Annotated in this window: 48 protein-coding genes (2 of these 48 only partly in view); 36 read left to right on the top strand and 12 right to left on the bottom strand. The window is 57.7% G+C overall.

Annotated elements, in window-relative coordinates; translation table 11 throughout:
• From CAG11_RS14015 to CAG11_RS14000, 4 genes are all read right to left on the bottom strand, one after another.
• Positions 1 to 169, bottom strand: partial view of a YheU family protein gene (locus CAG11_RS14015; RefSeq protein WP_022640145.1) — the 5' portion only. The gene continues 59 nt to the left of window position 1, outside the view; the window shows 169 of its 228 coding nt (coding positions 1-169); it begins with the start codon at positions 167 to 169; its stop codon lies beyond the left edge, outside the window.
• Positions 170 to 254: 85 nt separating this feature from the next.
• Positions 255 to 1,439 (bottom strand): osmoprotectant NAGGN system M42 family peptidase, encoded by a 1,185-nt coding sequence (locus CAG11_RS14010; protein WP_022640144.1) that lies wholly within the window; start codon positions 1,437 to 1,439, stop codon positions 255 to 257.
• A gap of 81 nt (positions 1,440 to 1,520) precedes the next feature.
• Positions 1,521 to 3,266: an N-acetylglutaminylglutamine synthetase gene (gene ngg / locus CAG11_RS14005; RefSeq protein WP_085596802.1), complete on the bottom strand. Its 1,746-nt coding sequence runs from the start codon at positions 3,264 to 3,266 to the stop codon at positions 1,521 to 1,523.
• A gap of 3 nt (positions 3,267 to 3,269) precedes the next feature.
• A complete protein-coding gene (locus CAG11_RS14000; RefSeq protein WP_085596801.1) occupies positions 3,270 to 5,042 on the bottom strand; it encodes an N-acetylglutaminylglutamine amidotransferase in 1,773 nt (590 codons plus the stop codon).
• Positions 5,043 to 5,527: 485 nt separating this feature from the next.
• Between CAG11_RS14000 and CAG11_RS13995 the strand changes: the two genes are divergently transcribed.
• Complete coding sequence (locus CAG11_RS13995) at positions 5,528 to 6,625, top strand: acyltransferase (RefSeq protein WP_085596800.1); 1,098 nt, start codon at positions 5,528 to 5,530, stop codon at positions 6,623 to 6,625.
• Between the two features lie 44 nt (positions 6,626 to 6,669).
• Here the strand turns inward: CAG11_RS13995 and mnmC are convergent, their stop codons facing one another.
• Positions 6,670 to 8,646: a bifunctional tRNA (5-methylaminomethyl-2-thiouridine)(34)-methyltransferase MnmD/FAD-dependent 5-carboxymethylaminomethyl-2-thiouridine(34) oxidoreductase MnmC gene (gene mnmC / locus CAG11_RS13990; RefSeq protein WP_085596799.1), complete on the bottom strand. Its 1,977-nt coding sequence runs from the start codon at positions 8,644 to 8,646 to the stop codon at positions 6,670 to 6,672.
• 147 nt (positions 8,647 to 8,793) lie between these two features.
• Between mnmC and pap the strand changes: the two genes are divergently transcribed.
• The 3 genes from pap to CAG11_RS13975 all read left to right on the top strand — a co-directional run bounded on the left by pap (position 8,794) and on the right by CAG11_RS13975 (position 12,707).
• The gene (gene pap, locus CAG11_RS13985; RefSeq protein WP_085596798.1) at positions 8,794 to 10,308 is read left to right on the top strand and encodes a polyphosphate:AMP phosphotransferase; all 1,515 of its coding nucleotides are present in this window, start codon (positions 8,794 to 8,796) and stop codon (positions 10,306 to 10,308) included.
• Between the two features lie 99 nt (positions 10,309 to 10,407).
• Entirely contained in the window at positions 10,408 to 11,592 is a 1,185-nt protein-coding gene (locus CAG11_RS13980) for a thiolase family protein (protein ID WP_085596797.1), read from the top strand.
• Positions 11,593 to 11,747: 155 nt separating this feature from the next.
• Positions 11,748 to 12,707 (top strand): DMT family transporter, encoded by a 960-nt coding sequence (locus tag CAG11_RS13975; RefSeq protein ID WP_053133230.1) that lies wholly within the window; start codon positions 11,748 to 11,750, stop codon positions 12,705 to 12,707.
• Between the two features lie 43 nt (positions 12,708 to 12,750).
• Here CAG11_RS13975 and CAG11_RS13970 read toward each other — a convergent pair whose 3' ends face one another.
• Entirely contained in the window at positions 12,751 to 14,145 is a 1,395-nt protein-coding gene (locus CAG11_RS13970; protein WP_085596796.1) for a class II fumarate hydratase, read from the bottom strand.
• A 182-nt stretch (positions 14,146 to 14,327) separates the two neighbouring features.
• On the opposite strand from CAG11_RS13970, the gene CAG11_RS13965 reads away from it, so the two are divergent.
• From CAG11_RS13965 to CAG11_RS13935, 7 genes are all read left to right on the top strand, one after another.
• A complete protein-coding gene (locus CAG11_RS13965) occupies positions 14,328 to 14,843 on the top strand; it encodes a DUF2059 domain-containing protein (RefSeq protein WP_085596795.1) in 516 nt (171 codons plus the stop codon).
• Between the two features lie 12 nt (positions 14,844 to 14,855).
• Complete coding sequence (locus CAG11_RS13960) at positions 14,856 to 15,152, top strand: BolA family transcriptional regulator (protein WP_085596794.1); 297 nt, start codon at positions 14,856 to 14,858, stop codon at positions 15,150 to 15,152.
• 183 nt (positions 15,153 to 15,335) lie between these two features.
• On the top strand, positions 15,336 to 16,277 hold the full coding sequence (locus CAG11_RS13955; protein ID WP_053133227.1) for a rhodanese-related sulfurtransferase: 942 nt from the start codon (positions 15,336 to 15,338) through the stop codon (positions 16,275 to 16,277).
• Positions 16,278 to 16,313: 36 nt separating this feature from the next.
• A complete protein-coding gene (locus tag CAG11_RS13950; protein ID WP_172681653.1) occupies positions 16,314 to 16,916 on the top strand; it encodes a DsbA family protein in 603 nt (200 codons plus the stop codon).
• A complete protein-coding gene (locus tag CAG11_RS13945; protein WP_085596793.1) occupies positions 16,909 to 18,735 on the top strand; it encodes an ABC transporter ATP-binding protein in 1,827 nt (608 codons plus the stop codon). Before CAG11_RS13950 ends, CAG11_RS13945 begins: the two co-directional genes overlap by 8 nt.
• A 201-nt stretch (positions 18,736 to 18,936) precedes the next feature.
• A complete protein-coding gene (locus tag CAG11_RS13940) occupies positions 18,937 to 21,396 on the top strand; it encodes an EAL domain-containing protein (RefSeq protein WP_085596792.1) in 2,460 nt (819 codons plus the stop codon).
• Positions 21,397 to 21,473: 77 nt separating this feature from the next.
• The gene (locus CAG11_RS13935) at positions 21,474 to 22,226 is read left to right on the top strand and encodes a TenA family transcriptional regulator (protein WP_152898903.1); all 753 of its coding nucleotides are present in this window, start codon (positions 21,474 to 21,476) and stop codon (positions 22,224 to 22,226) included.
• A 60-nt stretch (positions 22,227 to 22,286) separates the two neighbouring features.
• Here the strand turns inward: CAG11_RS13935 and CAG11_RS13930 are convergent, their stop codons facing one another.
• The 5 genes from CAG11_RS13930 to CAG11_RS13910 all read right to left on the bottom strand — a co-directional run bounded on the left by CAG11_RS13930 (position 22,287) and on the right by CAG11_RS13910 (position 27,145).
• Complete coding sequence (locus CAG11_RS13930) at positions 22,287 to 23,213, bottom strand: GGDEF domain-containing protein (RefSeq protein WP_085596791.1); 927 nt, start codon at positions 23,211 to 23,213, stop codon at positions 22,287 to 22,289.
• Between the two features lie 369 nt (positions 23,214 to 23,582).
• On the bottom strand, positions 23,583 to 24,323 hold the full coding sequence (locus CAG11_RS13925) for a YciK family oxidoreductase (RefSeq protein ID WP_022640128.1): 741 nt from the start codon (positions 24,321 to 24,323) through the stop codon (positions 23,583 to 23,585).
• A 56-nt stretch (positions 24,324 to 24,379) separates the two neighbouring features.
• Positions 24,380 to 25,051 (bottom strand): N-acetylmuramic acid 6-phosphate phosphatase MupP, encoded by a 672-nt coding sequence (mupP, locus tag CAG11_RS13920; RefSeq protein WP_053133216.1) that lies wholly within the window; start codon positions 25,049 to 25,051, stop codon positions 24,380 to 24,382.
• A gap of 3 nt (positions 25,052 to 25,054) precedes the next feature.
• A complete protein-coding gene (gene ubiG / locus CAG11_RS13915; protein WP_022640126.1) occupies positions 25,055 to 25,753 on the bottom strand; it encodes a bifunctional 2-polyprenyl-6-hydroxyphenol methylase/3-demethylubiquinol 3-O-methyltransferase UbiG in 699 nt (232 codons plus the stop codon).
• Positions 25,754 to 25,813: 60 nt separating this feature from the next.
• Entirely contained in the window at positions 25,814 to 27,145 is a 1,332-nt protein-coding gene (locus CAG11_RS13910; protein ID WP_085596790.1) for a TRZ/ATZ family hydrolase, read from the bottom strand.
• A gap of 110 nt (positions 27,146 to 27,255) precedes the next feature.
• Here CAG11_RS13910 and mtnA point away from each other — a divergent pair, with 110 nt between their 5' ends.
• The 24 genes from mtnA to CAG11_RS13800 all read left to right on the top strand — a co-directional run bounded on the left by mtnA (position 27,256) and on the right by CAG11_RS13800 (position 56,448).
• A complete protein-coding gene (gene mtnA, locus CAG11_RS13905; RefSeq protein WP_085596789.1) occupies positions 27,256 to 28,332 on the top strand; it encodes an S-methyl-5-thioribose-1-phosphate isomerase in 1,077 nt (358 codons plus the stop codon).
• Positions 28,333 to 28,683: 351 nt separating this feature from the next.
• Positions 28,684 to 31,443: a DNA gyrase subunit A gene (gene gyrA / locus CAG11_RS13900; protein ID WP_085596788.1), complete on the top strand. Its 2,760-nt coding sequence runs from the start codon at positions 28,684 to 28,686 to the stop codon at positions 31,441 to 31,443.
• A gap of 73 nt (positions 31,444 to 31,516) precedes the next feature.
• Positions 31,517 to 32,602, top strand: a complete 1,086-nt coding sequence (serC, locus tag CAG11_RS13895; protein WP_085596886.1) for a 3-phosphoserine/phosphohydroxythreonine transaminase — start codon at positions 31,517 to 31,519, stop codon at positions 32,600 to 32,602.
• Positions 32,602 to 33,696, top strand: coding sequence for a prephenate dehydratase (gene pheA, locus CAG11_RS13890; RefSeq protein WP_022640122.1), 1,095 nt, complete (start codon positions 32,602 to 32,604; stop codon positions 33,694 to 33,696). Before serC ends, pheA begins: the two co-directional genes overlap by 1 nt.
• 11 nt (positions 33,697 to 33,707) lie before the next feature.
• On the top strand, positions 33,708 to 34,820 hold the full coding sequence (gene hisC / locus CAG11_RS13885) for a histidinol-phosphate transaminase (protein WP_085596787.1): 1,113 nt from the start codon (positions 33,708 to 33,710) through the stop codon (positions 34,818 to 34,820).
• Between the two features lie 28 nt (positions 34,821 to 34,848).
• On the top strand, positions 34,849 to 37,056 hold the full coding sequence (locus CAG11_RS13880; RefSeq protein ID WP_085596786.1) for a bifunctional prephenate dehydrogenase/3-phosphoshikimate 1-carboxyvinyltransferase: 2,208 nt from the start codon (positions 34,849 to 34,851) through the stop codon (positions 37,054 to 37,056).
• Positions 37,056 to 37,742, top strand: a complete 687-nt coding sequence (cmk, locus tag CAG11_RS13875) for a (d)CMP kinase (protein WP_085596785.1) — start codon at positions 37,056 to 37,058, stop codon at positions 37,740 to 37,742. Before CAG11_RS13880 ends, cmk begins: the two co-directional genes overlap by 1 nt.
• A gap of 121 nt (positions 37,743 to 37,863) precedes the next feature.
• On the top strand, positions 37,864 to 39,558 hold the full coding sequence (rpsA, locus tag CAG11_RS13870) for a 30S ribosomal protein S1 (RefSeq protein ID WP_058435296.1): 1,695 nt from the start codon (positions 37,864 to 37,866) through the stop codon (positions 39,556 to 39,558).
• Positions 39,559 to 39,741: 183 nt separating this feature from the next.
• Complete coding sequence (locus CAG11_RS34055) at positions 39,742 to 40,023, top strand: hypothetical protein (RefSeq protein WP_085596784.1); 282 nt, start codon at positions 39,742 to 39,744, stop codon at positions 40,021 to 40,023.
• Positions 40,024 to 40,147: 124 nt separating this feature from the next.
• The gene (gene ihfB, locus CAG11_RS13860) at positions 40,148 to 40,432 is read left to right on the top strand and encodes an integration host factor subunit beta (RefSeq protein ID WP_085596783.1); all 285 of its coding nucleotides are present in this window, start codon (positions 40,148 to 40,150) and stop codon (positions 40,430 to 40,432) included.
• A 349-nt stretch (positions 40,433 to 40,781) separates the two neighbouring features.
• Complete coding sequence (locus CAG11_RS13855) at positions 40,782 to 41,609, top strand: GNAT family N-acetyltransferase (protein ID WP_085596782.1); 828 nt, start codon at positions 40,782 to 40,784, stop codon at positions 41,607 to 41,609.
• A gap of 4 nt (positions 41,610 to 41,613) precedes the next feature.
• The gene (locus CAG11_RS13850; protein ID WP_207245070.1) at positions 41,614 to 42,717 is read left to right on the top strand and encodes a DegT/DnrJ/EryC1/StrS aminotransferase family protein; all 1,104 of its coding nucleotides are present in this window, start codon (positions 41,614 to 41,616) and stop codon (positions 42,715 to 42,717) included.
• Positions 42,718 to 42,723: 6 nt separating this feature from the next.
• A complete protein-coding gene (locus CAG11_RS13845) occupies positions 42,724 to 43,851 on the top strand; it encodes an aminotransferase class V-fold PLP-dependent enzyme (RefSeq protein ID WP_085596781.1) in 1,128 nt (375 codons plus the stop codon).
• A complete protein-coding gene (locus CAG11_RS33175; RefSeq protein WP_143494563.1) occupies positions 43,848 to 45,209 on the top strand; it encodes a lipopolysaccharide biosynthesis protein in 1,362 nt (453 codons plus the stop codon). Before CAG11_RS13845 ends, CAG11_RS33175 begins: the two co-directional genes overlap by 4 nt.
• A 4-nt stretch (positions 45,210 to 45,213) precedes the next feature.
• Positions 45,214 to 46,224: a polysaccharide biosynthesis protein gene (locus tag CAG11_RS13840; RefSeq protein ID WP_085596780.1), complete on the top strand. Its 1,011-nt coding sequence runs from the start codon at positions 45,214 to 45,216 to the stop codon at positions 46,222 to 46,224.
• A gap of 4 nt (positions 46,225 to 46,228) precedes the next feature.
• A complete protein-coding gene (locus CAG11_RS13835) occupies positions 46,229 to 47,413 on the top strand; it encodes a glycosyltransferase family 2 protein (RefSeq protein WP_085596779.1) in 1,185 nt (394 codons plus the stop codon).
• A 75-nt stretch (positions 47,414 to 47,488) separates the two neighbouring features.
• Complete coding sequence (locus CAG11_RS13830) at positions 47,489 to 48,280, top strand: glycosyltransferase family 2 protein (RefSeq protein WP_085596778.1); 792 nt, start codon at positions 47,489 to 47,491, stop codon at positions 48,278 to 48,280.
• Positions 48,277 to 49,188: a glycosyltransferase gene (locus tag CAG11_RS13825; protein WP_085596777.1), complete on the top strand. Its 912-nt coding sequence runs from the start codon at positions 48,277 to 48,279 to the stop codon at positions 49,186 to 49,188. The genes CAG11_RS13830 and CAG11_RS13825 overlap by 4 nt, the downstream gene beginning before the upstream one ends.
• A gap of 208 nt (positions 49,189 to 49,396) precedes the next feature.
• Positions 49,397 to 50,713, top strand: a complete 1,317-nt coding sequence (locus CAG11_RS33170; protein WP_143494558.1) for a hypothetical protein — start codon at positions 49,397 to 49,399, stop codon at positions 50,711 to 50,713.
• Between the two features lie 135 nt (positions 50,714 to 50,848).
• On the top strand, positions 50,849 to 51,811 hold the full coding sequence (locus CAG11_RS13820; protein ID WP_085596776.1) for an SDR family oxidoreductase: 963 nt from the start codon (positions 50,849 to 50,851) through the stop codon (positions 51,809 to 51,811).
• A 102-nt stretch (positions 51,812 to 51,913) separates the two neighbouring features.
• The gene (locus CAG11_RS13815; RefSeq protein WP_085596775.1) at positions 51,914 to 52,933 is read left to right on the top strand and encodes a glycosyltransferase family 4 protein; all 1,020 of its coding nucleotides are present in this window, start codon (positions 51,914 to 51,916) and stop codon (positions 52,931 to 52,933) included.
• Between the two features lie 90 nt (positions 52,934 to 53,023).
• Complete coding sequence (locus tag CAG11_RS13810; protein WP_085596774.1) at positions 53,024 to 55,018, top strand: nucleoside-diphosphate sugar epimerase/dehydratase; 1,995 nt, start codon at positions 53,024 to 53,026, stop codon at positions 55,016 to 55,018.
• A 109-nt stretch (positions 55,019 to 55,127) separates the two neighbouring features.
• Positions 55,128 to 55,457, top strand: a complete 330-nt coding sequence (locus CAG11_RS13805) for a ComEA family DNA-binding protein (protein WP_085596773.1) — start codon at positions 55,128 to 55,130, stop codon at positions 55,455 to 55,457.
• Positions 55,458 to 55,653: 196 nt separating this feature from the next.
• Positions 55,654 to 56,448: an SDR family oxidoreductase gene (locus tag CAG11_RS13800; protein WP_085596772.1), complete on the top strand. Its 795-nt coding sequence runs from the start codon at positions 55,654 to 55,656 to the stop codon at positions 56,446 to 56,448.
• Positions 56,449 to 56,470: 22 nt separating this feature from the next.
• Here CAG11_RS13800 and CAG11_RS13795 read toward each other — a convergent pair whose 3' ends face one another.
• Positions 56,471 to 57,028 (bottom strand): TetR/AcrR family transcriptional regulator, encoded by a 558-nt coding sequence (locus tag CAG11_RS13795; RefSeq protein ID WP_085596771.1) that lies wholly within the window; start codon positions 57,026 to 57,028, stop codon positions 56,471 to 56,473.
• Between the two features lie 188 nt (positions 57,029 to 57,216).
• On the opposite strand from CAG11_RS13795, the gene CAG11_RS13790 reads away from it, so the two are divergent.
• A protein-coding gene (locus tag CAG11_RS13790; RefSeq protein ID WP_085596770.1) for a GntR family transcriptional regulator crosses the window boundary here: on the top strand, positions 57,217 to 57,230 show its 5' portion. 640 nt of this gene lie beyond the right edge of the window; 14 of the gene's 654 nt are visible here — the first part of the coding sequence; it begins with the start codon at positions 57,217 to 57,219; the stop codon falls past the right edge of the window.

Genomic DNA, 57,230 nt, shown 5'->3' with positions numbered 1-57,230 from the left:
CGGGGTCGAAGACGATCACCGCCTGACCCTTGCCCAGGGCTTGGCGGACCCGCAGGACCCGGGTTTCCAGCGGGGTTTCATCACCGTTGTCGGTGCCCTCGCGGGTGACGAAGTCTTCGATCAAGCGGGTCAGGGTGTCGACTTCAAGGCGGTCGTGGGGAATCAGCATGGGGGCCTCCGGCAAACAATCCCGGATGCTACTGCGCCAGGCCGGCACCCGCCAACCACGATCTGCACGAACCTGCCCGTCATGTTCAGGAGCGATTGCCCACCAGGCTGTCCACCGAAGGCACCCGGGTCTCGCTTTCCATCTGCGCATCATGCTCGAGCTGATGGCTGAAGCGGTCCAGGGAACCCTGGGCCGGTAGGGCGTCGCTGGCGAATACCGGTGGGCTGAGGATGTAGGCGCTCAGCAGCCGGGCCAGTGCGGCCAGGCTGTCGATATGGGTCCGTTCGTAGCCATGGGTGGCGTCGCAACCGAAGGCCAGCAGCGCGGTACGGATATCGTGGCCGGCGGTGACCGCCGAATGGGCATCGCTGAAGTAGTAGCGAAACAGGTCGCGCCGTACCGGCAACTCATGCTCCCCGGCCAGGCGCAGCAGGTGCCGGGACAGATGGTAGTCGTAGGGCCCGGCGGAGTCCTGCATGGCCACGCTGACCGCGTGCTCGCTGGAGTGCTGGCCCGGAGCGACCGGGGCGATGTCGATGCCGACAAACTCACTGACGTCCCAGGGCAGGGCTGCGGCGGCGCCGCTACCGGTTTCCTCGGTGATGGTGAACAGCGGGTGGCAGTCGATCGACAAGGGTTCGCCGCTGTCGACGATGGCCTTGAGGGCGGCCAGCAGGGCCGCGACCCCGGCCTTGTCATCCAGGTGCCGGGCGCTGATATGGCCGCTTTCGGTGAACTCCGGCAGGGGGTCGAATGCGACGAAATCCCCCACGCCGATGCCCAGTGATTCGCAGTCGGCACGGGTGGTGCAATAGGCGTCCAGGCGCAGCTCGATGTGGTCCCAACTGATGGGCAACTCGTCCACCGCGGTGTTGAAGGCATGCCCGGAGGCCATCAACGGCAGCACGCTGCCGCGCAGCACGCCGTTGTCGGTGAACAGGCTGACCCGGCTGCCCTCGGCGAAGCGGCTGGACCAGCAGCCCACCGGCGCCAGGGTCAGGCGGCCGTTGTCCTTCACCGCGCGGACGCTGGCGCCGATGGTGTCCAGGTGTGCCGAGACGGCCCGGTCGGGGCTGTTCTTCTGGCCCTTGAGGGTGGCGCGGATAGTGCCGCGCCGGGTCAGTTCGAAGGGAATGCCCAATTCTTCCAGGCGCTCGGCGACATAGCGCACGATGGTGTCGGTGAAACCGGTGGGGCTGGGAATGGCGAGCATTTCCAGGAGGACCTTCTGCAGGTAGGCGAGGTCCGGTTCGGCGATCTTGCGGGTCATGGAAACTCCTGATGAAAAAACGCCCAGCGATGGCTTCGTCCAAGACCTGCGGCATTCACTGGCGCCGCAGGCCCCAGGGGCTCAGGGGGTTGGTTGACTGAGGGGGAACAGCAGGTCGACAAAACGCTCGGCCGTCGGTTGCGGTTCGTGGTTGGCCAGCCCGGCACGCTCGTTGGCTTCGATGAACACGTATTCGGGCTGGTCCGCCGCCGGCACCAGCAGGTCCAGGCCGACCACCGGGATATCCAGGGCCCGGGCCGCGCGCACCGCGGCATCGGCCAGCTGCGGATGGAGGATGTCGGTGACGTCTTCCAGGGTGCCGCCGGTGTGCAGGTTGGCGGTACGCCGCACGCATAGCAGCTCGCCGGGCTCCAGCACGCTGTTGTAGTCGTAGCCGGCGGCATGCAGGGTGCGCTGGGTCTCGTGGTCCAGGGGGATGCGACTCTCGCCACCGGTGGCCGCTTGGCGCCGGCGGCTGCGGGCTTCGATCAACGCACCGATGGAGTGCTGACCATCGCCGATGATTTGTGCAGGGCGGCGGATGGCCGCGGCCACCACTTCGAAACCGATCACCAGGATGCGCAGGTCCAGGCCCTCGTGGAAGCTTTCCAGCAGGACCCGACTGTCGAACTTGCGAGCCTGGTCGATGGCCTGCTGCACCTCCTCGATACTGCGCAGGTCCACCGCTACCCCCTGGCCCTGCTCGCCGTCCAGGGGCTTGACCACCACCCGTCGATGCTCGTCGAGGAACTCCAGGTTGTCGTCGGCGTTACCCGCCAGGCGCTGGGCCGGCAGGTTCAGCCCGGCGCCCTTGAGCACCTTGTGGGTCAGGCTCTTGTCCTGGCACAGGCTCATGCTGATGGCGCTGGTCAGGTCGCTCAGGGATTCCCGGCAGCGTACCCGGCGCCCGCCGTGGCTGAGGGTGAACAGGCCGGCTGTGGCGTCGTCGACCTGGACGTCGATACCCCGGCGATGGGCTTCCTCGACGATGATCCGGGCATAGGGATTGAACTGCGCCTGGGGGCCGGGGCCAAGGAACAACGGCTGGTTGATGCCGTTCTTGCGCTTGATGGCGAAGGTCGAGAGGGTGCGAAAGCCCAGCTTGGCGTAGAGGTTCTTGGCCTGGCGGTTGTCGTGCAGCACGGACAAGTCGAGGTGGCTCAGGCCACGGCTCATGAAGTGTTCGATCAGGTGGCGCACCAACACCTCGCCAACGCCCGGTCGGCTGCAGTCCGGGTCCACGGCCAGGCACCACAGGCTGCTGCCGTGTTCCGGGTCCTGGTAGGCCTTGTAATGGTCCAGGCCCATGACGCTGCCGATCAGCGCGCCGCTGTCCTCGTCCTCGGCCAGCCAGTAGACCGGCCCGCCCTGGTGGCGTGGGGTCAGCAGCTCTGGATCGATGGGCAGCATGCCCCGGGCCAGGTACAGCTGGTTGATGGCCTGCCAGTCGGCGGCGCTTTGCGCACGCCGGATACGAAAGCCACGGAATACCCGGGTGGCCTGGCGGTAGTCGCTGAACCACAGGCGCAGCGTGTCGGAGGGGTCGAGGAACAGTTGCGCCGGCTCCAGCCCCAGCACCTGCTGGGGCGCGGCTACATACAGCGCGATGTCCCGCTCGCCGGGACGCTCGTTGAGCAGTTCCTCGGCCAGCCGGGCGGCGTCGGGGAAGGTATGGCCGATCAGCAGGCGGCCCCAACCGCAGTGCACGGCAACCGGGTCGTTGCCTGGCTCGCTGCCGTCTTCGGCAAAACGCGCCTGCAAGCGTTCGTAGGAGGGGGCCTGGCCCCGCAGAAGGCGTTGGCTGTAGGCCGTAGCATGGGCTTTCATCGGTCAGATTCCTTGTTCACTGAGCCACAGGTTCAACGCCGCCAGTTGCCACAGCTTGGAGCCGCGCAACGGCGTCAGCTGGCCCTGGGGATCGGTCAGCAGGCGGTCGAGCATCGTCGGATTGAACAGGCCGCGGTCCTGGCTCGGGTCCAGCAGCAGTTCGCGGACCCAATCCAGGGTCTTGCCCTCCAGGTGCTTGAGCCCCGGTACCGGGAAGTAGCCTTTCTTGCGATCGATGACCTCGCTGGGAATCACCAGCCGCGCGGCCTCCTTGAGTACCTGCTTGCCTCCATCGGGCAGCTTGAAGCGCGCGGGGACCCGGGCCGAGAGTTCCACCAGGCGGTAGTCGAGGAATGGCGTGCGGGCCTCCAGGCCCCAGGCCATGGTCATGTTGTCCACGCGCTTGACCGGGTCGTCCACCAGCATCACCGTGCTGTCCAGGCGCAGGGCCTTGTCCACGGCGGCCTCGGCCCCGGGCCGGGCAAAATGCTCGCGGACGAAATCACCGGCGGCATCGTTGGCCGTCAGCCACTGCGGTTGCACGGTGGCGGCATAGTCGTCGTAGCTGCGGTCGAAGAAGGCCGCGCGATAGGCGCCATAGGGATCATCGGCGCCGTCCACCTGCGGATACCAGTGGTAGCCGGCGAACAACTCGTCGGCCCCCTGGCCGCTCTGCACCACCTTGCAGTGCTTGGCCACTTCCCGGGACAGCAAATAGAAGGCGATGCAGTCGTGGCTGACCATCGGCTCGCTCATGGCGCGAAACGCAGCGGGCAACTGCTCGATGATCTCGTGCTCGGCGATGCGCAGTTGGTGATGGCGGGTGCCGTAGTGCCGGGCGATCAGGTCGGAATACTGGAACTCGTCGCCCCGTTCGCCGCCGGCATCCTGGAAACCGATGGAGAAGGTCGACAACTCGTCCACCCCGACTTCACGCAGCAGCCCCACCAGCAGACTCGAGTCGACGCCGCCAGACAGCAGCACGCCGACGTCCACCGCTGCACGTTGGCGGATGGCTACCGCTTCACGGGTGCTGTCCAGCACCCGGTCGCGCCAATCTTCCAGGGTCAACCGGGTTTCATCGGCGGCCGGGCCGTAGGCCAGGGTCCACCAGGTCTGCTGCTCGCTGCGGCCATCGGCCTCGATGCGCATCCAGGTAGCTGGCGGCAGTTTCTCGATGCCCGCCAGCAACGTCCTGGGGGCCGGGACCACGGCATGGAAGTTCAGGTAGTGGTTGAGGGCGACCGGATCGAGCAGCGGATCGATGTCGCCGCCCTTGAGCAGTGCCGGCAGGGTCGAGGCGAAACGCAGGCGCTGGCCGGTGCGCGACAGGTACAGGGGCTTGACCCCCAGGCGATCGCGGGCCAGGAACAGGCGCTTGCTGTCGCGCTCCCAGATGGCGAAGGCGAACATGCCGTTGAGCTTGGGCAGCAGCTCGGCGCCCCAGGCGTGGTAGCCCTTGAGCAGCACTTCGGTATCGCCCCCGGAATGAAAGGCATAACCCTTGGCTTCCAGTTCGGCGCGCAGCTCGGGGTAGTTGTAGATCGCGCCGTTGAAGGCCAGGGACAGGCCCAGCTGGTTGTCGACCATGGGCTGCGCCGAGCCGTCCGACAGGTCCATGATCTTCAGGCGCCGATGGCCCAGGGCGATCGGTCCCTGGCTGTGGAAGCCCCAGGCGTCGGGGCCGCGGGGGGCGAGGTGGTGGGTGATGCGTTCAACTGCCGCAAGGTCGGCAGGTTGGTGATCGAAACGTAGTTCTCCAGCTAATCCGCACATAAGTCCTTACCGGTTTTTTCCGTTGGGGAAGAGTCAATCCGTCGCCGCCAAAATGACGGCTACCAGGAAACTGACCTGTGCATAACTCGGGAGTTTTAGATCGATGGGTTATAATCAGCGGCTTCTGCTCAACCCCAGGGAAAAATCACTGGTGATGGCATGATCAAGCAACTGATGAGATTCGGTTTTCGGTCAAGCAACGCATTAGTCGGGGTTGGACGAGTTGTTCTGAGACGAGTCTCGGTTACGATTCTGGCCTGGGCGGAATGTGTTCATAGTCAGGCTAGTGCCGCTATTTATGACTCATGCTGAGTGCAGAGTTAAGCAGCACCTACGAGCGTGATCAGCCAGTTGGGACCAGGACCGGCACGTTCGCGAGAATGTTCAACCTATCGGTGACCTATGGCCCTGGAGTTTCATCAGTCGGGGTAGCTTGTGTCGAATCGATGATAAAGCAGCTATTTGTTAACTGAATTGGTGAATGAATGAGTTCAAAAGTTGGAATCAAACATATTCCGGCGCTAGATGGTGTGCGTGGGGTGGCTATCCTTCTCGTTATGTTTTTTCATTTGAAGATCCCAGGTTTTTCGCTCGGTTGGTCTGGGGTCCCTCTTTTTTTTGTGCTGTCTGGCTTTCTGATTACGAGGATCTTGATCAATAGTCGTGATGTAAGCCTTTTAGAGTACTTGCGTGTGTTCTATCTTAAGCGCACATTGCGAATATTTCCTTTGTTCTATGCTTATATTTTCATTAACTTTATCTTTCTGTTAGTACTTAGTCGTCCAACTGAAGGGTATGCGTGGTACCTGGTGTATTTACAGAATTATCAAATTGGCAGACAACTTTTTGAAGCAGGTAATATTCCGGGAATGGTGGCTCATACATGGTCGCTTGCCGTGGAAGAGCAGTTTTACCTGATATGGCCATTTGTAATTTATTTTGTCGGACGTAGGAGCCTTGCCTGGCTCTGTGCTCTTTTGATCGTGGTTGCACCCATTTCCAGGTATTTGATCGTTGCCATGTTCGACAATGTATACATGGCAAACGTAACACTGCTCAGTTGCCTGGACATGATGGCCTACGGTGCGCTCATCGCCTTTTTCAACATCGGTCATTTTGGTGCGCGAATCGTGTATTCTCTTTTTGTCGTCGGCTGTGCCCTGTTGATGTATTCCATAAGTAAACTAGGGCTCGAAGCCTTCTGGAATCCACAGGACTGGGTGCGTTGCGCACCATACATGTTTACCGCACTTGCTTTTGTTTTCGGGCTACCGGTTTGGCTTCTCGCCAATGGCAAGGGAAAGTTGCTTGCCAAGCTCATGGAGTTTCGGGTTTTTGCGTTTACCGGGAAAATCAGCTACGGCTTGTACGTCTGGCACTTTGTCTTGTTCATTGTCATGGAGAAGGCAGCGTTGAAGTATCCCGGCATCCTATCCTATCCGGTCATGGTGCTATGCTCGTTGATACTGGCTTACATTGTTTCAATAGCCTCTTATTACCTGTTTGAAGTTCATTTTCTACGGCTTAAAGACAAATTTTCTCAACCAGCAACAGTGTCCAGCTTGCCCGATGCGGCCCGCTAGTTCCGCAAGTGGAGCCGCTGGCGGCAGCGGCCCCGCGGATTGGCTCAGGCCTTGCCGCGAATCAGCCGGCGCAGGGCGAAGCGGTTCGGATGGCAGGCCTCGGCCACGCTCCTGGGCAGTGGCAGGGGTTCGTCTTCCAGCCAAGCGGCCAGCAGTTCCCCGGATAACGGTGCGGTGATCAAGCCGCGCGAGCCATGGCCGCTATTGATGTACAAGCCTTCGAGCCAGGGGCAGGGCAGGTCCGGTACTTGGCGGGCGTCCTTGCCCAGGGCGGCATAGGTGCATGCGAAGGCAGCGCGGTCCGCCAGCGGGCCGACGATGGGCAGGTAGTCCGGGCTGGTGCAGCGAAAGGCCGCACGGCCTTGCAGCTCTTCCAGCGGCAGGTGCTCGGCGTCCAGGCGTTGCAGCAGATCGTTGGAGATCTCCCGCAGCATCTCCAGGTTGCCCGCATGCTCGGCGGTGGTCGGGGCCAGGTCCTGGTTGTGGAAGTCGAAGCTGGCGCCCAGGGTGTGTTCCCCCAGCCGGGGTGGGGCGACATAGCCTTCGGCGCAGACCACCGTGGCCAGGGCCTGGCTGCGTGCCGTTTGCGGCAGGCGGGTGATCTGCCCACGGATGCGCTTGAGGGGCAACTCGGCGCTGGCGGGAAACTGCTTGATCTCGGCCGCGCCGGCGAGGATCACCACGGCGGCGCTGGCCAGTAGCTGCTCGCCGTCCCAAGCCTGCCATTGTTGGTCGACCCGGCGCAGTTCCAGCACCTGCCGATGGGCCAGGACCTGGATACCTGCATGCGCGGCTTGCCATTGGCACAGCGCCGGCGGATGGACCCAGCCTCCTTCGGGGAAGAACAATCCGCCGTATTCCAGGCCAATGCCGGCCCGGGCCTGGGCTTGCTCGCGGTCCAGGATGTGCAGCAAGTCGTGGGCAAAGGCCGCGGCCAGTTGCGCCTGGCGTTCGGCTTCCTTGGCGTTGAACGCCAGTTGCAGGACGCCGCAGCCGTCCCAGTCCAGGCCTCGTTGCAGGTGTTCGAGCTGGCGGCGGGTGTAGCCGAAGCCGCTGAGGATCATCTGCGACAACGCCGTGCCGTGGGCCGACAACTTGAGGTAGAGCACGCCCTGGGGATTGCCCGAGGCTTCCTGGGCCAGTTGCCCATGGCGTTCGAGCAGTCGTACCTGCCAGCCACGGGCAGCCAGGCTGGCGGCACTGGAGCAGCCAGCCAGGCCGCCGCCGATCACCAGGGCGCTCTTGTCTTGTCGTGGTGGGCGGGCGAACCAGGGCTTGGCTGCGGCCGGAGCGGGAGTTCCTTCGGGCCAGCCGAGGAACTCGCCGCGCAGCACTTCCCATTTGCGGCCGATGCCCGGGGTGCGCTTCATCTTGAAGCCCGCGGCGTTCAACAGGCGCCGCACCCAGCCGGTGCTGGTGAAGGTGCTGATGCTTGCGCCCGGTGCAGCCAGGCGGGCCAGTTCGGCGAACAGCTCGGCGGTCCACATCTCGGGGTTCTTCGCCGGGGCAAAACCGTCGAGGAACCAGGCGTCCACCTGGGCGTCCAGTTGCGGCAGTTGCTCCAGGGCATCGCCGATCAACAGGGTCAGGATGACCCGGCCCTGGTCCAGGACCAGGCGCTGGAAACCACCGTGGATCGCCTGGTACTGCACCAAGAGCGGCTGCGCCAGGTCGGCCAGCTCCGGCCACAGGCCCAGGGCCCGTTGCAGGTCGGCGTGGTTCAGGGGGTACTTTTCGACGCTGACGAAATGCAGGCGCGCGCCGGCCGGCGCTTGTTGCCGGAACAGTTGCCAGGCGCAGAGGAAGTTCAGCCCGGTGCCGAAGCCGGTCTCGCCGATGACGAAGCGCTGGCCGGCGGCCAGGGCGGCGAAGCGTTCCCCCAGGCGGTTCTGTTCGATGAAGACGTGGCGGGTTTCATCCAGTCCCGAGTCGCTGGAGAAATACACATCGTCGAAGACCCGCGAGCGCGGGCGTCCTTGGTCGTCCCAGTCGAGCTGGGCGTAGGGCAGTTCTGCTGTCATGTTCGGCTCATGTGGCGCAAGGCGGCCATTCTAGCCGATCACTGGGTCGGCGCTTGATCCATGGCAAGCCGTTGGCGCTTCTGGATTTGTTTTCCCTGGCCGAGGTCCATCCGCTAGTCTTGGAAAATTCTTGGAAGGGAGCCACCCATGTTCGAATCCGCTGAAATCGGTCACGCCATCGACAAGGAAACCTACGACGCCGAAGTGCCGGCCCTGCGTGAAGCCTTGCTCGAGGCGCAGTTCGAGTTGCGTCAGAAGGCCGGATTCCCGGTGATCGTGCTGATCAATGGCGTGGAAGGGGCGGGCAAGGGCGAGACGGTCAAGCTGCTCAACGAATGGATGGACCCGCGCCTGATCGAGGTGCGCACCTTCGACCAGCAGACCGACGAGGAGCTGTCGCGGCCACCGGCCTGGCGCTATTGGCGCATGCTCCCGGCCAAGGGGCGCATGGGGGTGTTTTTCGGCAACTGGTACAGCCAGATGCTCCAGGGGCGGGTGCATGGGCAGATCAAGGACCCGCGCCTGGACCAGGCGATCAATGCTGCCGAGCGCCTGGAGAAGATGCTTTGCGATGAGGGCGCGCTGATCTTCAAGTTCTGGTTCCACCTGTCCAAGAAGCAGATGAAGGCCCGGCTCAAGGCCCTGCAGGACGATCCGCTGCACAGCTGGCGCATCAGCCCGCTGGACTGGCAGCAATCGGAGACCTACGACAAGTTCGTCAAGTACGGCGAGCGAGTGTTGCGCCGCACCAGCCGCGACTACGCGCCCTGGCATGTGATCGAAGGCGTGGACCCGCATTACCGCAGCCTTACCGTGGGCCGAATCCTGCTCGAGGGCTTGCAGAGCGCCCTGGCTCGCAAGCCGCTCAAGCCGGCCCAGGTCAACGCCGCGCCGTTGCCGCCGGCGGTGGACCAGCTGAGCCTGCTGGACAGCCTGGACATGACCCAGCACCTGGACAAGGACGACTACGAGGAGCAACTGATCACCGAGCAGGCGCGCCTGGCCGGCCTGTTGCGTGACAAGCGCATGCGCAAGCACGCCCTGGTGGCGGTGTTCGAGGGCAACGATGCGGCGGGCAAGGGCGGCGCCATCCGCCGGGTGGCGGCGGCGCTGGACCCACGCCAATACAGCATCGTGCCGATCGCCGCGCCGTCCGAAGACGAGCGCGCGCAGCCCTACCTCTGGCGTTTCTGGCGGCAGATCCCGGCCCGGGGCAAGTTCACCATCTTCGACCGTTCCTGGTACGGCCGGGTGCTGGTGGAGCGGGTCGAGGGCTTCTGTAGCCCGGCCGACTGGCTGCGGGCCTACAGCGAGATCAACGACTTCGAGGAGCAGTTGGCCGATGCCCGGGTGATCGTGGTGAAGTTCTGGCTGGCCATCGACAAGGACACCCAGCTGGAGCGTTTCCAGGAGCGCGAAGAGATCCCCTTCAAACGCTTCAAGATCACCGAGGACGACTGGCGCAACCGCGACAAGTGGGACGACTACCGTACTGCGGTGGGCGACATGGTCGACCGTACCAGTACCGAAGTGGCGCCCTGGACCCTGGTGGAGGCCAACGACAAGCGCTGGGCCCGGGTCAAGGTCCTGCGCACCATCAACCGGACCCTGGAAGAGGCGTTCGAGCGCAGCGACCGGCACGACAAGAAACACAAGAAGTAGGCCGATGGCCACGCATACGGCCAATGAATGATCGTCGCGGCCGGTTGGCCGCGGATCTATGCTCGACGCTCTTGAGCTGGCAACAACAAGGAGAGCGTCATGCGTGAAGTGGTGATAGTCGACAGCGTGCGGACTGGCCTGGCCAAGTCCTTTCGCGGCAAGTTCAACCAGACCCGTCCGGACGACATGGCCGCCCATTGTGTCAATGCGCTGCTGGCGCGCACTGGCATCGACCCGGCCAGCGTCGAGGATTGCATCGTCGGCGCCGGCTCCAACGAAGGGGCCCAGGGTTACAACATCGGGCGCAACGTCGCCGTGCTTTCGGCCCTGGGCACCGGCACCGCGGGCATGACCCTCAACCGTTTCTGCTCTTCGGGGTTGCAGGCGATCGCCATTGCCGCCAACCAGATCGCCTCCGGCTGCAGCGACATCATCGTCGCCGGCGGGGTGGAGTCCATCAGCCTGACCATGAAGAGCGTCAATACCGACAACCTGATCAACCCGTTGCTCAAGGAACAGGTGCCGGGCATCTATTTCCCCATGGGCCAGACCGCCGAGGTGGTGGCCCGGCGCTACAAGGTCAGTCGCGAGAGCCAGGACCTTTACGCCCTGCAGAGCCAGCAGCGCACCGCCCAGGCCCAGGCCGCCGGCCTGTTCGACGACGAGATCGTGCCGATGGCGGTCAAGTACAGGGTCGAGGACAAGAACACCGGGCAGGTGCAGATCCTCGATGGCGTGGTGGATCGCGACGACTGCAACCGCCCGGACACCACCCTGGAGAACCTGGCGGCGCTCAAGCCGGTGTTCGCCGAGGATGGTTCGGTGACCGCTGGCAACTCCTCGCAGCTCTCCGATGGGGCTTCGATGACCCTGGTGATGAGCCTGGAGCGGGCACTGGCCCTGGGACTCAAGCCCAAGGCGTTTTTCCGTGGCTTCACCGTGGCCGGCTGCGAGCCGGACGAAATGGGCATCGGCCCGGTGTTCTCGGTGCCCAAGCTGCTCAAGGCCAAGGGCCTGAGCATCGCCGACATCGACCTGTGGGAACTCAACGAGGCCTTCGCGTCCCAGTGCTTGTATGCCCGCGAGCGCCTGGAAATCGACAACGCCCGCTACAACGTCAATGGCGGCTCGATCGCCATCGGCCACCCCTATGGCATGACCGGCTCGCGCCAGGTCGGACACCTGGTGCGCGAGCTGCAGCGGCGCAACTTGCGCTACGGCATCGTCACCATGTGCGTGGGGGGCGGCATGGGCGCCACCGGGCTGTTCGAGGCCGTGCGCTAGGCCTGTTGCCGCTATACCAGCCGGCTCCGATGGGGCCGGCTTGCGTGTTTGCGACCTGGACTGTCCTGTTTGCGCGCGGTCGTTCACGGCCGCTGTGTCGCCCCGGGCTGCGGCCCTAGAATGTGCCCGTCGCTGGCAGGTTTTGTGGGGGTGGCATGCATGTTTCATCCGGTCGTTGGGCCTATGGCCTGTTCCTCGCATTGGTGACCGCGGTGCTCTGGGGCATCCTGCCCATCAAGCTCAAGCAAGTGCTGCAAGCGATGGATCCGGTCACCGTGACCTGGTTCCGCCTGCTGGTGTCCGGCGGGTGCCTGCTGGTCTACCTGGCGGCGGTGCGACGCCTGCCCGACTGGCGTCGGCTCGGGCCGCGGGGCGCCTGGCTGGTGCCGCTTGCGGTGGGTGGCCTGGTGGGCAACTACGTGCTGTACCTGATGGGCCTGAACCTATTGAGCCCGGGCACCGCGCAACTGGTGGTGCAGATGGGGCCGATCCTGTTGCTGGTCGCCAGTGTGCTGGTGTTCAAGGAGCGCTTCAGCCTGGGGCAGGGCCTGGGCCTGCTGGTGTTGCTGGTGGGGTTCGGGTTGTTCTTCAACCAGCGCCTGGCCGAGTTGCTGACGTCCCTGGGCGACTACACCGCTGGCGTGCTCACCGTGCTGGCGGCATCGGCGGTCTGGACCTTCTATGCCCTGGGCCAGAAGCAGTTGTTGAGTGTGTGGAATTCATTGCAGGTGATGATGGTGATCTACCTGTCCTGCGCCTTGCTGCTCACGCCCTGGGTTCATCCGTTGGAGGTTCTGGCGCTGACGCCATTGCAAGGTTGGCTGTTGCTGGCCTGCTGCCTCAATACCCTGGTGGCCTATGGCGCGTTTGCCGAAGCCCTGGCCCATTGGGAGGCATCGCGGGTCAGCGCGACCCTGGCCATCACCCCACTGGTGACCTTCGCCGCCGTGGCCTGGGCGGCCTGGATGTGGCCGGAGTACGTGCACGCGGAACAGATCAACGGCCTGGGTTATGGCGGTGCGTTGCTGGTGGTGCTGGGTTCGGCGCTGACGGCCCTGGGGCCGTCGCTGATCGAGGGGTTGCGGGCACGGCGTCGGCGCGGTGGCGCCAGGTGACGATCACGGGCGGCGGCATGAAACCCGCCGCCCGCTCTGGATGTCAGCCCTGTTTTCCGGCTTCCAGCATGTTTTCCGGGCGGACCCAGGCGTCGAACTGCGCATCGTCCAGGTAACCCAGTGCCAGAGCCGCTTCGCGCAGGGTCAGGTTCTCGGCGTAGGCCTTCTTGGCGATCTCGGCGGCCTTGTCGTAGCCGATATGCGGGTTGAGCGCTGTCACCAGCATCAGGCCGCGCTCCAGGTGGGCGGCCATTTGCACCGGATCGGGCTCCAGGCCCGTGATGCAGTGCTGGTGGAAGTTGCTGCAGCCATCGGCCAGCAGGCGGATCGATTGCAGCAGGTTGTGGATGATCACCGGCTTGAACACGTTCAACTGCAAATGGCCCTGGCTGGCGGCGAAACCGATGGCGGTATCGTTGCCCATGACCTGGCAGGCCAGCATCGACAAGGCTTCGCACTGGGTCGGGTTGACCTTGCCGGGCATGATCGAACTGCCCGGCTCGTTGGCCGGCAGCTTGACCTCCGCCAGGCCGGCCCTCGGCCCCGAGCCCAGCAGGCGCAGGTCGTTGGCGATCTTCATCAGGCACACCGCGAGGGTCTTCAGGGCCCCGGACAGGGCGGTCAGTGGCTCATGGCCGGCCAGGGCGGCGAATTTGTTGGGCGCGGTGACGAACGGCAGGCCGGAGAGGGCGGCGAGCTCGGCGGCGATGGCTTCGCCGAAACCGTGGGGCGAGTTCAGCCCGGTACCCACGGCGGTGCCGCCCTGGGCCAGTTCGCAGACCGCCGGCAGGGCACTGCGGATCGCTCGCTCGGCGTAGCTCAGCTGGGCGATGAAGGCCGAGAGTTCCTGGCCGAAGGTGATCGGCGTGGCATCCATCATGTGGGTGCGTCCGGTCTTCACCAGCTTCATGTGCCGCGCCGACAGCTCGGCCAGGCCACCGGAGAGTTCGGCGATGGCCGGCAGCAGCTGGAATTGCACGGCCTGGGCGGTGGCGATGTGCATGGCGGTGGGGAAGCAGTCGTTGGAGCTCTGGGAACGGTTGACGTGATCGTTGGGGTGCACCGGCGCCTTGCCGCCGCGGGGGTTGCCCGCCAGCTCGTTGGCCCGTCCGGCCAGCACTTCGTTGACGTTCATGTTGCTCTGGGTGCCGCTGCCGGTTTGCCACACCACCAGTGGGAACTGGTCGTCGTGCTCGCCGGCCAACACTTCGTCGGCGGCCTGTTCGATCAGCCGGGTAATATCCGCGGGCAGGTCGCCGTTGCGGTTGTTGACCCGGGCCGCGGCTTTCTTGATCAGCGCCAGGGCGTGCAGGACCGACAGCGGCATGCGTTCGGTACCGATGGCGAAGTTGACCAGCGAGCGTTGGGTCTGAGCGCCCCAGTAGGCTTCCTGCGGGACTTCAACCTGGCCCAGGCTGTCAGTTTCGATTCGATTCATCGTGGCGATCCTCCTAGTCTGACTGGCCAGTTTAGGCCCTGATCCGAGGCTCGGGTTCCCTTGGAGGGATTTATCCCGGCTATTGGCCCGGGCAAAACCGGGTGGGGTTGAGGGACGCGGAGCAATAGGCGCAGAATGGGCGCCCTTGGGGTTCTACCTCGCCTGCTAGAAAAGGAAACTCGATGACCCGTCTTCGTGCCCTCTGTTCCGCGGTTGTTCTGGTCTGTGCCAGCGGCCAGGTTCTTGCCGATACCGCCAGCCACAACGCCAGTGCCGAGGCTTTCCTGACCCTGGCCCATGCGGACAAGCTCGGTACCCCGGTCTACATGCAAGTGCAGCAGATGTTCGCCCAGCGTTTCGAGCAGACCAAGGCTCCGGAATCCAAGCGTGCGCTGCTCGAAACCTACCAGGCCAAGGCCAACGCCGCCCTGGACCAGGCCATCGGCTGGAACAAGCTGAAACCCGACATGGTCAAGCTCTACACCAGCAATTTCAGTGAGTCGGAGCTCAAGGACCTGGTGGCTTTCTACCAGTCGCCACTGGGCAAGAAGGTCCTGGAGAAGATGCCCCAGCTGACCCAGCAATCGGCGCAGATGACCCAGGGCAAGCTGGAAAGCGCAGTGCCGGTGGTGAACAAGCTGCTGGCCGACATGACCGCCGAGCTCGAGCCCAAGGCCGCTCCGGCGAAGAAGAAGTAAGCGGAGCCCGCGATGATCATGCAACAACGGATCGAAACGGCGCTGGCGGGCTTGCAGCCTGCGCACCTGCAAGTGCTGGACGAAAGCCACATGCATAGCCGTGGCCAGGAAACCCACTTCAAGGCGGTGTTGGTCAGCGAGCAGTTCGCCGGCCTCAACAGCGTCAAGCGCCACCAGAAGGTCTACGCCACCCTGGGTGAGCTGATGGGCCAGTTCCATGCCCTGGCGCTGCATACCTACACGCCCCAGGAGTGGGAAACGATCGGCGCGGCCCCGGCCTCGCCGACCTGCGCCGGGGGCCATCCCTAGGCGTCGCGGCTTAGGCCGGCGGCGAGCTCTGGCTGCAGATTCCCGGCTCGGCTGCTTGCTTGCGGCTCGAGACTTGGAGCTTGCCGCCGGCTTCCTGTTACAATCCGCAACGCGCCGCTTAGCCGGCGCGTTTTTTTTGCATCCGGTTCACCCTTTACGAGGGTAGCCACCTGGAGATTACCCATGACTCAACCCATAGTCGTGGCGGCACTGTACAAGTTCGTCACCCTCGAAGATTACGTCAGCCTGCGCGAGCCCCTGCTGCAGGCCATGCTCGATAACGGCATCAAGGGCACCCTGCTGATTGCCGAGGAAGGCATCAATGGCACGGTTTCCGGCAGCCGTGAAGGCATCGACGGCCTGCTGGCCTGGCTCAAGAACGACCCGCGCATGCACGACATCGATCACAAGGAGTCGTACTGCGACGAGCAGCCGTTCTACCGCACCAAGGTCAAGCTGAAGAAGGAAATCGTCACCCTGGGCGTGCCGGGCGTGGACCCGAACAAGCAAGTCGGGACCTACGTCGAGCCCCAGGACTGGAACGCCCTGATCAGCGACCCGGAGGTCCTGCTGATCGACACTCGCAACGACTACGAGGTGTCCATCGGTACCTTCGAAGGCGCCATCGATCCGAAGACCACCACCTTCCGCGAGTTCCCGGACTACATCCGGGCCAACTTCGACCCCAGCAAGCACAAGAAAGTGGCGATGTTCTGCACCGGCGGCATTCGCTGCGAGAAGGCTTCGAGCTACATGCTCAGCGAAGGTTTCGGCGAGGTGTTCCACCTCAAGGGCGGGATCCTCAAGTACCTCGAGGAAGTGCCGCAGCAAGAGAGCAAGTGGCAGGGCGACTGCTTCGTGTTCGACAACCGGGTCACCGTGCGCCACGACCTGAGCGAAGGCGACTACGATCAATGTCATGCCTGCCGGACTCCGGTGAGCGTCGAGGATCGTACCTCCGAGCACTACGTGCCGGGCATCAGTTGCCCCCATTGCTGGGACACGTTGAGCGAGAAGACTCGCCGCAGCGCCATCGACCGGCAGAAACAGATCGAGTTGGCCAAGGCTCGCAACCAGCCGCACCCGATCGGCTACAACTACAAGCAAACATCCTCCGAGGCCTGAGCCATGTCCGCCCGCCTGCTCTATGTGATGGACCCGATGTGTTCATGGTGCTGGGGCTTCGCTCCGGTGGCCGAGGCCCTGGTGGAGCAGGCACAAGCTGCCGGCGTCGAGCTGCACCTGGTAGTGGGCGGCCTGCGCACTGGCAGCGGCGCGGCCCTGGAGCCCACGACCCGGCGCTACATCCTCGAACACTGGCAGGCGGTGCACCAGGCCACCGGCCAGGCATTCAAGTTCGAGGGGGCGTTGCCCGACGGATTCGTCTATGACACCGAACCGGCTTGCCGGGCCATCGTCACTGCGCGTGGCCTGGCGCCGGATTGCGCCTGGAAGCTGTTGGGTTTGATCCAGCGGGCGTTCTATGTCGAGGGCCGGGATGTGACCCTGGCCAGTGTGTTGGTGGAACTGGCCGAGCGGGCCGGAGTGCCGCGCATCGAATTCGCCGAGGCTTTCGACCGCGCCGAGCAGCATGCGGCCACGGCGGCGGACTTCACCTGGGTCCAGGACCTGGGCATCGCCGGGTTCCCCACCATGCTGGCCGAGCGCAACGGCCAACTGGCGTTGCTGACCAACGGCTACCAGCCACTTGGCGAACTCTCGCCGTTGCTGGGGCGCTGGCTGGAGCGCGCTGCCAGTGCCTGAGCCGGTCGATCCAGGCGCCAGCGGCAAAACCGTCGATCGTCTGAGCTGGGCGGAAATCCGCCGCCTGGCCCTGCAACACAAGAAATCCCTGTGGATCGCCAATGGCGTCGCCGTCCTGGCGACCCTGTGCAGTGTGCCGATCCCCTTGCTGTTGCCGTTGCTGGTGGACGAAGTGCTGCTGGGGCATGGCGATGCCGCGTTGCAGGTGATGCGGCTGTTGCTGCCGGCTTCCTGGCATAGCGCCGCTGGCTATATCGGCCTGATGCTGCTGGCGACCCTGATCCTGCGTTGCGCGGCCCTGGTGTTCAACGTGGTCCAGGCCCGATTGTTCGCCGGCCTGGCCAAGGACATCGTCTATCGCATCCGCATCCGCCTGATCGAGCGACTCAAGCGCATCTCCCTGGGTGAGTATGAAAGCCTGGGTGGCGGCACGGTCAGCAGCCACCTGGTGACCGACCTGGACACCGTAGACAAGTTCGTCGGCGAGACCCTGAGTCGTTTCCTGGTGGCCATGCTGACCCTGGTGGGCACCGCCGGGATCCTGATGTGGATGCACTGGAAACTGGCATTGCTGATCCTGCTGTTCAACCCGTTGGTGATTTTCGCCACGGTGCAACTGGGCAAGCGGGTCAAGCACCTGAAGAAGCTGGAGAACGACAGCACCTCGCGCTTCACCCAGGCCCTGACCGAGACGCTGGAAGCGATCCAGGAAGTCCGTGCCGGCAATCGCCAGGGCTACTTCCTCGGGCGCTTGGGGCGGCGTGCCGAAGAGGTGCGGGATTATGCGGTGGCCTCGCAGTGGAAAAGCGACGCTTCGGGGCGGGCCAGCGGGCTGTTGTTCCAGTTCGGCATCGATATCTTCCGCGCCGTGGCGATGCTCACCGTGCTGTTTTCCGACCTGTCCATCGGCCAGATGCTCGCGGTGTTCAGCTACCTGTGGTTCATGATCGGGCCGGTGGAGCAATTGCTGAACCTGCAGTACGCCTATTACGCCGCGGGCGGGGCGCTGACCCGGATCAACGAGCTGCTGGCGCGCGCCGACGAGCCGCAATATGCCGGTGGCGTGGACCCGTTCCAGGGGCGCGAGACCGTGGGCATCGAGGTGCGCGGGCTGAGCTTCGGTTATGGCGACGAGCGCGTGCTGGACAACATGAACCTGTCCATCGCCCCGGGGGAGAAGGTGGCGATCGTCGGCGCCAGCGGCGGCGGCAAGAGTACCCTGGTGCAACTGTTGCTTGGCCTGTACACGCCGCAGGCCGGCAGTATCCGCTTCGGTGGCTCGACCCAGGAGGAGATCGGCCTGGCGACCGTGCGCGAGAACGTGGCCGTGGTGCTGCAGCATCCAGCGCTGTTCAACGACACTGTACGGGCCAACCTGACCATGGGCCGTGAGCGCAGCGACAATGCCTGCTGGCAGGCGCTGGAGATCGCCCAGCTGGATGTCACGGTGAGGAGCCTGCCCCAGGGGCTGGACACCGTGGTCGGACGTTCCGGGGTACGACTGTCAGGGGGGCAGCGCCAGCGCCTGGCGATTGCGCGGATGGTCCTGGCCGAACCCAAGGTGGTGATCCTCGATGAGGCCACCTCCGCCCTGGATGCGGCCACCGAATACAACCTGCACCAGGCGCTGACGCGCTTTTTGCAGGGCCGGACTACGCTGATCATTGCCCATCGCCTGTCGGCGGTGAAGCAGGCGGACCGGGTATTGGTGTTCGATGGCGGACAGATCGCCGAAGATGGCGACCATCAGCAGCTGATTGCCGATGGCGGCCTCTATGCCAAGCTTTATGGGCATTTGCAGCAAGTTCGAGCGCCTTGAGTTTTATCCGGCTTTCTGTGCTTAGTGCTTGAATTTCCAGATGTATTGATCGCTTCAGCAGGCTTGGCTCGGGACCTTTTGCAAAGGGCCCGAGCCAACGGCCGTTCGCCCGGTCTCGAAACGGGGGAAATTAGCCTAATCTGTGCTGTCTGAGGCGGGACTACTGGGTGTTCATTTGGCAGTGCTGAAGCAAGGACCCTCATGAAGCAAAAGCGGACTTTCGCAACGCCACGGTTGTTGGGCATTGTCTGGCCTTTCATTGCAGTGGTGGTATTCCAGGCACTCCTGGGTGGCCTCAGCCTGTATGTGCTATCGGCGGTGCGTGGCTACGTCGCCGGCGAAAGCCTGTGGTCCAAGGGCCAGAAAGACGCTATCTACTACCTCAGCCTGTATGCCGACAGCCGCGACGAAGGCACCTTCCTCAAATACCAGAACGCGATCGCCGTGCCCCAGGGCGGGCATGAGCTGCGGGTGGCGCTCGACAGCCAGCCGCCAGACCTGGAAGCAGCGCGCCTGGGGATCCTCAAGGGCGGCAACCACCCGGACGACGTGGCCAGCCTGATCTGGCTGTACCTCAACTTCCGGCACTTCAGCTATCTTGAAAAAGCCATCGACCGCTGGACCGTGGGCGACCGCTACCTGTTGCAACTGGACCAGGTGGCGCGGGAAATGCACCAGCACATCAGTAGCAACAATGCCAGCGAGGCCGATGTCCAGCGCTGGAAGAGCGAAATCTTCGCTATCAACGACGGGGTCACCCCCGCGGCCAAGGCGTTCAGCGATGCCCTTGGAGAGGGCTCGCGGGTGATCTTGCGGTTGCTGCTGGTGACCAACCTGGCCACGGCGTTGTTCCTGATCGGCCTGGCTTTGCTGCGCACCCACAAGCTGCTGGCCCAGCGCCATGCCTTCGCCACCGCCCTGCAGTTGGAGAAAGAGCGGGCGCAGATCACCTTGCAGTCCATCGGCGATGGGGTAATCACCACGGATGTCGAGGGTGCCATCGCCTACATGAACCCGGCGGCGGAGGAACTGACTCGCTGGAAGGCTGCGCAGGCCGTGGGTTTGCCCCTGGCGGCACTGTTCAATCTGCTGGATGAAAACGCCCAGGCCGATGGTTTCACGCTGATCGAGCATATTCTCAGCGGCCAGCTCAGTGGTGGTAGCGAGCATTCCAAGCTGATCCAGCGCCTGGACGGCAGCACGGTGTCGGTGACGCTGGTGGGGGCACCGATCCGCAATGCCGGGAAGGTCAGCGGTGCGGTGCTGGTGCTGCACGACATGACCCAGGAGCGGCAGTACATCGCCAACCTGTCCTGGCAGGCGACCCACGATGCCCTGACTGGCCTGGCCAACCGCCGCGAGTTCGAATTCCGCCTGGAACAGGCCCTGTATGGCCTGGCCCGGCAACCGGCGCGGCATGCGCTGATGTTCCTGGACCTGGACCAGTTCAAGCTGGTCAACGACACCTGCGGCCATGCCGCCGGCGACGAATTGCTGCGGCATATCTGCGCCTTGTTGCAGTCGGGCCTGCGCGAGGGCGATACCCTGGCCCGGCTGGGTGGGGACGAGTTCGGCATCCTTCTGGAGAATTGCTCGCCGGAGGCTGCGGAGAAAATCGCCGAAGGCTTGCGCCAGACCGTGCAGAACCTGCATTTCGTCTGGAAGGGCCGGCCGTTCGTGACCACCGTGAGCATCGGCCTGGTACATATCGCCCAGACCCCGACCACCCTGGAGGCCTCCCTGCGCGCGGCGGACATGGCCTGCTACATGGCCAAGGAAAAGGGCCGCAACCGAGTGCAGGTCTACCATGCCGATGACTCGGAGCTGTCCCTGCGTTTTGGCGAGATGGCCTGGGTCCAGCGCCTGCACATGGCGCTGGAGGAAAACCGCTTCTGCCTGTACTCCCAGGAAATCACCGCGCTGGGCCACATGGAGGGAGAGGGTGGCCATCTGGAGATCCTCCTGCGGCTGCACGATGAGGCCGGGCGCATGATCCTGCCGGACAGTTTCATCCCGGCAGCCGAGCGCTATGGCCTGATGACGTCCCTGGATCGCTGGGTAGTACAGAACGTATTCAAGATCGTTGCCCAGTGCATCGAAGAGGGCCGGGAAGGGCCGATGGCCATGTGCGCGATCAATTTGTCGGGGATCACCATCGGCGACGACGAGTTCCTCGACTTCCTGCGTGAGCAGTTCGCCATCTACCGGGTACCGCCGGAGCTGATCTGTTTTGAAATTACCGAAACCAGCGCCATCGCCAATCTGGGCAGCGCGATTCGTTTTATAAACGAACTCAAGGGCTTAGGTTGTCATTTTTCCCTGGACGACTTTTGTGCGGGAATGTCGTCGTTCGCTTATCTCAAACATTTGCCTGTAGACTTCCTGAAGATCGATGGAAGTTTCGTAAAGGATATGCTGGACGACCCGATTAACCGCGCCATGGTCGAGGTGATCAACCATATCGGGCATGTCATGGGTAAGCGCACGATTGCCGAATTCGTCGAAACGCCGCAGATCGAACAGGCCCTGCTCGAGATCGGCGTGGATTATGCTCAAGGCTACAACATCGAGCGTCCGCAATTGTTCACCTGTGACAGCCTGCAGTGTCGACCCGTGCGGCCACGGCCCGTATTGCTCAAGGCGCCCGGCACGTTCCGCTGAAACCTTCTTTGGATCCGTACATCACAATCAAAAGGAGCCCGACAGTGATCGACACATTCAGCCGAACCGGCCCGCTCATGGAAGCTGCCAGTTACCCCGCCTGGACCCAGCAATTGATCCAGGACTGCAGCGAGAGCAAGCGCCGCGTCGTAGAGCATGAGCTGTACCAGCGCATGCGAGACAACAAGCTCAGCCCGAAAGTCATGCGCCAATACCTGATCGGTGGGTGGCCGGTGGTCGAGCAGTTCGCCCTGTACATGGCGCAGAACCTGACCAAGACCCGCTTTGCCCGCCATCCCGGGGAAGACATGGCGCGCCGCTGGTTGATGCGCAACATTCGCGTCGAGCTCAACCATGCCGACTACTGGGTGCACTGGAGTCGGGCCCACGGGGTGACCCTTGAAGACCTGCAGGCCCAGCAGGTGCCACCGGAGCTGCACGCCCTGAGCCACTGGTGCTGGCATACCAGCTCGGCGGATTCGCTGATCGTGGCGATCGCCGCCACCAACTACGCCATCGAAGGGGCGACCGGCGAGTGGTCGGCCCTGGTCTGCTCCAACGGCATCTATGCGGCGTCCTTTCCCGAGGAAGATCGCAAGCGCGCCATGAAGTGGCTGAAGATGCACGCGCAGTATGACGATGCCCACCCTTGGGAAGCGCTGGAGATCATCGTCACCCTGGCTGGGTTGAACCCGAGCAAGGCGCTGCAGGCCGAACTGCGTCAGGCGATCTGCAAGAGCTATGACTATATGTACCTGTTCCTGGAACGCTGCATGCAGCTGGAAAAGAGCACGGTGACTCGCGAGCGCCTGGCGCTGGCCGAGGGCTGAGTCAGCAGTTGGCAGGACAGATCGCCACAAGCGACTAGCGCTTGTGGCGATATTTGACGCCTAGCCCGCCATGGCCAGGCGATTGCGACCCTCGCGCTTGGCGACGTAAAGCGCGCTATCGGCGCGGCGCAACAGGCTTTCAGCGGATTCCCCGGGCAGCAGCGTGGCGCAGCCCAGGCTGACGGTCAGTTCGATCAGCTTGCCATCGGCCCGATGTTCCTGGGCCTGGGCAGCATTACGCAGGCGTTCCCCGACCATCGCCGCAGCCTCGCGACCGGTGTTGGAAAGCAGGATCAGGAATTCTTCCCCGCCGAAACGAAACACCATGTCCACATTGCGCAATTGTCCCTTGATGGAGGCGGCAACGCTTTTGAGCACCTCATCGCCAGTGCTGTGGCCATGGCTATCGTTGATGCGCTTGAAGTGGTCGATATCAAGCATCAGCAGCGATAGCGGCAGCAGGTGGCGCCGAGCCATCTCGATTTCTCGCGATAGGGTCTGGTCCATGGCGATGCGATTGCCGGTGTCGGTCAGCGGGTCGCGCAGGGCGCTGCGTGTGGCGGCGCGGTATAGCAAGGCGTTGCGCATCGGGTAGAGCAGGGTGGAGAGCAAGGATTCCAGGTGGCCTTGTTCGCTATCGCTGAAGCGCTGGTTGCGACGAAAGACCAGTTCGCCCATGGGCTCGCCTTCATGGCTGAGGCTGTAGCTGATGGAGTGATGGCCGCGCTGGCCGAACTCCAGGCGCAGGTCGCTGGGGGTGTAAGCGAAGTGCAGGGCATCGAGGGGGACCAGGCGCTGCACTTCGCGAAAGAACAGACCCAGGATGCGTTGTGGTTCCAGGCTGGTCTGCAGTTGCAGGCCCAGTTGCTGGCGCAACTGCGTGAGGCTCACAGGCTGCTTGAGCAGTGGGGACTGTTGGGTAAAGCCCAGGCGTTGCAATTTGGCGCTGTCAAAGTCAATTGCGTTGTTCTGGGTGGGAATCTTCATCTGAGCTTGCGCCCCCTGAGCACTGTGTAAAGTCTTACTGGCCTGGGTGAGAGCGGCTCGGAGCTGCGCGTCGTACTGTTCCTTCAGTCCCGTAGGACAATCGCGCACATTTTATGCCGCTTCATCTTGGGCTTCCACGCCCCGATAAAAGCCATGTTCCACGGTGCCAAGGCACGGTGTGTTGAGTGTTCTTAGAGCGAAACTCGTGCCATTCGGTTCAGATTGAGAAAAGTCCATTCAATTCAATGGTTTGGAGGCATGCGAAAAATTGCCGTCATCCGGGGCGACGGTTGTTTGGCTTGAAGTCCGTGCCGGATGAGGCTTGTCGAGGAGTCGCGACGGTATTCCGTCGCGACGAACGGCGGGGGGTTACTGAGCGTCGAATGCCTGGCCGTTGATGCCGGCGCTGTCCGGGCCCATGAGATAGAGGTAGACCGGCATGATTTCTTCGGGCTGGGGGTTCTTGCTGGGATTTTCACCCGGGTAGGCCAGGGCGCGCATGCTGGTGCGGGTGGCGCCGGGGTTGATGCTGTTGGCGCGTACCGGGGCGACGGTGTCCAGTTCGTCGGCGAGGGTTTGCATCAGGCCTTCGGTGGCGAACTTGGATACCCCGTAGGCGCCCCAGTAGGCGCGACCCTTGCGGCCGACACTGCTGGAGGTGAAGACCACCGAAGCGTCCTGGGACAGCTTGAGCAGCGGCAGCAGGGTGCTGGTCAGCATGAAGGTAGCGTTGACGTTGACTTGCATGACCCGCATGAAGTTCTCCCCCGACAGCTGTTCCAGCGGTGTGCGCGGGCCAATGATCGAGGCGTTGTGCAGCAGGCCGTCGAGGCGACCGAATTCGGCTTCGATCATGGCCGCCAACTCGTCGTACTGGTGCGGCAACGCGGTTTCCAGGTTGAACGGGATCACTACGGGCTGCGGGTGCCCGGCGGCCTCGATGGCGTCGTAGACTTCGGTCAGGTTGGCCTCGGTCTTGCCCAGCAGGAGCACGGTGGCGCCGTGGGCGGCGTAGGTCTTGGCGGCGGCGGCGCCGATGCCGCGACCGGCGCCGGTGACCAGGATGATCCGGTCCTTGAGCAGTTCGGGGCGGGCGGAGTAATCAAACATAAAAAGCCTCAGCGGAAATGGGAACCTGCCCGGGAGTCAGTCGGGCAGGGCGCTGCTCAGCAGCTGCACAATGCGTTATCCAGGACCTGGCGCAGTTCCAGCGGGTGGCTGACCACCACATCTGCGCCCCAGTGCCGGGGATTGTCGTCCGGGTGGATGTAGCCGTAGGTCACGGCTGCGGTCTTGGTGCCGGCATCGCGGCCGGATTCGATATCGCGCAGGTCGTCGCCGATGAACAGCACGGTGGACGGGTCCAGGTCGAGCATCTTGCAGGCCAGGATCAGTGGTTCGGGATCCGGCTTGCTGTTCTTCACGTGATCGGGGCAGATCAGCAGGGCCGAGCGCTCGGCCAGTCCCAGTTGCTCCATGATCGGCGCGGCGAAGCGCACGGGCTTGTTGGTCACCACGCCCCAGGGCAGGTTCGCTCGCTCGATGTCGGCCAGCAGCTGTTCCATGCCGTCGAACAACCGGCTATGCACTGCGCAATGCTCGAGGTAGCGCTCGAGGAACTCCTGGCGCAACTCTTCGAATCCCGGGGATTCGGGGTCCATGGAAAAGGTCACGGCCACCATGGCCCGGGCACCGCCCGAGACTTCGTCACGGATGTGCTGGTCGGGGATGGGCGGCAGGCCGCGATCACGGCGCATGCCCTGGCAGACCGCGATGAAGTCCGGCGCGGTATCGAGCAAGGTGCCATCCATATCGAAAAGAACGGCTCTGATGGCCATGTTTCACTCCTCTCGCAGGGTCTGGATCATGTAGTTGACGTCCACGTCGGCTGCCAGCTTGTAGTGCTTGGTCAGCGGGTTGTAGGTCAGGCCGATGATGTCCTTGACGGTCAGGCCGGCGGCGCGGCTCCAGGCGCCGAGTTCCGATGGGCGGATGAATTTCTTGAAGTCATGGGTGCCGCGTGGCAGCAGCTTCATGATGTATTCCGCACCGACGATGGCGAACAGGTAGGCCTTGGGGTTGCGGTTGATGGTGGAGAAGAACACCTGGCCACCGGGCTTGACCATGCGGAAGCAGGCGCGGATCACCGACGAAGGATCGGGAACGTGCTCGAGCATCTCCAGGCAGGTGACCACGTCGAACTGCTCGGGCATTTCCTCGGCCAGGGCCTCGGCGGTGATTTGCCGGTATTCGACGTTCACCCCGGATTCCAGCTGGTGCAGCTGGGCGACCGCCAGCGGGGCCTCGCCCATGTCGATCCCGGTGACGGTAGCGCCACGCTGGGCCATTGCTTCGCTGAGGATGCCGCCGCCGCAACCGACGTCCAGGACCTTCTTGCCGGCCAGGCCGACCCGTTCGTCGATCCAGTTGACCCGCAGCGGATTGATATCGTGCAGGGGCTTGAACTCGCTTTCGCGGTCCCACCAGCGGTGGGCCAGGGCTTCGAACTTGGCGATTTCAGCGTGGTCGACGTTGCTCATGGGTAGTGCTCCAAAACTTGAGGAATTCGGTAGGGCCTCGCGCTTGCGCAAGGCCCGGGTTTATTGGACGTGCCCGCTGATGCGCCGGGCCCAGTCGCGGGCGGTTTCGCCGAGTTGGCGCTCGTCCATGCGGCTTAGCCGCTTGTTGTCCAGTAGCTGCTTGCCGGCCACCCAGAGGTGCGTCACGCAGTCGCGGCCGGTGGCGTAGATCAGTTGCGACACCGGGTCGTAAATCGGTTGCTGGGCCAGCCCGGACAGGTCGAATGCCACCAGGTCCGCAGCCTTGCCGAGCTCCAGGGAGCCCACTTCATCGTCCAGGCCCATGGCCCTGGCGCCGTTGAGGGTGGCCATGCGCAGGGCGCGATGGGCATCCAGTGCCGTTGCCGAGCCCGCCACGGCCTTGGCCAGCAAGGCTGCGGTGCGGGTTTCGCCGAGCAGATCGAGGTCGTTGTTGCTGGCCGCGCCGTCGGTGCCCACCGCGACATTCACCCCGGCCTGCCACAGGCGCTCCACCGGACAGAAGCCGCTGGCCAGTTTAAGGTTGGACTCCGGGCAATGAACCACGCTGGTGTTGGTTTCTACCAGCAAAGCCAGGTCTTCATCGCTGATTTGGGTCATATGAACGGCCTGGAAGCGTGGCCCCAGCAAGCCTAGCCGGGAGAGGCGGGCCAGCGGTCGCTCGCCATGCCGCTCCAAGGACTGCTGGACCTCGAACGCGGTCTCGTGCACGTGCATGTGGATCGAGGCGTCGAGTTCCTCGGCGATCATGCGGACCTTCTCCAGGTTCTCGTCGCCTACGGTGTAGGGAGCATGGGGGCCGAAGGTGATGCGGATACGCGGGTGATGCTTGAGATCGCTGAACAGTTCCACGCCCTGGCGAATGGCTTCGGCCGCGTCGTGGGCACCGGGAATCGGGAAGTCCAGTACCGGGATGGCGATCTGGGCGCGAATGCCGCTGTTATGGACCCGTTCGCTGGCGACCTTGGGGAAGAAATACATGTCGCAGAAGCAGGTGATGCCGCCTTTTATCTGCTCGGCGATGGCCAGGTCCGTGCCGTCGTGGACGAAGGCTTCATCCACCCACTTGGCTTCGGCGGGCCAGATGTGGTTCTCCAGCCAGGTCATCAGTGGCAGGTCATCGGCCAGGCCGCGGAACAGGGTCATGGCCGCATGCCCGTGGGCGTTGATCAGGCCCGGGCTGAGCAGCATGCCGGGCAGTTCGCGGACCTCGCCAGCCTGGTGTCTCAGGGCTTCGCTGCGTGGCCCGATGAAGGCGATGCGACCGTCGCGGATGCCCAGGCCGTGGTCCTTGAGGACGACGCCGGCTGGCTCCACGGGCACCAACCAGGTGGGCAGCAGCAGGAGGTCGAGCGCAGGTTCACGGTTCGGCATCGAGTATCGGTCCAGGGCTTCAAAGACAAAGGATGGCGAAGTATACCCGAGCGTCTTCGCCGGGGGATCGCTATAATCGGCGGCTTTTGTTCATGAGTGCGGGGTGAGGGATGCGCGATCGTCTGTTGGCTGCGGAGAAGGTCAAGGCCATTGATTGGCGGGATGGCACTCTGTACCTGCTCGATCAGCGGGCCTTGCCTCTTGAAGAGGCCTGGCTGGCCTGCGACAGCGTCGCTGCCGTGGCCGAGGCCATTCGCGCGATGGCGGTGCGCGGCGCGTCGGCCATTGGCATCAGTGCGGCCTATGGTGTGGTCCTGGCCGCGCGCGCACGTTTTGCCGCCGGTGGCGACTGGATCGCCGCGCTCGATGCAGACTTCGAACTGCTTGAAACCACCCGGCCGACGGCGGTCAACCTTTCCTGGGCCTTGCGCCACATGCGTGAGCGGCTGGAGCGGGTCAGGGAACATGCCGATCCTCTGGCTGCCCTGGAGGTCGAGGCCCTGGCGATCCATGAAAGCGATCGCGAGGCCAACCTGACCATGGCCCAGCTCGGGGTGGAGCTGATTCGTCGATACCAGGGCAACCCGCAGGCCCTGCTGACCCACTGCAATACCGGAGCCCTGGCCAGCGGTGGCTTCGGCACTGCCCTGGGGGTGATTCGCGGAGCCTGGCTGGAGGGCATGGTGGAGCGGGTCTATGTCGATGAAACCCGGCCCTGGCTGCAAGGCTCACGTTTGACTGCCTGGGAGCTTGCCAGCGAAGGCGTGCCGGTGACCTTGAACGCCGACGCCGCGGCGGCGCACATCATGAAGACCAAGGGCCTGACCTGGGTGGTGGTCGGTGCGGACCGGATCGCCGCCAATGGCGATGTGGCGAACAAGATCGGTACCTACCAGTTGGCCGTCAACGCCATGCACCATGGCGTGCGCTTCATGGTGGTGGCCTCCAGCTCGACCATCGACATGAGCCTGGCCACTGGCGAGGACATTCCCCTTGAGGAGCGCGACGCCCGGGAGCTGCTGGAGGTGGGTGGCAAGCCGGTGGGGGCGGCGGTGGAGGTCTTCAATCCGGTGTTCGACGTCACGCCGGCGGACCTGATCGATGTCATCGTTACGGAGAAGGGCATCGTCGAGCGTCCTGATGCGGCAAAGATGGCCCAATTGCTGTGCCGCAAGCGCCTGCATTGATCCTGCGTCGACATCTGCCTCTGGATTGACCGGTAAGTGATCGCCGGGAGGAAAAAAACCGGGTTGGCGGGAGGGGGGTCGGTCTCTGAGGCCCTGTCGCCGTCTTTCAGGTGGTCATCGCTCAACTAGCTACGTTCCATGCGCATCAGGGGGATAGGTGCGTGGCGGCGATTGTGATAACATCCGGCGGTTTCCAAGGTGGTCCGACGCGGTCACCTCTACTGCGCAAATCCATGTCATAACTTGTTGATTTGTCGTAAGTCGGTGCTGGCACTAGGCCTGCAGCGGCGAGCTTCGTTCGTCCCATCTGGATGTGGCGAAGTTTCACCAGAAAAAGGAATCAGGCTTCTCATGGGCGAACTGGCCAAAGAAATCCTACCGGTCAATATCGAAGACGAGCTGAAACAGTCCTACCTCGACTACGCGATGAGCGTAATCGTCGGGCGGGCACTGCCTGATGCGCGCGACGGCTTGAAGCCCGTGCACCGGCGTGTGCTGTACGCGATGAGCGAACTCGGTAACGACTGGAACAAGCCGTACAAGAAATCTGCCCGCGTGGTCGGTGACGTGATCGGTAAGTACCACCCCCACGGCGATACTGCGGTGTACGACACCATCGTCCGCATGGCCCAGCCATTCTCCCTGCGCTACTTGCTGGTAGACGGCCAGGGCAACTTCGGTTCGGTGGACGGCGATAACGCGGCGGCCATGCGATACACCGAAGTGCGCATGACCAAGCTGGCGCACGAGCTGCTGGCCGACCTGCACAAGGAAACCGTGGATTGGGTGCCCAACTATGATGGCACCGAACTGATTCCCGCGGTCATGCCGACCAAGATCCCCAACCTGCTGGTCAACGGCTCCAGCGGTATTGCCGTGGGCATGGCGACCAACATCCCGCCGCACAACCTGGGGGAAGTGATCGATGGTTGCCTGGCGCTGATCGACAATCCCGAGCTGAGCGTCGACGACCTGATGCAGTTCATCCCGGGTCCGGACTTCCCCACCGCCGGCATCATCAACGGGCGCCAGGGCATCATCGAGGCCTATCGCACCGGCCGTGGCCGCATCTACATGCGCGCCCGCTCCACCGTCGAGGATATCGACAAGGTCGGTGGTCGCCAGCAGATCGTCATCACCGAGCTGCCATACCAGCTGAACAAGGCCCGCCTGATCGAGAAGATCGCCGAGCTGGTCAAGGAGAAGAGGCTCGAGGGCATCACCGAGCTGCGCGACGAGTCCGACAAGGACGGCATGCGCGTAGTGATCGAGCTGCGCCGTGGCGAAGTGCCGGAAGTGGTGCTCAACAATCTCTACGCCCAGACCCAGCTGCAGAGCGTGTTCGGTATCAACATCGTCGCGCTGATCGACGGTCGTCCGCGGATCCTCAATCTGAAGGACCTGCTGGAAGCCTTCGTTCGTCACCGCCGCGAAGTGGTGACCCGGCGTACCGTATTCGAGCTGCGCAAGGCTCGCGAGCGTGGCCATATCCTCGAAGGCCAGGCCGTTGCCCTGTCCAACATCGATCCGGTCATCGCCCTGATCAAGGCCTCGCCGACCCCATCGGAAGCCAAGGAAGCGCTGGTCAGCACGCCTTGGGAGTCCAGTGCGGTGATGACCATGGTCGAGCGTGCCGGTGCAGATTCCTGCCGTCCGGAGAACCTGGATCCGCAGTACGGCCTGCGCGACGGCAAGTACTTCCTGTCCCCGGAACAGGCCCAGGCCATCCTGGAGCTGCGCCTGCACCGCCTGACCGGCCTGGAGCACGAGAAACTCCTGGCCGAGTACCAGGAGATCCTCAACCAGATCGGCGAGCTGATCCGCATCCTCAACAGCGCCGAGCGCCTGATGGAAGTGATCCGCGAAGAGCTGGAAGTGATCCGTGCCGAATACGGCGACGAGCGCCGCACCGAAATCGTCAATGCGACCCACGACCTCGACTACGGCGACATGATCCCCGAAGAAGAGCGCGTAGTGACCATTTCCCATGGCGGTTATGCCAAGACCCAGCCGTTGTCGGCCTACCAGGCCCAGCGCCGTGGTGGCAAGGGCAAGTCGGCGACCGGCGTGAAGGATGAGGACTACATCGAGCACCTGCTGGTAGCCAACAGCCATGCGACCCTGTTGCTGTTCTCCAGCAAGGGCAAGGTGTACTGGCTCAAGACCTACGAGATTCCTGAAGCCTCCCGTGCTGCCCGTGGCCGTCCGCTGGTGAACATCATCGACTCGCTGGAGCAGGGCGAGCGCATCACCGCGATGTTGCAGATCGACCTCGAGGCCCTGCAGCAGGGCGCTGATTCCGAGGAGGTCGAAGAGGCCGAGGACGTGCTGGCCGAAGCCGAGGTGATGGATGAAGAGGAAGCCGAGGACGACGACGATCGCGACACGCCGGAGTGGGTCGCTGAGCCGACCGGTGCCTTCGTCTTCATGGCGACCGCCTTCGGCCTGGTCAAGAAGGTTTCGCTGGCGAGCTTCGCCAAACCGCGCAAGGCCGGTCTGATCGCCTTGAAGCTGAAAGAGGGCGATACCCTGATCGCTGCGGCCATCACCGATGGTGCGCGGGAAGTCATGTTGTTCTCCAGCGCCAGCAAGGTCATCCGTTTCGTCGAGAGCGAAGTTCGCGAGCGCGGTCGTGTGGCCGGTGGTGTGCGCGGGATGAAGCTGGGCAAGTCCCAGCAACTGATCTCCATGCTGATCCCCGAGTCCGGTGCGCAGATCCTCACTGCGTCCGAGCGCGGTATTGGCAAGCGTACCGAGCTGCCCAAGTTCCCGCGCCGCAAGCGTGGTGGCCAGGGCGTGATCGCCATGAAGGGCCGTACCGGTAACCTGATCGGCGCCATCCAGGTGCGCGAGGACGAGCAGATCATGCTCATCTCCGACCAGGGGACCCTGGTGCGCACCCGGGTCGGCGAGGTGTCGATCCTCAGCCGCAACACCCAGGGGGTGACGCTGATCAAGTTGGCCGACGATGAGACGCTGGTAGGCCTGGAGCGTATCCAGGCGTCGGATGAGCTCGAAGACGTGCTCGAAGACGGCGAGGTGATCGATGGCGAGGTGGTCGACACCGAGGGCGAGGAGCCCGGCGCCGCCGACGAGGTGCCCCAGGAGTAACCCAGCGCAATAACCCGGCGGGGCGATCAGCATGATCGCCCCGCTTCATAAATGAAGCAGAGCGAGAGTGGATGTGAGCAAACGAGCCTTTAACTTCTGCGCAGGCCCTGCCGCGCTTCCTGAAGCGGTGCTGAAGCGCGCCCAGGCCGAGATGCTGGACTGGAACGGCAAGGGCCTGTCGGTCATGGAAATGAGCCACCGTAGCGACGACTATGTGGCCATCGCCGAAAAAGCCGAGCAGGACCTGCGCGAGCTGATGTCCATCCCCTCCAACTACAAGGTGTTGTTCCTCCAGGGCGGCGCCAGCCAGCAATTCGCCGAGATCCCGTTGAACCTGCTGCCGGAAAACGGCACGGCCGACTATGTCGAGACCGGTATCTGGTCGAAGAAGGCCATCGAGGAAGCCCGTCGCTTCGGCACCGTCAACATCGCCGCCAGCGCCAAGGCTTACGACTACCTGGCCATTCCGGGCCAGAACGAGTGGAAGCTGACCCCCAACGCGGCCTACGTGCACTATGCGTCCAACGAAACCATCGGTGGCCTGCAGTTCGACTGGGTGCCGCAGACCGGTGATGTGCCTCTGGTGGTCGACATGTCCTCCGACATTCTTTCGCGTCCGGCCGATGTGTCGCAGTACGGCATGATCTACGCCGGCGCGCAGAAGAACATCGGTCCGAGCGGCCTGGTGGTGGTGATCGTTCGTGAAGACCTGCTGGGCCGCGCCCGTAGCGCTTGTCCGACCATGCTCGACTACAAGGTCGCTGCCGACAACGGCTCGATGTACAACACTCCGGCCACCTATTCCTGGTATCTCTCGGGCCTGGTCTTCGAGTGGCTGAAGGAGCAGGGTGGCGTTGCTGCCATGGAGCAGCGCAACAAGGCGAAGAAAGACACCCTGTACGGCTTCATCGACAACAGTGACTTCTACACCAACCCGATCAGCGTCAACGCCCGTTCGTGGATGAACGTGCCGTTCCGTCTGGCCGACGAGCGCCTGGGCAAGGCTTTCCTGGCCGGCGCCGATGCCCGTGGTCTGCTCAATCTCAAGGGCCACCGCTCGGTAGGCGGCATGCGTGCCTCCATCTACAACGCATTGGGCCTCGATGCGGTCAACGCACTGGTGGCCTACATGGCGGAGTTCGAGAAGGAACATGGCTGATGTCTGAGCAAGAACTCAAGGCCTTGCGGCTGCGCATTGACTCCCTGGACGAGAAGGTCCTGGAGCTGATCAGTGAGCGCGCGCGTTGTGCTCAGGAAGTGGCCCGGGTGAAGACGGCTTCCCTGGCCGAGGGCGAGGTGCCGGTGTTCTATCGCCCCGAGCGTGAGGCCCAGGTCCTCAAGCGGGTGATGGAGCGTAACCAGGGTCCGCTGGACAACGAGGAAATGGCGCGGTTGTTCCGCGAGATCATGTCTTCCTGCCTGGCGCTGGAGCAGCCGCTGAAAGTCGCCTATCTGGGTCCCGAGGGCACCTTCACCCAGGCTGCGGCCCTGAAGCATTTCGGTCATGCGGTGATCAGCAAGCCGATGGCGGCCATCGACGAGGTGTTCCGCGAAGTGGCGGCCGGTGCGGTGAACTTCGGCGTGGTACCGGTGGAAAACTCCACCGAGGGTGCGGTCAACCACACCCTCGACAGCTTCCTCGAGCACGACATGGTAATTTGCGGCGAGGTCGAGCTGCGTATCCACCACCACTTGCTGGTGGGCGAGAACACCAAGACCGACAGCATCAGCCGTATCTACTCCCATGCCCAGTCGCTGGCCCAGTGCCGCAAGTGGCTGGACGCCCACTATCCGAATGTGGAGCGGGTCGCGGTATCGAGCAATGCCGAGGCCGCCAAGCGGGTCAAGGGCGAGTGGAACTCCGCGGCGATTGCCGGCGACATGGCGGCGAGCCTCTACGGCCTGACTCGCCTGGCCGACAAGATCGAGGACCGTCCGGACAACTCCACGCGGTTCCTGATGATTGGCAACCAGGAAGTGCCGCCGACTGGTGACGACAAGACCTCGATCATCGTTTCCATGAGCAACAAGCCAGGTGCGTTGCACGAGCTGCTGGTGCCGTTTCATGACAATGGCATCGACCTGACGCGGATCGAGACCCGGCCTTCGCGCAGTGGCAAATGGACCTACGTATTCTTCATCGACTTCGTCGGCCACCACCGCGACCCGCTGGTCAAGGGTGTGCTGGAGAAGATCAGTCAGGAAGCAGTGGCACTCAAGGTGCTGGGTTCCTACCCGAAAGCGGTTCTCTGAGGCATTTAACAATGAGTGGCGACTTCCTCGCCCTGGCGCAGCCAGGTGTGCAACAACTTTCGCCGTACGTTCCGGGCAAGCCCGTGGACGAACTGGCCCGTGAGCTGGATATCGATCCGGCCACCATCGTCAAGCTGGCGAGCAACGAAAATCCGCTGGGCGCCAGTCCGAAGGCGCTTGCGGCGATTCGCGAAGAGCTGGCCGAGCTGACCCGCTACCCGGATGGCAACGGCTTCACGCTCAAGTCCCTGTTGGCCGAGCGCTGTGGCGTCGAGATCGAGCAGGTGACCCTGGGCAATGGCTCCAACGACATCCTTGAGCTGGTCGCTCGCGCCTACCTGGCCCCGGGCCTGAATGCGGTGTTCAGCGAGCACGCCTTTGCCGTCTACCCGATCGTCACCCAGGCGGTCGGGGCTGAGGCGCGGGTAGTGCCGGCCAAGGATTGGGGGCACGACCTGTCCGCCATGCTCAAGGCCATCGATGCGCAGACCCGGGTGGTGTTCATCGCCAACCCGAACAACCCGACAGGCACCTGGTTCGATGCCGAGGCGCTGGACGAGTTTCTCCAGGACGTACCGGCCCATGTGCTGGTGGTGCTGGACGAGGCCTACATCGAGTATGCCGAAGGCAGTGATCTACCTGATGGCCTGGATTTCCTGGCGGCTTACCCGAACCTGCTGGTCTCGCGGACGTTTTCCAAGGCATACGGCCTGGCAGCGCTGCGGGTCGGTTATGGCTTGTCTACCGCGGTAGTGGCGGATGTGCTGAATCGCGTGCGCCAGCCCTTCAACGTCAACAGCCTGGCCCTGGCAGCGGCTTGCGCAGCGTTGCAGGACGATGACTACCTGGCTGAAAGCCGCCGCCTCAACGAGGCTGGCATGCAGCAGTTGGAAGCGGGGTTCCGCGAGCTGGGCCTGGGCTGGATCCCGTCCAGGGGCAACTTCATTGCCGTTGACCTGGGGCGCGAGGCCGCGCCGGTATTCCAGGGGTTGTTGCGTGAAGGGGTGATCGTGCGCCCCGTGGCCAACTACGCAATGCCCGACCACTTGCGCGTGACCATCGGCTTGCCGGCGGAAAACTCTCGCTTCCTCGAGGCCTTGGCCAAGGTCATGGCTCGTGGTTGATGTCATTCCAGTGCAATCTGCTGTGCCTATGATCGGTCGCCTGGTGGTGATCGGCCTGGGATTGATTGGCGGCTCCTTTGCCAAGGGGCTGCGTGAAAGTGGCATCTGTCGCGAAGTGGTTGGCGTTGACCTGGATCCGCAGTCCCGTCGATTGGCCGTGGAGCTTGGGGTGGTGGATCGCTGCGAAGAGGATCTGGCCCTGGCTTGCCAGGGTGCCGATGTGATCCAGCTGGCGGTGCCCATCCTGGCCATGGAGAAATTGCTGGCCAAGTTGGCGAGCATGGATCTGGGACAGGCGGTGTTGACCGATGTCGGCAGCGCCAAAGGCAATGTGGTGCGGGCGGCGACCGAGGCTTTTGCTGGTATGCCGGCGCGCTTCGTGCCTGGGCATCCGATTGCCGGTTCCGAGCAAAGTGGTGTCGAGGCTTCCAATGCCCAGTTGTTTCGTCGGCACAAGGTGATCTTGACGCCGTTGGCGCAGACGGATGCGCTGGCGCTGGCGCTGGTCGACAGCTTGTGGCGCGAATTGGGGGCAGATGTCGAACATATGCAGGTCCGGCGGCATGACGAGGTCCTGGCTGCAACTAGCCATCTACCGCATCTTTTGGCATTCGGGCTGGTCGATTCGCTGGCCAAGCGCAGTGAAAATCTGGACATCTTCCGTTACGCTGCGGGCGGGTTCCGCGATTTCACGAGAATCGCCGGCAGTGACCCGGTCATGTGGCATGACATCTTCCTCGCCAATCGCGAAGCGGTCCTGCGCACACTCGATACATTTCGCAATGACCTCGACGCCTTGCGCGACGCGGTCGATGCAGGGGACGGGCATCAGCTGTTGGGCGTATTCACTCGCGCCCGGGTAGCCCGCGAGCATTTCGGTAAAATCCTGGCCCGCCGGGCCTATGTGGACGCTATGAACTCCAACGATCTGATTTTCCTGGCAAATCCTGGTGGCCGCCTGAGTGGGCGGATTCGTGTTCCAGGTGACAAATCGATTTCCCACCGCTCGATCATGCTCGGCTCCCTGGCCGAGGGCACCACTGAAGTGGAAGGCTTCCTCGAGGGCGAGGATGCGCTGGCTACATTGCAGGCTTTCCGCGACATGGGGGTGGTCATCGAGGGGCCGCATCACGGCCGGGTGACCATTCATGGGGTGGGGCTGCACGGTTTGAAGCCGGCACCTGGCCCGATCTACCTGGGCAACTCCGGTACGTCCATGCGCCTGCTTTCCGGCCTGCTGGCTGCGCAGGATTTTGATAGCACCCTGACGGGCGATCCTTCGCTGTCCAAGCGTCCGATGAATCGGGTGGCCAACCCGTTGCGGGAGATGGGCGCGGTGATCGAGACCGCGGCCGAAGGTCGCCCGCCGATGGTGATCCGTGGCGGTCACAAGCTCAAGGGCTTGACCTACACCTTGCCAATGGCCAGCGCCCAGGTGAAGTCCTGCCTGCTATTGGCGGGGCTGTACGCCGAAGGCAAGACCACTGTGACCGAGCCGGCGCCGACTCGCGACCATACCGAGCGCATGCTGCGCGGCTTCGGTTATTCGGTGGATGTCGAAGGAGCGACCGCCTCAGTGGCCTCCGGTGGCAAGCTCAAGGCTACCCATATCGAGGTGCCGGCGGATATCTCCTCCGCGGCCTTCTTCCTGGTGGCCGCTTCGATCGCCGAAGGCTCCGAGCTGGTGCTGGAACATGTGGGGATCAACCCGACTCGTACCGGAGTCATCGACATCCTGCGCTTGATGGGGGCCGACATTCGCCTGGAAAACCAGCGTGAAGTGGGTGGCGAACCGGTTGCAGACCTGCATGTGCGTGCAGCCAGGCTCAAGGGGATCGAGATCCCGGAGGAATTGGTTCCGCTGGCGATCGACGAGTTCCCGGTACTGTTCGTCGCGGCCGCTTGTGCCGAGGGGCGTACGGTGCTGCGTGGCGCGGAAGAGCTGCGGGTCAAGGAGTCCGACCGCATCCAGGTGATGGCCGACGGCCTGCTGACCCTGGGTGTGAAATGTGAGCCGACCCCGGATGGCATCATCATCGATGGTGGCCAGATCGGTGGTGGCGAGGTCCATGGTCATGGCGACCACCGGATTGCCATGGCCTTCAGTGTGGCCTCGTTGCGCGCCAATGCGCCGATTCGCATCCATGACTGCGCCAACGTCGCCACCTCCTTCCCGAACTTCCTAGCGTTGTGCGCCCAAGTCGGCATCCGTGTTGCCCAAGAGGCCCAGTCGTGATGAGCAAGGCGCCTGTAATCACCATCGATGGGCCAAGCGGTTCGGGCAAAGGCACCATCGCTGGCAAGCTGGCCGAGCATCTGGGCTGGTGTCTGCTGGACTCCGGGGCCTTGTATCGGTTGTTGGCATTCGCTGCCCGCAACCATGGGGTCGACCTGACCAACGAGGAGTCGCTCAAGCTTCTGGCGGCTCACCTGGACGTACAGTTCCTGAGTGCTACCGAAAGCCATCCGCAGCGGATCATTCTCGAAGGCGACGATGTGACCGACGACCTGCGTAACGAGCAAGTCGGCGCCTGGGCTTCCCAGGTCGCTGCCTTGCCGGCGGTGCGGGATGCTCTGCTGCAGCGTCAACGGGCCTTTCGCGAATTGCCGGGGCTGGTCGCCGATGGTCGTGACATGGGGACAGTGGTCTTTCCCGATGCACCATTGAAGATTTTCCTGACCGCTAGTGCCGAGGAGCGTGCGCGTCGCCGCTACTTGCAGTTGAAGGGGAAAGTCAATGGTGTTAGTCTGTCGAGTCTGCTAGATGAGATTCGTGCGCGTGATGAGCGCGATACCCAGCGAGCGGTCGCCCCGCTCAAGCCGGCGGCTGACGCCATACAGCTGGATTCCACGGAGTTGTCCATCGATCAGGTGCTGCAACGCATCTTGAGCGAAATCGCCCTTCGCGATATCGCCGGGTGAACAAGGAAGGTCGTAGGGGACCAGTCATAGTCCTGCGATCTTTCTTTTATATGAACGTAACCCACATTGTCTGGAATGTGGCAGATGGGCGGAATCTTCGCCCTTATCAACAGGAATTAAAATGAGCGAAAGCTTTGCGGAACTCTTTGAAGAAAGCCTGAAAACCCTGAACCTTCAGGCAGGCTCCATCATCACCGGTGTTATCGTCGACATCGACTACCAAGCGCGTTGGGTAACCGTTCACGCTGGTCTGAAGTCTGAAGCGCTGATCCCGCTTGAGCAGTTCTACAACGATGCTGGCGAGCTGTCCATCAATGTTGGTGATGAAGTTCACGTTGCTCTGGACTCGGTTGAAGACGGCTTCGGTGAAACCAAGCTCTCCCGTGAAAAAGCCAAGCGCGCTGAATGCTGGATCGTTCTGGAAGCAGCCTTCGCAGCCGAAGAAGTGGTCAAGGGCGTTATCAACGGTAAGGTTAAAGGCGGCTTCACTGTCGACGTTAACGGCATCCGTGCGTTCCTGCCAGGTTCTCTGGTTGACGTCCGTCCAGTGCGCGACACCACGCACCTGGAAGGCAAAGAGCTCGAGTTTAAAGTCATCAAACTCGACCAGAAGCGCAACAACGTTGTCGTTTCCCGCCGCAGCGTCCTTGAAGCCGAGAACTCCGCCGAGCGTGAAGCTCTGCTGGAATCCCTGCAGGAAGGTCAGCAAGTTAAGGGTATCGTCAAGAACCTCACCGATTACGGCGCATTCGTCGATCTGGGTGGCGTCGATGGCCTGCTGCACATCACCGACATGGCTTGGAAGCGTATCAAGCATCCTTCCGAAATCGTCAATGTTGGCGACGAGATCGATGTCAAGGTTCTGAAATACGATCGCGAGCGCAATCGTGTTTCCCTGGGCCTGAAGCAACTGGGTGAAGACCCTTGGGTTGCCATCAAGGCTCGTTACCCAGAAAGCACCCGCGTTACCGCTCGTGTAACCAACCTGACTGACTACGGCTGCTTCGCTGAGCTGGAAGAAGGCGTTGAAGGTCTGGTACACGTTTCGGAAATGGACTGGACCAACAAAAACATCCATCCTTCGAAAGTCGTACAAGTTGGCGACGAAGTGGAAGTTATGGTTCTGGACATCGACGAAGAGCGTCGTCGTATCTCCCTCGGCATCAAGCAGTGCAAGTCCAACCCATGGGAAGACTTCTCTGGCCAGTTCAACAAGGGCGACAAAATCTCCGGCACCATCAAGTCGATTACCGATTTCGGTATCTTCATTGGTCTGGACGGCGGCATCGACGGTCTGGTTCATTTGTCCGACATCTCTTGGAACGAAGTGGGCGAAGAAGCCGTGCGTCGCTTCAAGAAGGGCGACGAGCTGGATACCGTTATCCTGTCTGTTGACCCAGAGCGTGAGCGTATCTCCCTGGGTATCAAGCAGCTGGAAAGCGATCCGTTCTCCGAGTACGTACAAGAGAACGACAAAGGCGCAATCGTTAAGGGTGTTGTAAAAGAAGTTGACGCTAAAGGCGCCATCATCACCCTGGCTAACGATATCGAAGCTACTCTGAAAGCCTCTGAAATCAGCCGTGACCGCATCGAAGATGCGCGCAACGTCCTGAAAGAAGGCGAAGAAGTTGAAGCCAAGATCATCAGCGTTGACCGTAAGAGCCGTGTAATCCAGCTCTCTATCAAGTCGAAAGACGTTGAAGACGAGAAAGAAGCTATCCAGAGCCTGCGCGACAAGCCAGCTACCTCGGATATCGCTGCTGGCCCTACCACTCTGGGCGACCTGCTGCGTGCACAGATGGAGAAGCAGAACTAAGTTCTGTTTCACCAAAAAAAGGGCGACTTCGGTCGCCCTTTTTTGTGCCTGGAAATCAGATAGGGATATCTTGAGATGAAACCAAGGCGTGCAATCAGCGGTCTCTTAAGGGGGATTGCAAGTAAGAGTCTTGATTTTCCGCGGGGTGACTCAGGTAGCACGAAGTCTGGCCTAGGGAGGAGTATGAGCAGGTTCATGGTTGTTGGTTTGATGTTGTTTTTGGTTGGTTGTGAGGCCAGTGTAAAAACCCACGCGATTCGTGGAGCCACTGGCATAGAAATCGATTGTTCTGGATTGGGCTCGGATTGGGATAGGTGCTACGAGCGGGCTGCGCGTGAGTGCGATAGCAGTGGTTATAAGGTCCTCAGCAAATCCAGCGACGCGAAAGATGAGGAGGGCGATTATCCCTTTGGTTGGAATCCGGCGGGGTATGTGACGAGGACAATGCTCGTTATGTGTCGCTAAGATTTCGATTGGTACGGATCCGTCTCGTTTATATTGCTCGACGAGAGTGGGCTGTTCAAAACCTTCTGGGCATGCTAAAACCTTCTGAGCACTGACCTAGCTGCTTGAAAAAGAAGGGAAAAATATGACGAAGTCGGAGTTGATCGAACGAATTGTCACCCATCAAGGGCTGCTGTCATCCAAGGATGTCGAGTTGGCCATCAAGACGATGCTGGAGCAAATGTCTCAGTGTCTGGCTACTGGTGATCGGATTGAGATCCGTGGTTTCGGTAGCTTCTCGCTTCATTATCGCGCTCCGCGTGTGGGGCGAAATCCTAAAACTGGCCAGTCCGTCAGTCTTGATGGGAAGTTTGTGCCACATTTCAAACCAGGGAAAGAGTTACGAGATCGTGTTAATGAAGACGAGTAGTAACAGGTATTAAGTCTATTTTTTTAATGATCAATCATTGAGTTTTTAATGAGTTATCTTATGCAGAGCTGACCAACTGTACTGCATGTGTTTCCTATATTTTCTGTATATTATTTTTGATTGTAATTTATAATCTTATTTAAAGTTTTATGTTTTTACGTATTTTCTAGCCTGGATTAATTATCCTGCCTTCCTGTGTCACATCGTAATCGATCATACCCTCCTCACTATTCTTTATCGCTATGGCAGGTTCCCTTTTGCCTGTGGTGATGGAACCTTTTTGCCTGAACACCTTCCCGTCATAGGCGCATTATGGGAGCATATAGGGTGTTTAGTGAGCCTGTAAAAAATGAGACCAGAAGACTTTGTTGTTTCTGTTAGTCAAGGGGTGCCTCAGTCCGTTCGTGAACTGTTCTGGCTGGTTTTTTTTGCGTCAAGAGGGCGAGGTATCAGCTTGGATGCTCATTTTCCGTGGTTGGATGATGAGATAGATGTGGTTTGTCTACAGATCGCAGATGTACGTCCTCGTACTCACGATACGCCTCTGGCAGCCCTGCTGATTAGAAAGGTTGATGTTGCCAAGGGAAAATGCATTGGTCTAGTCGGGTTGGTCTGTGTTGCTGAAGAGTGGCGCGGAAAGGGGCTAAGCACAAAACTGTTGTCTAAAGCAGCTGAGTTAGGGCGAGAGATAAATCTATCTGCTCTGGTGCTGTGGACCCAAAAGCCGGATGTCTATGTGGGACAGGGGTTTCGGGTAGATGAACAAGATATTTTTTGTCATGTGAAAAAAAATATTTCAATTTACCCAACAGAAAAATATTCAACAAATAGTTGGCCCGACAAAAAGGCTCTTGAAAAAAAACAAGGTCTGGCACCGTTTGCCACCTTTGGCGAAATTATTAAAAGCCAAAAGGCAAGTCTGGTGGTTTTTCATTCAGCACAAATTTCCACGCTAGTGGATTGGGAAGGAGAGGATGTAGATGTGATTAGTCTATTGCATTCTGCTCTACCTGATCATTGGGCGCTGACTTCAAATGAAGATGAGAGACTGATATTTTTGTTGAAAGAGCAAGGCTTCCATGTTGAACATCGTTCTTCATCTGTTCGTATGATAAAAGTCCTTGATGCTGTAACAAGTATCAAGATTCCACAAATCAATATTATGGATCGAATTTAACCTCATGCCCGTTTCCAATGAAATTATTTCATTAGTAAAAGTTGCCATGCCTCCGAAGGAAGTTTTAATGCCTGCCTTGGAGTCAGTACTTTATAGCGGAATGATCGCTGAAGGCGAGCATGTTTATCAGTTCGAGTCCGAGTTTTCAAAAAAATTTGGCGTAGAGAATGTATTAGCTACCAGCAGTGGTACAGCAGCTCTGCACATCGCATTGATTTTATCCGGCGTAGGCTCTGGAGATGAAGTTATTACAACTTCGATGACTGCCGAACCAACAAATACCACTATCCTACAGCTAGGTGCCATTCCGGTATTTGCTGACGTAGAGGCGAGCACTGGTAACTTATCTCCAGATTCGGTTGAGTCGCTAATTACCAGTAAAACAAAGGCTATCTGCGTAGTTCACTATGCGGGCTATCCAGCAAAGCTAAATGAACTTCGAGGAATTGCGGATCGTAACGGTATATTTTTAATCGAAGATTGTGCTCATGCATTGGGGGCGAAATATGATGGAAAACCAATAGGTTCAATTGGAGATTATTCAATATTCTCATTTCAAGCAATTAAACACATGACCACAGTTGACGGTGGAGTTTTAACATTAAAAACTTCTGAGAAAATTGATTTGGCTCGACGGCTTCGCTGGTTTGGCCTTTCGAAGGGTGTTCCTCGTACCGAAGTTGATATTACTCGGGTTGGCTATAAGTACAATATGAGTAATGTGGCAGCTGTAATTGGACTTGAGCAATTGAATAGTGTTACTCCATTGCTGGAACGTCATCGTCAGAACGGGCGATATTTCGACCAGGCCTTAACAGGGATTCCAGGAATTTTCCCTGCCTCCGTTGAGAGTATCGCGGATCCTAGCTACTGGCTCTATACACTTTGCGCAGATGATTCTGAAGATGTCGAGAAACTTTTAAACTCTAACGGAGTCATGGCATCAAAGCTTCATAGGCCCAATCATTTGCACTCAGTTTTCAAACCTTTCGTCAGCGACCTACCTGCATTGCAGGATTTTTATAAAAAACTTCTTCATATACCATGCGGCTGGTGGGTTACAGATGAACAGCGAGATCGTATTGTCAATTTGCTGAAGCGTGGTTAGAAGAAAATGCCTAATAATATTCCTTTATATGGTGTAGTCAGTTTGCCCGAGATGGAAGAGGCTGCTTTAAGTGTTCTTCGTTCAGGACGAATTTCCGGAGGCGAATGGGTAAGCAGGTTTGAGTTAGAGTTTGGTAAATTAACGGGCCATCAAAATGTAGTTTCTACTATCGATATGACCAGCGCATTATTTTTGGCTTTACACTTGGCAGGTGTAAAGGAAGGTGATGAAGTACTGACAACGGCTTTTGCGTGTCTTTCTACAAACTCAGCAATTGCTCAAATAAAAGCCAAGCCAGTTTGGGTTGACGTATGTCATCAGTCCGTGGATATGGACTTAAAAGATTTGGAGAGAAAAATAACAAGTAAGACCAAGGCCGTCATCCTTTACCATGTCGCAGGGTATCCTGGTCCTGCCAAAGAACTTGCAAGGTTATGTAAGAATTATGATATTTATCTGATTGAAGATTGCAATAACGCCATGTTCGCGAGTAGAGACTCTGCGGTAGTTGGTACTGTAGGGGACTTTGCCGTTTACTCTTTTTATCCTAATCGACAAATTAATGCTACCGAAGGGGGCGCATTAGTCTGTCGAAAGGAAAGTCTCGCGATCAAGGCAAGAAAGCTAAGGAAATTTGGAATCAATTACAGTGATTTTCGGCTGCCCAACGGTGAAATAAATAAAGGCTCAGACATTCCTGAAATTGGGTGGAGCATGACACTCAATAATTTATGTGCTGCAATTGGGTTCTCTCAGATCAGTTCACTAAAGGTGCGGCATAAAAAGACACTGGTTCATGTAGAGAAACTGAAGTTTCTTCTTTCTGATATTGAAGGGCTGAAGTTTGTTCCTGCTGAAGGTGATGGTGTCGCAGATTTTTGGGTGCTGCTTGTATTTGTCGAGCACCGAGATGCTGTTTTAAGTAATATAAAAAAATATGGAGTAATGGCTTCTAGCATTCATCAGCGTAATGATCTTTATAGTGGTTTCTCTACTCAGGAAGCTCAGCTGAAAAATACTGAGTATCTACAGAATCATATTTTGGGTATTCCTTGTGGATGGTGGCTTGAAGATGCTGATTTAGAATCAATTTCTAATGCATTAAGAAAAGCGATCAGTGCTGTAGGTATATGAAAAAACATAGCGCTACACTTCTAAGAATGCTTATGTTGTATGGGGGCAAGACATCCAGTTTGCTTGTCGCTTTTATATTTCTACCATTATATGGTCGGGTTCTTGGTGAGGAACAGTTTGGTGCGATTGTTGTAATTATCTCATTGCAAGCGCTTTTGGTAATGCTTGATCTTGGAATGTCAACTCTTGCCTCTAGAGAGGCAGCAATCACTACTAAAGGTAGTGGCTCCCTATTAATAATTATTTCATCTGCAGAAGTTATTTTGTCTGTTTTTTATATAGGGCTTGTTTTTCTTTTCTTTTTAATAAAATTAGTTTTTGAAGTATCGAGTGTTTCTTGGAGTGTTATCGTCTTCTCTGCACTTTTGTTCTTTTTTCTCGCGCTGCAAAATTTATACTATACGATATTACTTGCTAGGCAGAAATATATTCTAGGAAGTACTATACAAATAGCCGGTGTGATGGTTAGAGCTGCCATCACTGTTTACGTATTAATATTTATCTCCGCTTCTGTCGAAGCGTTTGTCCTGACTCAAGCAGTATTGGCATTCATTCATTTCTTGGTATCGCGTGCTTTTTGTCTAGGTGAGCTTTCTTCAATCTGGCCTACTGGGGGTGCCAAAGTCAGCGTCGCCGAAATTTTATCAGTGGCAAAAACAGGAGGAGCACTGGTGCTCTTTTCTGCTGCTGGAGCAGCAGTGTTGCAATTGGATAAGCCCATAATATCTGCTTTGTCTTCTACAGCTAGTGTTGCTCCCTACTATCTTGCTAGCTTGTTATGCATGACTCCGATATCGATATTGGCAAGTCCGATAAGCCAGTATTTCCAGCCTATGGTCATTCGTGAAATGACGATGGGGCAGGATGGAAGCGCTATGCGAGTAATTAGAAAATTTGTTCTGTCGACATTTCTTATAGTTGCGCTTCCGACTTTGGTATTATGGCTGTTCAGAGAACAGATCATAGGTGTATGGCTGGGGGAAAACCCTTCTAACGTTCTAGTTTCCAGGTATCTAGAAATTTTGTTACCAGGTGTGGCTATCGGAGCGCTGGGGTTTATTCCGTATTGTCTTCTGCTTTATGCAAGAGATTTTCGCTTTCAAGCCACGCTGTCTGCAACTTTGACTGTGGTCACGTTGATGCTAACCGCGATGGCAGCGGTTAATAAGAATATAGAGGCAATATGTTTTGTGTATTCGGCATACCATGTGCTCTCTACTTTATCTTCGTGGATTAGAGCTGCTAGGCTTCCAGAAACAAAAATCAGTGCGCGGAACTCTGCGATAACAACATTTAAGTTGATTTTGCTATTTTCTTTGCTGTTTTCAGTGGTTGGCTTCATGTTTTTCGAGAGGTAGTTATATGTTTGATGATAAAGTATTGATGATTACAGGTGGTACCGGTTCTTTCGGTAATACTGTTCTTAATAGGTTCTTAGATACCTCTGTTAGAGAAATTATAGTATTTAGCCGAGATGAAAAAAAGCAAGAAGATATGCGTATCGCGCTAAATAATCCCAAGGTAAAATTTCATATTGGCGATGTGCGGAATTTTGAAAGTATTCGCCGTGCAATGGTAGGGGTAGATTACGTATTTCATGCGGCCGCGCTCAAGCAGGTTCCTTCTTGTGAATTCTATCCAGTTGAGGCCGTACTCACAAATATAATGGGAACTGAGAATGTCTTGAACGCAGCTATTGATAATAATGTCAAAAGAGTTGTTTTGCTTAGCACTGACAAGGCCGTTTATCCCATTAATGCGATGGGTATATCTAAAGCCATGGGTGAAAAAGTACTCATTGCCAAGTCTCGTACAATACGTGGTAATGGCCCGATTTTATGTGCGACCCGTTATGGGAATGTGATGGCTTCACGTGGTTCGGTAATACCCTTATTTGTCGATAAGATTAAATCTGGATTGCCTTTAACCGTTACAGATCCAAAAATGACACGTTTTCTAATGAGTCTTGAAGACTCTGTTGATCTGGTCCTACACGCTTTCGAACATGGTGAGCAGGGAGATATCTTTGTTCAAAAAGCTCCATCGAGCACCATTGGTGACTTGACAGTTGCCTTGAAAGAACTTTTTAACAGCGATGCTCCTGTTAATGTTATTGGGACAAGGCACGGAGAGAAACTTTACGAGTCTCTGGTTTCTCGTGAAGAAATGGTAAAAGCAAAAAACATGGGGCGTTATTATAGGATTCCGGCAGATAATAGGGATCTAAATTATGATAAATATATTCTTGAGGGACAGCCAGAAGCGAACCTTGTGGATGATTACACTTCACATAATACTGACTTGTTGAATGTTGAAGAGATAAAGTCACTGCTACTTACCTTGCCCTTTATTAGGGACTCACTTGGCCTGTAATCTCATGATTAAGTTAAGTATTATTATTCCTACTCATAATCGTGCAAAATGTGCGATTGAAACAGTCGCCTCTATTTTAGAGTTGCTGGAGGATGTTCAAGTAGTTGTTTGTGACTCTAGTGATGAGGATTTTCTTTCTCATCATTTTTTAGGAGAGTCTTTTGCGTCAAAGGTAAAATATGTCAGAACAGCTAAAAGTATTAGTGTTGTAGACAATTTTAACTTGGGTCTTCGTTCTGCCGACGGAGAGTACCTTGTTTTTCTCGGGGATGATGATTTTGTCTCGCGGGAAATTATGGATGTAGTTAACTGGGCTTCGGAACATGCCGTCGATTCGGTAAAGTTTAATTTCCCGGCCTTATACTACTGGCGTGACTTTTATCACGCGACGAGAGGCGATGTATATTCTGGAACTCTACATGTTGGTGAATATACGGGCAGTGTCAGCCTGTATGATGCAAAGAAATCAGTTGTTCCGGCATTAAACAATTTTGGTGGTGGTGTATTTGGTATGCCAAGAGCCTATGCTGGGATGATTTCATCTTCCTTGGCTAAAAAAATTGTTGATAAACATGGGGCATTGTTTGGCGGTGTTAGCCCTGATATCTACAGCTCCTTTCTAATTTCAATTGAATCCGAAAAGTGTGTGCTAGTTGATTACCCTGTTATTGTTCCTGGCGCGTCTGGTCTCAGTACAACAGGGCAAAGTAATTCCGGTGCCCACTATGGTAAACTCAGAGAAAACCCACACATTTCGGCATTTCAAAATCTTGTTTGGGATAAAAAGATACCTGAGTTCTATTCGGTGCCTACCGTTTGGTCTTATTCCCTGCTAAAAGCTGTTGAGAAAGTTCAAGAAAATAATCCAAAATTTCAAGGAACTCCTAATTTTGGTCGGCTTTTTCTCAAGTGTTTTATTTACTTTCCATCCTCGAGCAGTGAAACGAGATACGCCCTACGTGAGGCTTTTCGTTCATTTGGAAGAGTTAGGGTTGTTTCGCAGTTAATGGTTGCTGTTGGATCTGAGTTTTACTGGGGAATGTCCCGTATTGTCACTCGTTTAAAGTCCAGGTATATCAAGAAGAGTATTAGTGTAATCGACTCTCTTGATACTAGCCTTGATGGTAGCAGGGCGCTAAAAAAATATTTGCATGAGCATCCTGTAAAGCTAAAGCTTCCATCTTTGTGATTTATTTGTATGGGTTTTTATTTTTTGTGTTTGATATAGGCTTTACTGTGTTAGAAAAGTTTCTAGGGGCATGACATGAAGTCTTCGGTCTCTGTAATCCTACCTCATTATAATGCAGCCGATACAATAGGGCGTAGCATCGACTCTGTTATTGCACAGACTTTGTGTGTTGAGGAGATTATAATTGTAGATGACTGCAGTGTTAGTGTGGAAGAGCTTGTTGATATAGTCTCTGGCTACAAGGCTCTGATTAATATTCGTTTGATTTTTTTAAAGAAAAATCAGGGTGCTGCATATGCAAGAAATATAGCCATAAAGAATGCTACTTGTAAATATATCGCTTTCTTGGATTCAGATGATATTTGGCACCCAGAAAAAATAAAGATTCAATATGAATTCATGGAAAAAAATGAAGCATTTCTATCTGGACATGGCTATCTATTCGATATTTCAAGTCGCTCATTCATTAAGGAAGTGTCTTTAAGTAATCGCTTGGTCATGAAGCGCGAATTTATGTGGGGCAATCCATTTTTTACCCCTACCGTAATGGCCAAGAGAGAAGATTTTATACTTTTTGATGAGCGCTATCGTAGAGTGGATGATTACAAGTGCTGGTATGAGAACATGTCCAATGGACACGTTTATATGCTAACTGAAGCTCTAGCTGCGGGTTTTAAGGCACCAGTTGGAGAATCGGGTCTCTCTGGGTCATTAAGGCTTATGCATAAGGGCTATCTTGACGTCCTTAAGGCTTTGAGGGCGGAAGGAAATATTAGTAGAGCTTTTTTTATTGCAGCCACAACGTGTGAAATATTGAAGTATCCGTTGAGGTTGTTTTTTTCTAAATTTAGAAAATATAAGAAATGAACGATATCAAGAAGGTTCCTAGTTTTGCTGTTTTGCTTGCAGCATATAACGGGATTCGGTGGCTTCAGTCTCAGGTAGAAAGCATACTTTCTCAAGTTGATGTTCGGGTAATAATTTTTATAAGCATAGACCCCTCCTCGGATGGAACTGAGGATTGGTTTAAAGCTGTGTCAGCTCATGATGATAGATTAATTGTCCTGCCTGTAGGCGAAAAGTTTGGAGGCGCAGCCAAGAATTTCTTCAGATTGATTCGAGACGTAGATTTTTCAAAATTTGATTATGTTTCGTTTGCTGATCAGGATGATGTTTGGCTTCTAGATAAACTGTCTACGGCTCACAAAAAAATTTCCTCGTCTACTGCTTCTGCTTATTCTTGCAATGTTACAGCCTTTTGGCCCGGGGGGCGAAAGTTGCTTTTAGATAAAGCACAAAGGCAGCGCAAGTATGATTATCTTTTTGAGGCTGCTGGTCCTGGGTGTGGTTATGTACTAAAAGTTTCCGAAGCTCTTAGGTTCAAAAAATTTCTAATTGAGAATTGGCAGGACGTCAATGTCGTTTCCCTACATGATTGGCTGGTTTATGCGTGGTTCAGATCGGTAGGATTAGTTTGGTTCATAGATCCGGTGCCGAAGATATTATATCGCCAGCACGAGGCTAATCAGGTAGGTGCCAATAACGGCTTGAGGGCTATTAAGGCGCGCTTGTCATTGTTACGTACTGGCTGGTATCGCAATGAAGTTTCAAAAATTGCCAAATTGATTTGGCCTAATGTTCAGAGCTTGCCTGGAGATTTGGTTGAAAGAGGGGATATATCACGTGATTTCCTTGTTTGTAATTTTAATGAAGTGCGCCGTAGATTTCGTGACCGTATTTTTTTGATGATCATGGTTTTTCTTGGTATTTATTGAGTCGTGATGTTTTTAATATGTATCTTTAATAAGGCATCAATGCATGTCTTGATGTTGTTTTAAGTAGACAGCCGACACGGGCACGGGGTAGGTGATTTTATAATTGAAAGCTTTGCTGAAGGTCTGCGCTTCTTGTGTAATAGAAAGTTATTAGTGTCTGGCGATCAAGAGAAAATCTGGCTGTTCTGCTCTATTAATGGATTAAATAATGAAGTTTAATTTTTCTAATTTTTTTACAGTTGCATCGATATTGTTTTCGCTATTTGCCTTTTTTTCCTTTTATCCTGGAGCAATGACGTGGGATAGCCTAGATCAGTTGCGACAGGCAAGGATGGCCGATTACTCGGATTGGCAGCCGCCCGTAATGGCATTTGTCTGGGGGAGGCTGCTGAACGTTGCTGATGGTCCTGGTGTTATGCTTTGCTTTCATCTTTTACTGCTGTGGAGCACTGCTTTTTTCTTGTTTAAATGGACTCTTGAAGAGGGATATAAACATGGGTTTCTATTTTTACTGATTCCTGCGTTGCCTTGGGTTTTGAATTTTGAGTTTGTTATTTGGAAAGATGTTGGGATGGCCTATTCTTGGGGCGCGGCAATTGCTCTTTGTTTATGCTATAGATCTCGTGAACGGTTTCCCTTGAGTGTTGCGTTTATAGTTTTGGCCTTGTTTGTATATGGCATGCTCGTACGGAGCAATTCGTTGGGAGCTGCTTTTTTCTTGTTTCCATTTTTGGCCGGCCAAATTTTTAAAAAGAAGAGCGTCAAACATATTTTGGCATTCATGATGGTGGCGATTTTCGGGTTTTTCGTAATTACATTTCTTGTTAATTCTGCTATAGGAGCAAAAAAGTCAAACTCTGTTAGTTATGTAATGTTCGATGATGTGGTTGCTTTAAAACTGAGAGGGGTGGATGTCTCACTAGATTTCTTGACGCAGGATGAAATTTCTAAAATTGCATCATGTGAATATTTGAATGAAAACAAGGTTGGCGCTGCATTCTGCATTGATGGAGATCGATTTAAGGAAATAACGATAAATAATTATCAAGAGTTGAAACTCTCTTGGGTTAAGAGCGTTTTTGATAATTACCCTGCTTATGTTGCCTATAGACTCTCGGCTTTTTCTCAGCTTATTCGTTCACCTTGGCAGTCAGTATATTATGAGAGTGAATTTCGCGTAGTTAAGCCGCCGTATGAACTTGATTCAGGTATTCGTTCGGAGTCTGCTCAGGAGAAATTTTTCAGAAAATACGTTGTTGGATTCAAGAAGCTTTTCCCTGGACTATTCAAACCATATGTCTGGATGGTTTTGCTGACGTGTATTGCGTTTCTATTTTGGTTTGACTCGGCGTTTAAAGGCACTTTGTTCTGGCTTCTTCCTGTTTCAGGGCTTTCATATGTTCTGACATATATACCGATCACTCCTGCTGGTGACTTTAGGTATGTATACTGGTCTTGTTTTGTATGTACAATATCAATTTTTTCTTACATTAATGGGCGGACGCGTGCCAGCAAGGTAAGCTAAAGAAAGCTGGAGCTCGAATAACCCGCATGCGAAGCAGGTATGCGAGGGGGGCCATTCGAGATTGAAAAACTCATATTTGAATTTTTAAATATGAGTTTTCCAGCTTAGTTCTGTCAAATCAGCGGAGAGGTGTCTATGGTCAAGATTCTACTAACAGGAGCGTCTGGTTTTCTGGGGCGATCGATCATAGATCAGTTTTCTAGAAGTACTGATTTTCAGTTAGCTGCTGTTTTTCGTCAGCCACCAGTGGAGCTTCCAGGGACAGTTGCGCTTTGTCAGGTTACTGAAATAATCGGAACTACTGATTGGAACTCGTTTTTACCTGGATGCAGTGTGGTGATCCATGCGGCAGCCAGAGTTCATGTAATGAATGAGACTTCCTCAGATCCGCTGACTGAGTTTCGTAGAGTAAATGTTGAGGGAACACTAAACCTGGCTCGACAGGCAGCTTCCGCCGGCGTTCGTCGCTTTATATTCATAAGTTCTATCAAGGTGAACGGTGAAGGAACAGCTACGGCTGCACCTTATTTTGCAGACGCACAGCCAATGCCTCTTGATCATTATGGAATTTCCAAGATGGAGGCGGAACAGGGTTTGCTTAAGATAGCAGAGCAGACAGGCTTAGAGGTCGTCATTATTCGCCCTCCATTAGTGTATGGACCTGGCGTGAAGGCTAACTTCCTGGCAATGATGCGGTGGTTGCAGAAGGGAATGCCATTACCCTTCGGTGCCATTGGTAATAAACGTAGCCTAGTGGCCTTGGGTAATCTGGTTGACCTGATCAGGGTTTGCATTGAGCACCCGGCGGCAGCAAATCAGACATTCCTGGTCAGTGACGGAGAGGATCTTTCTACCACTGAGCTTTTACGCCGGATGGCAAGGGCATTGAAGGTACCCGTTCGTTTGATACCTGTGCCTGTCTGGATCCTCTCTGCGGGGGCAGCTCTGCTTGGAAAAAAATCACTCTCTCACCGTCTATGTGGTTCGCTACAGGTCGATATCAGCAAAACACAGAAGCTGCTCGGATGGACGCCGCCCATAACTGTTGATTCAGCTCTCAACGAGACGGCCAAATACTTTCTGACGTTGCGTGATTGAACAGAAACAGAGGTATCATGACCGGTCATGACCTTCTTTAGTTTCTAAGAGGTGGCTCTGGCATCCGGCCTTCTCTTGTTAGTTTCAGGAATTGGATAGTAGATGGCAATTTGGTTATTTTTCCTGGCGACTGCCGGGACCTCGGTTTTACTCACTTGGGCTGTTCGCCGTTATGCTTTGGCGCGTAGCTTGGTTGATGTTCCGAATGGACGTAGCTCTCATTCGTTGCCGACTCCCCGAGGTGGTGGAGTGGCAATTGTTCTCAGTTTTGTTTTTGCTTTGCCTGTTTTGACAGCTACTGGTTTGATTCCGTGGAGTTTTATCTGGCCACTACTGGGGGCGGGGATTTTTACTGCGGTGGTTGGTTTCCTGGATGATCATGGCCATATCGCAGCTCGTTGGCGCCTGTTGGCGCATTTTTTGGCTGCTGCGTGGGCAATGTACTGGATGAACGGATTACCTCCGTTGCATGTTCTGGGAGTCGAGTTCAAGCTGGGGTACCTCGGTCATGTTCTTGCTGCGTTCTACTTGGTCTGGATGCTCAACCTCTATAACTTTATGGATGGAATTGACGGAATTGCGGGTGTCGAGGCTGTCTCCATCTGTCTGGGAGCCTGTCTGATCTACTGGCTGAGCGGAAACCAGTCAATGATCTGGCCTCCGTTGTTATTAGCGATGGCCGTTTTGGGGTTTCTTTACTGGAATTTCCCTCCCGCACGAGTTTTCATGGGGGATGCGGGTAGTGGATTCCTGGGTATAACGCTTGGGATTTTTTCAATACAGGCAGCCTGGAGCTCTCCGCGGTTCCTTTGGGTATGGCTGATATTACTTGCGGTATTTATTGTCGATTCGACTTTTACCCTGATTCGACGTTTGCTGCGGGGCGATAAAGTCTATGAAGCTCACCGTAGTCACGCCTACCAATTTGCTTCTCGGCGGTTTGGCAGGCACTTGCCTGTGACATTGGCTGTGTTAGCAATAAATGTATTCTGGTTGTTGCCAATAGCGGTTGCAGTTAGTTTATTTGGACTTGATGGTATTTGGGGTGTTGTTTTGGCCTATGTACCTCTGTTGCTCCTCGCTCTCAAGTTTCGTGCCGGAGACTCGGGGAACGACTGCTGATGTTTATGAAATTATCAAGGCAGTCCAGTTTTCAAATATTGTCATATTTGACTTCTGTTGTGGCTAAAAAAGGGAGGGGTTGAAGAGGTGATGGCCAGAATAAGAAAATTTTTATTAGGTCTCTCGCGCCGGAAAAAACGTATTATCCAAGTTGCGACCGATCTTTTCCTGATCTGGGGCGCACTGTGGATGGCTTTCTTCGTCCGATTGGGCTTCGACGATTTGAACAATCCGTTCATCGTCCATCTCTGGCTTTTCCTCAGTGCGCCAGTTATTGCTATTCCCCTGTTTATAAGATTCGGAATGTATCGTGCTGTAATGCGTTATTTCGGTAACGATGCATTAATTTCAATCGTAAAGGCCGTCAGCCTTTCGTCCTTGATCCTAGCCCTGGTTGTTTACCTTTATAGTAACCACCAAACCGTTGTACCTCGTTCAATCGTGTTCAACTACTGGTGGTTGAGTCTGGTGATGATTGGCGGCCTGCGGCTGGCCATGCGTCAATATTTCCTCGGTGACTGGTTTGTCGCTAGCCAGCATGTACCTTTTACCAACCGAGACGATGGTTTGCCCAAGGTGGCAGTTTATGGGGCCGGAGCAGCGGGTAACCAACTGGTCGCGGCGTTGCGCCTGGGGCGCATGATGCGGCCGGTGGCGTTTATCGACGATGATGGCAGTATCGCTGATCGGGTCATTGCCGGACTGCAGGTATACAAGCCAAAGCACCTCCAGCAGATGATCGACGAGACTGGCGCGGAAGAAATCCTGCTGGCCATTCCCTCTTCCAACCGTAGCCGACGCCGAGAGATATTGGGGTACCTCGAAGGGTTCCCCCTCCATGTCAGGAGCGTGCCGGGGTTCATGGACCTGGCTAGTGGTCGGGTAAAGGTCGACGATATCCAGGAGGTGGATATTGCCGATCTACTCGGCCGGGACGCCGTTCCTGCACAGGATGATTTGCTGGCTCATTGCATCAAGGGACAAACGGTTCTGGTGACGGGGGCGGGCGGGTCCATTGGCTCCGAGCTGTGCCGGCAGATCCTGAGTCTACGTCCGATCACCCTGATACTGTTGGATCATAGCGAGTTCAACCTCTACAACATCTTGGCAGAGTTGGAGCAGCGCCTGTCCCGGGAGTCCCTAGTGGTGAAATTGCTGCCGATCCTGGGCTCGGTGCGCAACTATGAAAAGCTTTTGAGCGTGATGAGCACTTGGAGTGTCGATACGGTCTATCACGCCGCGGCCTACAAGCATGTTCCGATGGTCGAGCACAACATCGCCGAAGGTGTGCTCAACAATGTCATGGGCACCCTCAATACTGCCCAGGCCGCGTTGCAATCGGGGGTCGCCAATTTCGTGCTGGTTTCCACCGACAAAGCCGTCCGGCCAACCAATGTGATGGGTAGTACCAAGCGCCTGGCGGAACTCACCTTGCAAGCGCTGAGCAAGGAACTGGCCCCCGTGCTGTTCAACGACTCATCGAAGATTTCACGGGTCAATAAAACCCGGTTCACCATGGTCCGCTTCGGCAATGTGCTGGGTTCGTCAGGTTCGGTCATCCCGCTGTTCCATAAGCAGATCAAATCCGGGGGGCCGCTCACGGTTACCCATCCGAAAATCACCCGTTATTTCATGACTATCCCGGAGGCTGCCCAACTGGTCATCCAGGCTGGTTCGATGGGGCAAGGGGGGGATGTTTTCGTGCTGGATATGGGCGAACCGGTAAGAATCGTCGAACTGGCAGAGAAGATGATCCATCTTTCCGGGTTGAGTGTTCGTTCGGAAAAGAACCCCCATGGAGATATTGCTATTGAGTTCACCGGTTTGCGCCCTGGTGAAAAGCTTTACGAAGAGTTGCTGATCGGTGACAACGTAGTGGCCACTCAGCATCCGATGATCATGAGTGCCAACGAGGATTACCTGGCTTGGGATGTACTCAAGGTCAAGCTGGATGAACTCCTTGCTGCGCTTGATTGTGATGATTATTCGCGGGTTCGGCAGTTGCTGCGCGAGACCGTCAGTGGCTACACGCCGGACGGCGAGATTGTCGATTGGGTTTATCAGCAGCGACGACTCAAACCCTGACTCTACACAAGCGGTAACTTTCCCGCTTTTGACTTGCTCCCTGTATCTCCTAGGTTTGGAAGGCAGCTTCGGAAAGCTGCTTTCCTTACTGATGTCATGGAGTGTCATTATGCGTATCCCTTATTTCTCCTCCCTGTTCTTCGCAGCCTTAGCCAGTTTTTCGCTTGCCACCCAGGCAGCACCGATCGCCAAGGTGCAGGAAGCCGCCACCGAAGTGGTAGAACATTCCACCTCCAATTCAACCAGGCTCGACATCAACACTGCCGATGCCACCCTCTTGCAGCGCGAACTGCTTGGCATAGGCGAGGCCAAGGCCAGGGCGATAGTCAGTTATCGTGAGGCAAACGGTCCCTTCGCTTCAGTGGATGAGCTGCTGGAGGTCAAGGGCATCGGCAAGGCCATCCTCGAGCGCAACCGAGACAAGCTCCAGGTCAACTGAGGCGCCCCGTTCAAGACGAAAGCCGATCATTGATCGGCCTTCGCCTTCAGAAGGGATGGCCTCGAGGTCGAATCTTCATCGGCGAGGTAGATTTTTTCCATGAAATAATGGAAATATTATATGTGTAATATTTAATTCGCCAACCTTGCAAGATCGCGAATACCCATCAGGTTCATTCATCGTCAGGAGTGCAGCTATGAGTTCGGTTCGTTCCCAAGGCAAGGCCTTGATCACGGGAGCTTCATCCGGTATTGGCGCGGTCTATGCCGATCGCTTGGCGGCGCGAGGCTTTGACTTGTTGTTGGTGGCCCGGGATGAGGAGCGTCTGCATGTCGCGGCTAATACTCTGCAAGCCAGCCATTCGGTGCAGGTCGAGGTCTTGAAATCCGACTTGACCTCCAGGAGCGATCTGCTTGAGGTGGAGCGTCGCTTGCGCAATGACCGGGACATCAGCCTATTGCTGAACAATGCCGGAGTCGCGGCCGATGGCCCCCTGGCTGCTGCTGACCTGGATCAGATGGAGCAGATGATCCAGCTCAATGTGGTGGCTCTGACCCGTTTGGCGAGCGCCGCAGCCGCCAACTTTTCTGCGGCGGGGCGAGGAGCGATCATCAATATCGCCTCCGTGGTGGCCCTGCTGCCGGAACGTTTCAACGCGACCTACAGCGCCACCAAGGCTTATGTATTGAGCCTGAGCCAATCCCTGCAGGCAGAACTGAAAGACACCGGGGTCCAAGTCCAGGCCGTCCTGCCCGGGGTCACTCGTACCGAAATCTGGCAGCGCGCGGGCTTTGATGTATCGGTTATCCCGGCAGAAATGGTGATGGATGCGGGGGAGATGGTCGATGCGGCCTTGAGTGGTTTCGACCAACGGGAATTGATTACCCTGCCGTCGCTGCCCGATGCCGCGGATTGGCAGACCATGGTGGCGGCGCGTTTGGCCCTGGCCCCCAACCTCTCACGCAGCAGCGCGGCAGCCCGTTACAAATAAGCACGCAACGGAGCGGTTGCCGTTACCGCTCCTGTTCCTTCAAGCCTTCGCGTACCACTTCAAGTATCTGCGCAGCCAGTTGTGGATTTTCCACACTGCGCGACAGCATCAGCGCACCTGCCAGAGTCGACATGATCATCAGGCTGCGCTTGGCCTTGTCTTCGCCTTCCAGGGTCGCTTCCACTTGCGCGAGCCTGGCCTTGAGCACCGCGTCGGTGGTGGCGCTGGGTTGGCCGCGCTGGCCGAGCTCCGAGCTCATGGTCGGGAGCGGACAGCCCTGGTGTGGTGACTCCTGGTGCCATTCGGAGAGGTAGTTGTCGATGAATGCCTGCAGGGGATGTTCCTGGGCGAACAGCTTGGCGCAATGAGCATCGAGGTCCTGGGCGGCAGAGCAGAGTGCTTCTTCCACCAGTTCGTCCTTGGAGCTGAAGTGGGAGTAGAAGCCGCCATGGGTGAGGCCCAGGGCTTTCATCAGGGGTTGCAAGCCTGTTGCCCCTATACCGTCGCGACGAAATCGCTCCGAGGCTTCCTTGATGATGCGTTTATGGGTCTGGGCTTTGTGGTCTGTTGAATAACGCATCTGGGAAACCTCCGCAACAAGGCCACTATTTTAACCAGGGTTCAGCAGATCACATCCACTTCTGCACCTGCTTTGGCTGGCTGCTACAGCTTGGCGACAGGTTTTCATGCCAAGCATAGTCAGGTGAGTTGGCACGATAAGTGGTTACTGATCACTCATCTATTGTTGAACAATCCTGAGGCCTTTTCATGAACGTTGGTTT

Source organism: Pseudomonas sp. B6(2017) (assembly GCF_002112765.1).
GTDB lineage: Bacteria > Pseudomonadota > Gammaproteobacteria > Pseudomonadales > Pseudomonadaceae > Aquipseudomonas > Aquipseudomonas piscis.
This window is presented reverse-complemented; position numbering and strand designations above follow the sequence as displayed.

What these genes read in the sequence shown, in the direction of transcription:
- CAG11_RS14010 (WP_022640144.1), bottom strand. Translation starts at nt 1,439, where the DNA reads ATGACCCGCAAGATCGCCGAACCGGACCTCGCCTACCTGCAGAAGGTC.
- ngg (WP_085596802.1), bottom strand. Translation starts at nt 3,266, where the DNA reads ATGAAAGCCCATGCTACGGCCTACAGCCAACGCCTTCTGCGGGGCCAG.
- CAG11_RS14000 (WP_085596801.1), bottom strand. Translation starts at nt 5,042, where the DNA reads ATGTGCGGATTAGCTGGAGAACTACGTTTCGATCACCAACCTGCCGAC.
- CAG11_RS13995 (WP_085596800.1), top strand. Translation starts at nt 5,528, where the DNA reads ATGAGTTCAAAAGTTGGAATCAAACATATTCCGGCGCTAGATGGTGTG.
- mnmC (WP_085596799.1), bottom strand. Translation starts at nt 8,646, where the DNA reads ATGACAGCAGAACTGCCCTACGCCCAGCTCGACTGGGACGACCAAGGA.
- pap (WP_085596798.1), top strand. Translation starts at nt 8,794, where the DNA reads ATGTTCGAATCCGCTGAAATCGGTCACGCCATCGACAAGGAAACCTAC.
- CAG11_RS13980 (WP_085596797.1), top strand. Translation starts at nt 10,408, where the DNA reads ATGCGTGAAGTGGTGATAGTCGACAGCGTGCGGACTGGCCTGGCCAAG.
- CAG11_RS13975 (WP_053133230.1), top strand. Translation starts at nt 11,748, where the DNA reads ATGCATGTTTCATCCGGTCGTTGGGCCTATGGCCTGTTCCTCGCATTG.
- CAG11_RS13970 (WP_085596796.1), bottom strand. Translation starts at nt 14,145, where the DNA reads ATGAATCGAATCGAAACTGACAGCCTGGGCCAGGTTGAAGTCCCGCAG.
- CAG11_RS13965 (WP_085596795.1), top strand. Translation starts at nt 14,328, where the DNA reads ATGACCCGTCTTCGTGCCCTCTGTTCCGCGGTTGTTCTGGTCTGTGCC.
- CAG11_RS13960 (WP_085596794.1), top strand. Translation starts at nt 14,856, where the DNA reads ATGATCATGCAACAACGGATCGAAACGGCGCTGGCGGGCTTGCAGCCT.
- CAG11_RS13955 (WP_053133227.1), top strand. Translation starts at nt 15,336, where the DNA reads ATGACTCAACCCATAGTCGTGGCGGCACTGTACAAGTTCGTCACCCTC.
- CAG11_RS13950 (WP_172681653.1), top strand. Translation starts at nt 16,314, where the DNA reads ATGTGTTCATGGTGCTGGGGCTTCGCTCCGGTGGCCGAGGCCCTGGTG.
- CAG11_RS13940 (WP_085596792.1), top strand. Translation starts at nt 18,937, where the DNA reads ATGAAGCAAAAGCGGACTTTCGCAACGCCACGGTTGTTGGGCATTGTC.
- CAG11_RS13935 (WP_152898903.1), top strand. Translation starts at nt 21,474, where the DNA reads ATGGAAGCTGCCAGTTACCCCGCCTGGACCCAGCAATTGATCCAGGAC.
- CAG11_RS13930 (WP_085596791.1), bottom strand. Translation starts at nt 23,213, where the DNA reads ATGAAGATTCCCACCCAGAACAACGCAATTGACTTTGACAGCGCCAAA.
- CAG11_RS13925 (WP_022640128.1), bottom strand. Translation starts at nt 24,323, where the DNA reads ATGTTTGATTACTCCGCCCGCCCCGAACTGCTCAAGGACCGGATCATC.
- mupP (WP_053133216.1), bottom strand. Translation starts at nt 25,051, where the DNA reads ATGGCCATCAGAGCCGTTCTTTTCGATATGGATGGCACCTTGCTCGAT.
- ubiG (WP_022640126.1), bottom strand. Translation starts at nt 25,753, where the DNA reads ATGAGCAACGTCGACCACGCTGAAATCGCCAAGTTCGAAGCCCTGGCC.
- CAG11_RS13910 (WP_085596790.1), bottom strand. Translation starts at nt 27,145, where the DNA reads ATGCCGAACCGTGAACCTGCGCTCGACCTCCTGCTGCTGCCCACCTGG.
- mtnA (WP_085596789.1), top strand. Translation starts at nt 27,256, where the DNA reads ATGCGCGATCGTCTGTTGGCTGCGGAGAAGGTCAAGGCCATTGATTGG.
- gyrA (WP_085596788.1), top strand. Translation starts at nt 28,684, where the DNA reads ATGGGCGAACTGGCCAAAGAAATCCTACCGGTCAATATCGAAGACGAG.
- pheA (WP_022640122.1), top strand. Translation starts at nt 32,602, where the DNA reads ATGTCTGAGCAAGAACTCAAGGCCTTGCGGCTGCGCATTGACTCCCTG.
- hisC (WP_085596787.1), top strand. Translation starts at nt 33,708, where the DNA reads ATGAGTGGCGACTTCCTCGCCCTGGCGCAGCCAGGTGTGCAACAACTT.
- CAG11_RS13880 (WP_085596786.1), top strand. Translation starts at nt 34,849, where the DNA reads ATGATCGGTCGCCTGGTGGTGATCGGCCTGGGATTGATTGGCGGCTCC.
- cmk (WP_085596785.1), top strand. Translation starts at nt 37,056, where the DNA reads ATGAGCAAGGCGCCTGTAATCACCATCGATGGGCCAAGCGGTTCGGGC.
- rpsA (WP_058435296.1), top strand. Translation starts at nt 37,864, where the DNA reads ATGAGCGAAAGCTTTGCGGAACTCTTTGAAGAAAGCCTGAAAACCCTG.
- CAG11_RS34055 (WP_085596784.1), top strand. Translation starts at nt 39,742, where the DNA reads ATGAGCAGGTTCATGGTTGTTGGTTTGATGTTGTTTTTGGTTGGTTGT.
- ihfB (WP_085596783.1), top strand. Translation starts at nt 40,148, where the DNA reads ATGACGAAGTCGGAGTTGATCGAACGAATTGTCACCCATCAAGGGCTG.
- CAG11_RS13855 (WP_085596782.1), top strand. Translation starts at nt 40,782, where the DNA reads ATGAGACCAGAAGACTTTGTTGTTTCTGTTAGTCAAGGGGTGCCTCAG.
- CAG11_RS13850 (WP_207245070.1), top strand. Translation starts at nt 41,614, where the DNA reads ATGCCCGTTTCCAATGAAATTATTTCATTAGTAAAAGTTGCCATGCCT.
- CAG11_RS13845 (WP_085596781.1), top strand. Translation starts at nt 42,724, where the DNA reads ATGCCTAATAATATTCCTTTATATGGTGTAGTCAGTTTGCCCGAGATG.
- CAG11_RS33175 (WP_143494563.1), top strand. Translation starts at nt 43,848, where the DNA reads ATGAAAAAACATAGCGCTACACTTCTAAGAATGCTTATGTTGTATGGG.
- CAG11_RS13840 (WP_085596780.1), top strand. Translation starts at nt 45,214, where the DNA reads ATGTTTGATGATAAAGTATTGATGATTACAGGTGGTACCGGTTCTTTC.
- CAG11_RS13835 (WP_085596779.1), top strand. Translation starts at nt 46,229, where the DNA reads ATGATTAAGTTAAGTATTATTATTCCTACTCATAATCGTGCAAAATGT.
- CAG11_RS13830 (WP_085596778.1), top strand. Translation starts at nt 47,489, where the DNA reads ATGAAGTCTTCGGTCTCTGTAATCCTACCTCATTATAATGCAGCCGAT.
- CAG11_RS13825 (WP_085596777.1), top strand. Translation starts at nt 48,277, where the DNA reads ATGAACGATATCAAGAAGGTTCCTAGTTTTGCTGTTTTGCTTGCAGCA.
- CAG11_RS33170 (WP_143494558.1), top strand. Translation starts at nt 49,397, where the DNA reads ATGAAGTTTAATTTTTCTAATTTTTTTACAGTTGCATCGATATTGTTT.
- CAG11_RS13820 (WP_085596776.1), top strand. Translation starts at nt 50,849, where the DNA reads ATGGTCAAGATTCTACTAACAGGAGCGTCTGGTTTTCTGGGGCGATCG.
- CAG11_RS13815 (WP_085596775.1), top strand. Translation starts at nt 51,914, where the DNA reads ATGGCAATTTGGTTATTTTTCCTGGCGACTGCCGGGACCTCGGTTTTA.
- CAG11_RS13810 (WP_085596774.1), top strand. Translation starts at nt 53,024, where the DNA reads ATGGCCAGAATAAGAAAATTTTTATTAGGTCTCTCGCGCCGGAAAAAA.
- CAG11_RS13805 (WP_085596773.1), top strand. Translation starts at nt 55,128, where the DNA reads ATGCGTATCCCTTATTTCTCCTCCCTGTTCTTCGCAGCCTTAGCCAGT.
- CAG11_RS13800 (WP_085596772.1), top strand. Translation starts at nt 55,654, where the DNA reads ATGAGTTCGGTTCGTTCCCAAGGCAAGGCCTTGATCACGGGAGCTTCA.
- CAG11_RS13795 (WP_085596771.1), bottom strand. Translation starts at nt 57,028, where the DNA reads ATGCGTTATTCAACAGACCACAAAGCCCAGACCCATAAACGCATCATC.